This is a genomic window from Kribbella sp. ALI-6-A, assembly GCF_001984195.1.
Classification (GTDB): domain Bacteria; phylum Actinomycetota; class Actinomycetes; order Propionibacteriales; family Kribbellaceae; genus Kribbella.
The window spans coordinates 1,078,850-1,136,520 of record NZ_MTQN01000009.1; the positions used below are offsets into that span (position 1 = coordinate 1,078,850).

44 protein-coding genes (2 of these 44 running past the window's edge) are annotated in these 57,671 nt (G+C 68.3%); 22 read left to right on the forward strand and 22 right to left on the reverse strand.

The features are described from left to right. From BWI15_RS13970 to BWI15_RS13980, 3 genes are all read right to left on the reverse strand, one after another. On the reverse strand, positions 1-2,560 hold the 5' portion of the coding sequence (locus tag BWI15_RS13970; protein ID WP_237771268.1) for an FtsK/SpoIIIE domain-containing protein. Its footprint begins 191 nt before the window's first position; the window shows 2,560 of its 2,751 coding nt (coding positions 1-2,560); the start codon lies at positions 2,558-2,560; its stop codon lies beyond the left edge, outside the window. Positions 2,561-2,683: 123 nt separating this feature from the next. Next, positions 2,684-3,079, reverse strand: a complete 396-nt coding sequence (locus BWI15_RS13975; protein ID WP_077014719.1) for a VOC family protein — start codon at positions 3,077-3,079, stop codon at positions 2,684-2,686. Positions 3,080-3,086: 7 nt separating this feature from the next. Next, positions 3,087-3,284, reverse strand: a complete 198-nt coding sequence (locus tag BWI15_RS13980; protein ID WP_077014720.1) for a hypothetical protein — start codon at positions 3,282-3,284, stop codon at positions 3,087-3,089. A 222-nt stretch (positions 3,285-3,506) separates the two neighbouring features. Here BWI15_RS13980 and BWI15_RS13985 point away from each other — a divergent pair, with 222 nt between their 5' ends. From BWI15_RS13985 to BWI15_RS14005, 4 genes are all read left to right on the forward strand, one after another. After that, positions 3,507-6,602, forward strand: a complete 3,096-nt coding sequence (locus BWI15_RS13985) for a PD-(D/E)XK nuclease family protein (RefSeq protein ID WP_077014721.1) — start codon at positions 3,507-3,509, stop codon at positions 6,600-6,602. Beyond that, on the forward strand, positions 6,595-10,260 hold the full coding sequence (locus BWI15_RS13990) for a UvrD-helicase domain-containing protein (RefSeq protein ID WP_077014722.1): 3,666 nt from the start codon (positions 6,595-6,597) through the stop codon (positions 10,258-10,260). Before BWI15_RS13985 ends, BWI15_RS13990 begins: the two co-directional genes overlap by 8 nt. Before the next feature lie 795 nt (positions 10,261-11,055). Beyond that, complete coding sequence (locus tag BWI15_RS13995; protein ID WP_077014723.1) at positions 11,056-11,685, forward strand: LysE family transporter; 630 nt, start codon at positions 11,056-11,058, stop codon at positions 11,683-11,685. Between the two features lie 937 nt (positions 11,686-12,622). Beyond that, the gene (locus BWI15_RS14005) at positions 12,623-13,249 is read left to right on the forward strand and encodes a DUF6308 family protein (RefSeq protein WP_077014725.1); all 627 of its coding nucleotides are present in this window, start codon (positions 12,623-12,625) and stop codon (positions 13,247-13,249) included. A gap of 45 nt (positions 13,250-13,294) precedes the next feature. Here the strand turns inward: BWI15_RS14005 and BWI15_RS14010 are convergent, their stop codons facing one another. Then, complete coding sequence (locus BWI15_RS14010) at positions 13,295-14,845, reverse strand: LLM class flavin-dependent oxidoreductase (protein WP_077014726.1); 1,551 nt, start codon at positions 14,843-14,845, stop codon at positions 13,295-13,297. 103 nt (positions 14,846-14,948) lie between these two features. On the opposite strand from BWI15_RS14010, the gene BWI15_RS14015 reads away from it, so the two are divergent. Then, positions 14,949-15,380, forward strand: coding sequence for a MarR family winged helix-turn-helix transcriptional regulator (locus BWI15_RS14015; RefSeq protein ID WP_077014727.1), 432 nt, complete (start codon positions 14,949-14,951; stop codon positions 15,378-15,380). A gap of 4 nt (positions 15,381-15,384) precedes the next feature. Further along, positions 15,385-16,302 (forward strand): PLP-dependent cysteine synthase family protein, encoded by a 918-nt coding sequence (locus tag BWI15_RS14020; RefSeq protein WP_077014728.1) that lies wholly within the window; start codon positions 15,385-15,387, stop codon positions 16,300-16,302. Here BWI15_RS14020 and BWI15_RS14025 read toward each other — a convergent pair. Continuing rightward, on the reverse strand, positions 16,291-19,335 hold the full coding sequence (locus tag BWI15_RS14025) for an ATP-binding protein (RefSeq protein WP_077014729.1): 3,045 nt from the start codon (positions 19,333-19,335) through the stop codon (positions 16,291-16,293). The two genes, BWI15_RS14020 and BWI15_RS14025, sit on opposite strands and share 12 nt — an antisense overlap. Positions 19,336-19,429: 94 nt before the next feature. Between BWI15_RS14025 and BWI15_RS14030 the strand changes: the two genes are divergently transcribed. From BWI15_RS14030 to BWI15_RS14040, 3 genes are all read left to right on the forward strand, one after another. Beyond that, on the forward strand, positions 19,430-20,005 hold the full coding sequence (locus BWI15_RS14030; RefSeq protein ID WP_077014730.1) for an NADPH-dependent FMN reductase: 576 nt from the start codon (positions 19,430-19,432) through the stop codon (positions 20,003-20,005). A 31-nt stretch (positions 20,006-20,036) separates the two neighbouring features. Continuing rightward, positions 20,037-20,576: a dihydrofolate reductase family protein gene (locus BWI15_RS14035; RefSeq protein ID WP_077014731.1), complete on the forward strand. Its 540-nt coding sequence runs from the start codon at positions 20,037-20,039 to the stop codon at positions 20,574-20,576. 83 nt (positions 20,577-20,659) lie between these two features. Further along, positions 20,660-21,337: a class I SAM-dependent methyltransferase gene (locus tag BWI15_RS14040; protein ID WP_077014732.1), complete on the forward strand. Its 678-nt coding sequence runs from the start codon at positions 20,660-20,662 to the stop codon at positions 21,335-21,337. Here BWI15_RS14040 and BWI15_RS14045 read toward each other — a convergent pair. The 9 genes from BWI15_RS14045 to BWI15_RS14085 all read right to left on the reverse strand — a co-directional run bounded on the left by BWI15_RS14045 (position 21,334) and on the right by BWI15_RS14085 (position 32,648). Continuing rightward, positions 21,334-22,704: an FAD-binding oxidoreductase gene (locus tag BWI15_RS14045; RefSeq protein WP_077014733.1), complete on the reverse strand. Its 1,371-nt coding sequence runs from the start codon at positions 22,702-22,704 to the stop codon at positions 21,334-21,336. The genes BWI15_RS14040 and BWI15_RS14045 overlap by 4 nt on opposite strands. A gap of 190 nt (positions 22,705-22,894) precedes the next feature. Continuing rightward, entirely contained in the window at positions 22,895-23,560 is a 666-nt protein-coding gene (locus tag BWI15_RS14050; RefSeq protein ID WP_077014734.1) for a GntR family transcriptional regulator, read from the reverse strand. A gap of 72 nt (positions 23,561-23,632) precedes the next feature. Next, positions 23,633-24,538 carry a D-2-hydroxyacid dehydrogenase gene (locus BWI15_RS14055; protein ID WP_077014735.1) on the reverse strand — a complete coding sequence of 302 codons (906 nt, stop codon included), beginning with the start codon at positions 24,536-24,538 and terminating at the stop codon, positions 23,633-23,635. Beyond that, a complete protein-coding gene (locus BWI15_RS14060; RefSeq protein ID WP_077014736.1) occupies positions 24,535-25,404 on the reverse strand; it encodes a carbohydrate ABC transporter permease in 870 nt (289 codons plus the stop codon). Before BWI15_RS14060 ends, BWI15_RS14055 begins: the two co-directional genes overlap by 4 nt. Then, on the reverse strand, positions 25,404-26,354 hold the full coding sequence (locus tag BWI15_RS14065) for a carbohydrate ABC transporter permease (protein ID WP_193432158.1): 951 nt from the start codon (positions 26,352-26,354) through the stop codon (positions 25,404-25,406). Before BWI15_RS14065 ends, BWI15_RS14060 begins: the two co-directional genes overlap by 1 nt. A gap of 7 nt (positions 26,355-26,361) precedes the next feature. Then, positions 26,362-27,681 (reverse strand): ABC transporter substrate-binding protein, encoded by a 1,320-nt coding sequence (locus BWI15_RS14070; RefSeq protein WP_077014738.1) that lies wholly within the window; start codon positions 27,679-27,681, stop codon positions 26,362-26,364. Between the two features lie 88 nt (positions 27,682-27,769). Then, a complete protein-coding gene (locus tag BWI15_RS14075; protein WP_077014739.1) occupies positions 27,770-29,713 on the reverse strand; it encodes an alpha-amylase family protein in 1,944 nt (647 codons plus the stop codon). Next, positions 29,710-30,555 carry a 2-hydroxy-3-oxopropionate reductase gene (locus BWI15_RS14080; RefSeq protein ID WP_077014740.1) on the reverse strand — a complete coding sequence of 282 codons (846 nt, stop codon included), beginning with the start codon at positions 30,553-30,555 and terminating at the stop codon, positions 29,710-29,712. The genes BWI15_RS14075 and BWI15_RS14080 overlap by 4 nt, the downstream gene beginning before the upstream one ends. After that, entirely contained in the window at positions 30,555-32,648 is a 2,094-nt protein-coding gene (locus BWI15_RS14085) for an alpha-amylase family protein (protein WP_077014741.1), read from the reverse strand. The genes BWI15_RS14080 and BWI15_RS14085 overlap by 1 nt, the downstream gene beginning before the upstream one ends. An 83-nt stretch (positions 32,649-32,731) precedes the next feature. Here BWI15_RS14085 and BWI15_RS14090 point away from each other — a divergent pair, with 83 nt between their 5' ends. Further along, positions 32,732-33,541: a hydroxypyruvate isomerase family protein gene (locus BWI15_RS14090; RefSeq protein WP_077014742.1), complete on the forward strand. Its 810-nt coding sequence runs from the start codon at positions 32,732-32,734 to the stop codon at positions 33,539-33,541. A 123-nt stretch (positions 33,542-33,664) separates the two neighbouring features. Then, on the forward strand, positions 33,665-34,060 hold the full coding sequence (locus BWI15_RS14095; RefSeq protein ID WP_269087168.1) for a DUF805 domain-containing protein: 396 nt from the start codon (positions 33,665-33,667) through the stop codon (positions 34,058-34,060). Positions 34,061-34,115: 55 nt separating this feature from the next. On the opposite strand, the gene BWI15_RS14100 is transcribed toward BWI15_RS14095, so the two are convergent. After that, positions 34,116-35,096 (reverse strand): helix-turn-helix transcriptional regulator, encoded by a 981-nt coding sequence (locus BWI15_RS14100; RefSeq protein ID WP_077014744.1) that lies wholly within the window; start codon positions 35,094-35,096, stop codon positions 34,116-34,118. A gap of 203 nt (positions 35,097-35,299) precedes the next feature. Between BWI15_RS14100 and BWI15_RS14105 the strand changes: the two genes are divergently transcribed. Both BWI15_RS14105 and BWI15_RS14110 read left to right on the forward strand, forming a co-directional pair. Beyond that, a complete protein-coding gene (locus tag BWI15_RS14105; protein ID WP_077014745.1) occupies positions 35,300-38,728 on the forward strand; it encodes a S8 family serine peptidase in 3,429 nt (1,142 codons plus the stop codon). A gap of 117 nt (positions 38,729-38,845) precedes the next feature. Beyond that, positions 38,846-39,901: an alpha/beta hydrolase family protein gene (locus tag BWI15_RS14110; protein WP_077014746.1), complete on the forward strand. Its 1,056-nt coding sequence runs from the start codon at positions 38,846-38,848 to the stop codon at positions 39,899-39,901. Between the two features lie 69 nt (positions 39,902-39,970). Here the strand turns inward: BWI15_RS14110 and BWI15_RS14115 are convergent, their stop codons facing one another. Next, positions 39,971-40,636, reverse strand: coding sequence for a DUF4386 family protein (locus BWI15_RS14115; protein WP_077014747.1), 666 nt, complete (start codon positions 40,634-40,636; stop codon positions 39,971-39,973). Next, positions 40,633-40,986: a hypothetical protein gene (locus BWI15_RS14120; RefSeq protein ID WP_077014911.1), complete on the reverse strand. Its 354-nt coding sequence runs from the start codon at positions 40,984-40,986 to the stop codon at positions 40,633-40,635. The genes BWI15_RS14115 and BWI15_RS14120 overlap by 4 nt, the downstream gene beginning before the upstream one ends. Positions 40,987-41,145: 159 nt before the next feature. Here BWI15_RS14120 and BWI15_RS14125 point away from each other — a divergent pair, with 159 nt between their 5' ends. The 3 genes from BWI15_RS14125 (at position 41,146) to BWI15_RS14135 (ending at position 45,862) form a co-directional block, all read left to right on the forward strand. Next, positions 41,146-43,344, forward strand: a complete 2,199-nt coding sequence (locus BWI15_RS14125) for a sensor histidine kinase (RefSeq protein WP_083750735.1) — start codon at positions 41,146-41,148, stop codon at positions 43,342-43,344. After that, positions 43,337-43,993: a response regulator transcription factor gene (locus tag BWI15_RS14130; RefSeq protein WP_077014748.1), complete on the forward strand. Its 657-nt coding sequence runs from the start codon at positions 43,337-43,339 to the stop codon at positions 43,991-43,993. The genes BWI15_RS14125 and BWI15_RS14130 overlap by 8 nt, the downstream gene beginning before the upstream one ends. A gap of 192 nt (positions 43,994-44,185) precedes the next feature. Next, positions 44,186-45,862 (forward strand): DUF262 domain-containing protein, encoded by a 1,677-nt coding sequence (locus BWI15_RS14135; RefSeq protein ID WP_077014749.1) that lies wholly within the window; start codon positions 44,186-44,188, stop codon positions 45,860-45,862. Between the two features lie 18 nt (positions 45,863-45,880). Here BWI15_RS14135 and BWI15_RS14140 read toward each other — a convergent pair whose 3' ends face one another. Further along, complete coding sequence (locus BWI15_RS14140; protein ID WP_077014750.1) at positions 45,881-46,852, reverse strand: helix-turn-helix transcriptional regulator; 972 nt, start codon at positions 46,850-46,852, stop codon at positions 45,881-45,883. A 59-nt stretch (positions 46,853-46,911) separates the two neighbouring features. Here BWI15_RS14140 and BWI15_RS14145 point away from each other — a divergent pair, with 59 nt between their 5' ends. Next, a complete protein-coding gene (locus BWI15_RS14145) occupies positions 46,912-48,045 on the forward strand; it encodes an epoxide hydrolase family protein (protein ID WP_077014751.1) in 1,134 nt (377 codons plus the stop codon). A 113-nt stretch (positions 48,046-48,158) separates the two neighbouring features. On the opposite strand, the gene BWI15_RS14150 is transcribed toward BWI15_RS14145, so the two are convergent. Continuing rightward, a complete protein-coding gene (locus BWI15_RS14150) occupies positions 48,159-49,355 on the reverse strand; it encodes a restriction endonuclease (protein WP_077014752.1) in 1,197 nt (398 codons plus the stop codon). Between the two features lie 70 nt (positions 49,356-49,425). Next, positions 49,426-49,641 (reverse strand): hypothetical protein, encoded by a 216-nt coding sequence (locus BWI15_RS14155; RefSeq protein WP_077014753.1) that lies wholly within the window; start codon positions 49,639-49,641, stop codon positions 49,426-49,428. Between the two features lie 144 nt (positions 49,642-49,785). On the opposite strand from BWI15_RS14155, the gene BWI15_RS14160 reads away from it, so the two are divergent. After that, complete coding sequence (locus tag BWI15_RS14160) at positions 49,786-50,778, forward strand: SDR family oxidoreductase (protein WP_077014754.1); 993 nt, start codon at positions 49,786-49,788, stop codon at positions 50,776-50,778. Positions 50,779-51,110: 332 nt separating this feature from the next. Here the strand turns inward: BWI15_RS14160 and BWI15_RS14165 are convergent, their stop codons facing one another. Further along, complete coding sequence (locus BWI15_RS14165; RefSeq protein ID WP_083750736.1) at positions 51,111-52,211, reverse strand: NaeI family type II restriction endonuclease; 1,101 nt, start codon at positions 52,209-52,211, stop codon at positions 51,111-51,113. Between the two features lie 44 nt (positions 52,212-52,255). On the opposite strand from BWI15_RS14165, the gene BWI15_RS14170 reads away from it, so the two are divergent. Continuing rightward, the gene (locus BWI15_RS14170; RefSeq protein ID WP_077014755.1) at positions 52,256-52,693 is read left to right on the forward strand and encodes a very short patch repair endonuclease; all 438 of its coding nucleotides are present in this window, start codon (positions 52,256-52,258) and stop codon (positions 52,691-52,693) included. On the opposite strand, the gene BWI15_RS14175 is transcribed toward BWI15_RS14170, so the two are convergent. Then, positions 52,694-53,935, reverse strand: coding sequence for a DNA cytosine methyltransferase (locus BWI15_RS14175; RefSeq protein ID WP_077014756.1), 1,242 nt, complete (start codon positions 53,933-53,935; stop codon positions 52,694-52,696). It lies immediately after the preceding gene. 400 nt (positions 53,936-54,335) lie between these two features. Here BWI15_RS14175 and BWI15_RS14180 point away from each other — a divergent pair, with 400 nt between their 5' ends. The 3 genes from BWI15_RS14180 to BWI15_RS14190 all read left to right on the forward strand — a co-directional run. Beyond that, complete coding sequence (locus BWI15_RS14180; protein WP_077014757.1) at positions 54,336-55,310, forward strand: aldo/keto reductase; 975 nt, start codon at positions 54,336-54,338, stop codon at positions 55,308-55,310. Between the two features lie 325 nt (positions 55,311-55,635). Continuing rightward, on the forward strand, positions 55,636-56,322 hold the full coding sequence (locus BWI15_RS14185) for a GAF and ANTAR domain-containing protein (protein ID WP_077014758.1): 687 nt from the start codon (positions 55,636-55,638) through the stop codon (positions 56,320-56,322). A gap of 675 nt (positions 56,323-56,997) precedes the next feature. Continuing rightward, on the forward strand, positions 56,998-57,671 hold the 5' portion of the coding sequence (locus BWI15_RS14190) for an HAD hydrolase-like protein (RefSeq protein WP_143465562.1). It continues 13 nt past the right edge of the window; the window shows 674 of its 687 coding nt (coding positions 1-674); its start codon is at positions 56,998-57,000; its stop codon lies beyond the right edge, outside the window.

Consider the following 57,671-nt stretch of genomic DNA (forward strand, 5'->3'; position numbering starts at 1 on the left):
CCACGTTGGACCGCCCGTAGCCCAGCTGCTCGGTGCAGACGTGCAGCCGGTTCCACCAGCCGAACGTGATCAGTCCCTGCGTCGGCCCGTCGCGCACGATCTCCTGCAGCGCGTTCGCCGGGCTCTCATACAGCCCTTCGGGGTGCACCTGCATCTTCGGCACACCGTGGAAGCCGAAGCCCAGCAGGTACGTCGTACCGCCGACCCGTCCCTCCTTCACCATGTCCCGCAGCGAGAACAGCCGAGGCGCGACGTCCGCGTGCTTGTCGACCGTCTCCACCTCGCAGCCCAGCAACCGGAGCGTCTGGATCAGCGCGTCCTTGCCCTCAGCAACCGCCGGAGCGGAGTCCGTCCCGTCCAGGAAGACGAAGCGCGGCGGTACGGCCGCAGCAGCCGCCGCCGACACCGCCAGCCCGGTCAGCACGCCCAGCGCGTCAGCAGGCCCGTCCCCCAGCACCAGTACGCCGGCACCCGGCTCCGGCCGCACCTCGATGGCCACGGGCTCCTCGGTCACCGCGATCGGCAGACCGGTCCACGGACGGCCGAGCTCCGCCTTCACCGCGGCCGCCGTGTCGGTCAGCCGCGCCGGCTCGGCCAGGTGGAAGACCCGCGGCGCCCTCGTCGTACCGGATCGTTGCCACAGCTCGTGCCGCAGGTCGTCCAGCACCGGCTTGTCGGCGAAGCTCACCAGCACGTGCTGGTTGTCGTCCGGCGAACCGAAGTTCGCGTTGAGCACCGCCTCACCGCGGAACTGCAGCTCCGCGGCCGCCGTGTTCCCGGTCCGCAGGATGGCCTGGGAGTCGGCCGGAGTGGTCTTCAGCGCGATCCGGTACGGCACCTGGCCGAAGATCGAGTCGCGCCGGGTCGACAGCCGCTTGACCCCTTCGATCGTTTGCGTGGCCAGTACGACGTGCACGCCGTACGCACGGCCGAGCCGCACCAGCCGCTCCAGCAGCCGCGCGGCCTCGTCGGCCAGCTCGTCGTCGTCTTCCAGCAGCACCTGGAACTCGTCCAGCACCGCCAGGATCCGCGGCGGCCGATCCGGTCCGGGAGCCAGTTCGGCGATGTCCGCGACGTTCCCGTGCGCCTTGAAGATCTCGCTGCGCCGGGCCAGCTCGTCGGACAGGTGCCGCAGTACGGCGAGGCCGAACGCCCGGTCGCTGTGGATGCCGAGGACCCGTACGTGTGGCAGCCAGTGCTCGCGCTCAGCGGCCGGTCCGAGCGCCGAAAATTCCACGCCGTGCTTGAAGTCGAGCAGGTACATCTCCAGGTCGTCCGGCGAGTGCCGGGCCGCCAAACCGTGGATCATCACCAGCAGCAGGTTCGACTTGCCCTGACCGACCGCGCCGCCGACCAGGACGTGCGGCAGTGCCGGGTTGCCGCTGCGTAGCCGGATCAGCGCGGGCGTGCGGTCGTCGTACCCGATGACCGTGCTCAGCTCGTCCTTGACCGGCTGCCACCAGGTGGAGCGGTCCGGCAGTGTCCGCTCGAAGTCGATGGTCGGCAGTACCGCGATCTCGGCGAGTTCGGCCACCACGTCACAGATGCCGGTGGCAACGTTCGCCTCGAACGGCGGGTCGAGCAAGGCAGGCACGTTGGGAAGCTGGGACACCTCGACCTTGCCGTTGGCGATCGCGACCGGCGTCAGCAGGTCTAGCAGTTGCCGCGGGTCGACATCGGACTCCGCCGCCATCGCCGGATCGTGGTGGACCAGGAAGCAGATTCCCCGCTCACCGCCGGTCGCGGCGAGCCGGACCAGGTCGCGCTGGGCGAGCGTGTCGATGCCGGCCGGATAGTCGAACAGCACGATCAGCCGGTACGGGTCGGTGACGCGACCGGTCTCGCGGATCAACTCCTCGAACCGCTTGTGGCCCAGCTGCGCCTGCCTGCTGGCGCGTAGCGAGGACACGTCGACCAGGCTGGACAGCACCGAGTGCAACTGCTCCGCGGTGTGTGTTGCCCTCGGCACCAATTGCGGGTACTTCGTGGTCAGGTGGCCGAGCAGACCCATCATCCCGGTCAGCCGCGGGTCGAACGAGTCGATCCGCAACCGGAACGGCTCCGACGCCGCGATCAGCCGCAACGCCGTGCTCTGCAGCAGTTGGCGCGCGGCCTCGGGGCGGTCCGAGGTGACCCGCCATCCGTTCGTCCGCAGCAGCGGCGCAATCACCGGCGTGCCGGCTTCGAGCTCGCCCACGCGCACGTACGACGGGATGCCGGCGCCGACGAGCTGGCGGGAGCGCCAGCGCGCGTCGTTCGGGGGGATGGAGGCGAGTCCGCGCGCGAGCCGATCGGCCAGCTGTCGTGCGGCCGGTTCCGCGGTGGCGAGCGCTTCGGCGGTCGCTGCCTCGACCAGACCCCTGGACTCGCGCCGCGCGATCGCCGTTTGCTCCTGTAGCTGACGGTGCAGCTGAACGGCCCGCTGGTGTTCGCCGCGGGTGAGCTGGCGGGCGTTGTCGAGCAGTTGAGCCAGTGCGTGTTGCAGGCCGCGAATGCGGGCTTCCAGGACCTCCGGAGAAACCGGTCCGGGCATCGTTCCCCCGTCAGGCGCCTCCGTCACGAGCACCGTCCTTCCACCTTCGCCCCGCGACCTTCACTGCCGCGGACAACCATGTCACACCAACAGTCTCCTGTGTCACTCCAGGCATCACCAGTCTCACCAGCCGACACCTCCGTGGGCCGCCTAGAGCGGCGCGACGATCTCGAGCTCGTAGCCGTCGTCGTTGTGCAGGAAGGCGGCGTAATGCCGCGGCCCACCGGCGTACGGATGACGGTCGGCGAACATCAGCGTCCACCCCTGGCCGGGGGCCTCGGCAACGATCGCGTCGACCTCGGCCCGGCTGCCGGCGTTCAGCGCGAGATGGTTCATGCCCGGCCGCAGCCGGTCGTGCTCGGTGGCGGTCAGCGCGGGGCTCTGCTCGACCACCAGGTAGCTGCCGTCCGGGCTGGTCCAGATCTGCCCGCCGGGCCAGCTGTCGCCGTCCTTCCAGCCCAGCCGGCCGAGGATCCAGCCCCAGCTCCGGACAGCGCGGGACAGGTCCGGGACCCAGATCTCGACGTGGTGCAGCGCGGCGGCCATCGGAGCATTATCTGTGCTCGTCGAGACGGTTGAACACCGCCACCGAAACCGTCCCGGACACGACCAGCCAGACCAGCGCAACGAGTAGCCACGGCCACCACTCCTGACCGGCGGCGGCCTCCGCCACCGCCTTGCCGAACAGGCCGCCGGACGGGGCGAAGACCAGCACCAGCAGTGCGCGGGCGACGGTGGTCTCCTTGGTCATACTTCATTGTCGGAGCCGATCGCGCGGCGCGCAGCGACACGGCGTGCCTTCCCCTTTCTGCACGGTGGTTTTGCGCCGTTCAGGCGGTGAGTGCCGACCGGGTTCCCGAAGAGTTCCTGCTGAAGTCCTGCTCAGGTCGTTGGGCGGCCGTCGTGGGCGAGAAATTATGTCTGTGGCAGGGTTTAGCGTCTTTCCTGACAGCGAAACAGGATCGGGGGCACAGTGAGCGGGACCCGGATCGAGACCACGGCGTACGGCGCGGCGGCGCTGGAGCGGCTGGCCGACGTCGTCGCGCGGCTGAAGGCCGACGACCCGATGAAGCCCGTCACGCTGCTGCTGCCGGACAACCTGACCGGTGTGGTGGCCCGCCGTTTTCTTGCCTCCACAGGCATCGCCGCGTTGTATCTGGCGACGCTGTCCCGTCTCGCCGAGCAACTGGCGGCCGGGCTGCTGGCGCCGCGACGGCCGGCCACCCGGCCCATCGTCGCGGCGACCTGGCGGACCGCGCTGTCCAAGGCGCCCGGCGTGTTCGAGGAGGTCGCCGATCATCCGTCGACCATCCAAGCGCTTGCTGCAGCGCATCGGGAGCTGCGTGACCTGAGCGATCCCGCGCTGGAGAAGGTGTCGGCCGCTTCGGGGCTCGGCCCTTCGCTGGTCCACCTGCACCGCATGGTCTGCGACCAGCTCAGCGAGCAGTGGTACGACGAGACCGACCTGCTGCGCGCCGCGGCGGCCCGGGCCGAGACCGAGCCGTCCGTCGTTGCCGAGCTTGGGTCTTTGGTGCTCTACCTCCCGCAGGAGCTGAGCCAGGCGGAGGCGTCGTTCGTCGCCTCGCTCGGGATCGCGGCCGCCGATCTGACCGTCGTCGTCGGACTGACCGACGTCCGGCGCGCCGACCGGGCGGTCCGGCGGTCGCTGGAGCGGATCGGGATCGACCTGCCGCCGTCGATCTCGAAGAACTACCCGGTCGCGACCGAGGTGCTGAACGCGTCGGACGCCGACGACGAGGTTCGCTGCGTCGTCAGGGATCTCGTGACGGTGCTGGAGAAGACGCCCGCACATCGGGTCGCGGTGCTGTACTCGGCAGCCTCGCCGTACGCGCGACTCCTGCACGAGCACCTCACGGCCGCCAAGATCACGGTGAACGGGCCCGGCACGCGTCCGGTGCACGAGCGAGCGCTGGCGCGGACGCTGCTGGAGGTGCTCGCGCTGGTCGACGACGACCTGCCCCGAGCCGATCTGTTCCGCGCCCTGGCGAACGCGCCGACCCGTGACTTCACCGGCGAGCGGATCCCCGTACCGCAATGGGAGCGGCTGTCCCGCGCGGCCGGCGTCGTCCGCGGCGACGACTGGGCGGTCCGCCTCGGCCAGTACGCGGAAAACGAGCGCCGCACCGCCGATCAGGAGCAGCTCGCGGACGACCCGAGGCCCGCTGTGGTCCGCCGCGCGCAGTACAACGCGTCCCACGCCCAGCGCATGCACCTGTTCGTCGGCGAGCTGCGGCGCCGGCTGCGTGCGGCCGCGGTGATGGAGAGTTGGTCGCAGCTGTCCGAGGTGGTGCTCCGGCTGTTCCACGATCTGCTCGGCGACTACACGTCCTTGCCGGCCGAGGAGCAGTACGCCGCCGTTGCGGTCGAGGGGTCTCTCCGCGGCCTGTCGACGCTGGACGAGTTGGGCACACCGGCGAGCTTGAGCATCCTGCGCGACGTACTCGACCTGGAGCTGCAGCAATCGCTCCCCCGGGTCGGCACGTTCGGCACCGGCGTACTGGTGGCTCCGCTGTCCGCGGCGATCGGCCTGGCGGTCGACGTGGTCTACGTGGTCGGACTCGCCGAAGACATCTATCCGGGCCGCCTGCACGAGGACGCGTTGCTGCCGCACCGGGTCCGCGAAGCGGCGGCGCCCGAGCTGGCGTCGGCGCGCGACCGGCTCGACGAGAAGCAGCGACACCTGCTCGCCGCGTTCTCGGCCGGATCGTCGCGGGTGGTCGCGTCGTTCCCGCGCGGCGATCTGCGCCGATCGAGCCGCCGTCTGCCGACGCGCTGGCTGCTCGGGACCTTGCGAGAGCTGAGCGGCGACCACGCCCTGGCGGCCACCTTGTGGGACCAGACGTCGTACGGCGACCGCCTGCTGACCTCGGCGTCGTACGCGGGGTCGTTGACCACGGCAAGGATGCCGGCCACCGAGCAGGACTGGCGGGTCCGCGCCGCGACGGCGGGGCTGGCGCTGTCCGACGGTGTCGTGGACCGCGCCCGGTTGTTGCTCCGGGCCCGTAGCAGTGACGAGTTCACCCGGTTCGACGGCAACCTGTCCGGTGTCGCCGGTCTGCCGGACTTCGCGCGCGAGGAGCGGATCGCGTCGCCGACGTCACTGGAGTCCTACGCGTCGTGCCCGCACACGTACTTCGTCGAGCGGCTGCTGCAGGTCCAGCCGTTGGAGGCCCCGGAGGATCTGCTGGTGATCTCGCCGGCCCAGATCGGAAATATCATCCACAACAGCTTGGACGCGTTCGTCAGCCGGCTCGCCGGTTCTCTGCCCGGGTACGGCGAGCCTTGGACGGCCGAGCAGCGGTCGCTGCTGCTGGCGATCGGCGCCGACCTGGCCGACCGGTTCGAGGCTGAAGGTCTGACCGGCCATCCGCGGTTGTGGCAGCGCGAGCGACTCCGGATCCTGGGCGACCTGCTCAACCTGCTCGACGACGACGATCACTGGCGCGCTGAGCACGACGCGTCGGTGGTGGCCAGCGAGCTGCGCTTCGGCTCGGACGGCGAGCCGCCGGTGGAGATCCCGGTGCCGTCCGGCCGCGTGCTGCTGCGCGGCTCGGCCGACAAGGTCGACCTCGGCAAGGACGGCACGATCTACGTCACCGACGTGAAGACCGGCAGCTTCTCCCGGTACGAGGCGATCGAGACCGATCCGGTCGCGGCCGGGACGAAGCTGCAACTCCCGGTCTACGCCTACGCCGCACGGGCGCGGCTCGGTGACGAGTCGACGCCGGTCGAGGCGGCGTACTGGTTCGTTCGAAGGGGTGGCCGGCGGATTCCCGTGCCGCTCACCCCGGAGGTCGCCGAGCGGTACGTGCACGCGCTCGATGTGATCGTCTCGTCGATCGCGGCCGGATACTTTCCACCGAAAGCGCCCGACGTACCGGACTTCCTCTGGGTGCAGTGCCAGTACTGCAACCCCGACGGGATCGGCCACAGCGAAGTCCGGGCGCGCTACGAGCGCAAGCGGTTCGACCCGCTGCTGGAGCGGTTGGTCCGGTTGATCGATCCGAGCGCCCTGCCCGCGTTCGAGGAGGTGGCACTGGATGACTGAGCTGCTCGACGCGGAAGCCAGGGACCAGATCCGGAACGACACCGAGACGACCTTGTTCGTCGAGGCCGGCGCGGGCTCCGGCAAGACGCACGCGCTGGTCGACCGGGTGACGACGTTGGTGCTGCGCGACGGCGTACCGCTGCGCACGATCGCCGCCGTGACCTTCACCGAGAAGGCCGGCGCGGAGCTGCGCGACCGGCTGCGCGTCGAGTTCGAAAAGGCCCGCAAGGGACCGGACCGCGAGCGCGCCGACGAGGCCCTGGACGATCTCGACTCCGCCTCCATCGGCACGCTGCACTCGTTCGCCCAGCAGATCCTGCTCGCGCACCCGATCGAGGCCGGCCTGCCGCCGTTGATCGACGTCCTCGACGAGGTCGGTTCGTCGGTCGCCTTCGAGGAACGCTGGTCCGAGCTGCAGCAGCAGTTGCTGGACGACGATTCCATCGCCGAGCCGTTGCTGCTGGCGATGGCCGTCGGCGTCGAGCTGAAGCATCTCCGCTCGCTGGCCCGCCTGTTCGGCAACGACTGGGACCTGATCGGCGAACGCGTCCTGGTCGACCCGCCCGAGCTCGTCGCGATGCCCGACCTCAGCGGCCTGATCGCCGCCGCGGCCAAGATCGGCGCCTCCGCCGCTGACTGCCGCGCCGAGGACGATCGCCTGCTGCCGAAGATCGAGCGAATCCGCGACCTCGGCGTGATGCTGGCCGCCGCGACCGACGCCGAGACCCAGCTCGCCGTCCTGCACGCCCTGCGCACCCTGAAGGTCGGCAAGATCGGCCGCAAGGAGAACTGGCCCGACATCACCCGCAGCCGCACCGACTGCGCCGAGGTCATCGAGGTGGCCGGCTCCCTCGTCGAGCTGCTCCTAGATGCTTGCCTCAGGCACCTTTCCCACTGGATCGCCGAACGCGTGCTCGAGTCCGCCGAACGCCGCCGCACCGAAGGCCGCCTCGAGTTCCACGACCTGCTCGTCCTCGCTCGCAATCTCCTGCGCCGAGACCCCGCCGTCCGCTCCGCGCTCCAGGACCGCTACCAACGCCTTCTCTTGGACGAGTTCCAGGACACCGACCCGATCCAGATCGAACTGGCCGTCCGCATCGCCGCCGGCGCGGCAGGCGACGCCGACGACTGGCGCGACATCGAGATCCCCGACGGCTCCCTGTTCGTCGTCGGTGACCCCAAACAGTCCATCTACCGCTTCCGCCGAGCCAACATCGCCACCTACCTGACCGCCCAGTCCCTACTCGGCGAAACCGTCACCCTCACCACCAACTTCCGCACCGTCCCCCCAGTCCTCGACTGGATCAACACCGTCTTCACCACCCTCATCACCCCCGCCCCCGACGCCCAACCCACCTACCACCCCCTGACCCCACACCGCCCTTCCCCCGCCACCGCGCCCACCCCGGCCACCCCGGCCACCGACCAGTCCACACCAACCAACCTCCCCACCTCTTCTACTTCCTCTTCGGCCGCAGCGACCTCAACCCCAGCCGACCTCACCGGCCGCATCGGCACCCCGGCAACCGGCGACCAACTCTCCCTCTTCGACGACTCCGACCCCGCCGAAGACCCACCAACGGACGACCCCGACGACCAACCCCTCGCCACCGTCACGTCAATCCGCCGCCACCTCACCGTCGTCCCACACACCCCCGACGACGACACCACCAACACCGAATTCACCGCAGCCACAGCCATCCCCGGCTGGTCCCCCAAGGACAACCCCGCCACCCCACCAACAGTCGCCAGCACCCCCACCGTGGGCACCGCCGACACCCCAACCACGGCAACCGAAACCCCCGGCGGTCCCGCCGTCACCATCCTCGGCGCCGAACCCCACGAAGACCTCCCCCGCGCCCAAGCCTCCTTCCTCCGCGAACGCGAAGCCGCCGACGTCGCCACCGTCATCACCCGAGCCCTCACCGAGCAGTGGACCGTCTACGACGAGAAGACCGCCACCTGGCGTCCAGCTGGCGCCGGCGACATCGCCATCCTCGTCCCGGCCCGCACCTCGCTGCCGTTCCTCGAAGACGCCCTCGACCGCGCCGACATCCCATACCGCGCCGAAGCCAGTTCCCTCGTCTACCAAACCTCCGAGGTCCGCGACCTGCTCGCCTGCGCCCGCGCACTCGGCGACCCCAGCGACCAACTGGCGCTGGTCACGGCCCTCCGGTCTCCCCTGTTCGGCTGCGGCGACGACGACCTCTTCACCTGGAAACACTCCGGCGGCTCGTTCACCCTCACCGCCCCCGTCCCCGACAACCTGCTGACGCACCCCGTCGGCGAGGCAATGGAGTGGCTCCGCAAGACCTACTACGCCTCCCGCTGGCTCACCCCTAGCGAAGTCCTCGCCACCATCGTCGCCGACCGCCGAATCCTCGAAGTCGCCGCGACCGGCCCCCGAGCCCGCGACACCTGGCGCCGCATCCGCTTCGTCGTCGACCAGGCCCGCGCCTGGTCCGAAGTCGAACACGGCGGCCTCCGCGCCTACCTTGCCTGGGCCGCCCACCAAGGCGAAGAGACCTCCCGCGTGGCCGAAGCCGTCCTCCCCGAAACCGACGCGGACGCCGTCCGAGTGATGACCATCCACGCCGCCAAGGGCCTCGAGTTCCCGATCGTCATCCTCTCCGGCATGACCGCCTCACCGAACCGTCAACGCGGCGTCCAGGTCCTCTGGCCCCCGGACGGCGGCTACGCCGTGAAGCTCAAGTCCTCGATCCAGACCGAGGACTTCGACCTGGTCCAACCAGTCGACGAACAGATGGACGACTACGAACGCCGCCGCCTCCTCTATGTGGCGGCCACCCGAGCCCGCGACCACCTCGTCGTCTCGCTCCACCGCTCCGGCACCCGCAGGCACTCCAGCAACGCCGAACTCTTCACGTCGGCCAACGCCCTGGACGTCCCCCACATCCACCGCCTCCCCCGCGCCGATCAGGAACCCCAACCGGCAACCATCGAGACCCCCACGCCAACCTCACCAACAACCTCCACGACTTCCCCTCGCAACATCGCGCCACCTATCAACCGCGCCGAGTGGGAAGCCCGCATCGCCGAGTCCCGCGCCGCCAGCCGCCGCCGTTCCAGCCACAGCCCCTCCGGCCTGGAAGGCACCGGCCCCGACGTAGCCCTCCACGAAGCCGATCCCGGTACGGCCAAAGCAGCCCGCGACATCGACCTCCCGCCTTGGTCCAAGGGCCGCTACGGCACCGCCATCGGCCGAGCCGTACACGGCGTTCTCCAGGTCATCGACCTCACCACCGCCGCCGGCCTCGAAGCAGCCGTCCAGTCCCAGTGCGTCGCCGAAGGCGTAGCCGAGTACGCCGACGTCGTCCAGGCCCTGGTCCGCTCAGCCCTCTCCTCGGAGATCGTCCAGCGGGCTGCGACCCGCGACCACTGGCGAGAGTCGTTCGTCGGCATCCCCCAACCAGACGGCACGGTCCTCGAAGGCTTCATCGACCTCCTCTACCGAGAAGACGACGGCACGCTGATGATCGTCGACTACAAAACCGACGCCATCCCCGCCGCAGCCCTGGACTCCCGCATAGCCCACTACACACCCCAACTCCAGGCCTACACCACCATGCTCCCGGCCGAGGCCAAGGCGACCCTCCTGTTCCTCTCCCCCACCAAGGCCCACGCCCACCAACTCTGATCCAGCCCGCCAACCCGCCCGCCCGCAGCAGAACGGATGTAGGCGTTGCGCCCGTACCGCTCGGCGGCTGGCGCACCTTGGCCGCCATCGCGTCCCGGGTCGGGACTTCGCCGCCGAACGCGTTGAACCGCTGCAGCGCCGCCGTGGCTTCGGCGCCGTCCGCGGAGCCGGCGAGCATCGGCGGTCCGCGCGGCCCGGCGCTCTGCAGCCGCACCCGCCCGCGCCGCCGCACCCGCACCCGCACCCGCACCCGCGAACGATCCCACTTGCTCACCACACTGCCCATTACGACGCGCTGCGGAACGCCCCAGCCACTGATCCGCGTCAGCGGGGTTGTAGGCCCTGCGCGTCTTGATGTCCGAGGTCCCCCGGCGTCGTGATGTCCGAGGTTTCCGGTGGTCTTAATGCCGACGACAGCGGCTCGTGCAGCGTTGCCAGCGACGATCAAGGCCTCGCTGGATCGCGCCGAGAGCGTCCTCGGGAGTGCGTAGCTGTCTCACCTCGGCCATCTGTTGCCAACAGCAACGACATCCGGATGCATCGACACACCGGCTTCGGCGAGCCACCCTCCAAGCGATCCCCAGATCGAAGCGGCCGAGTCTCACGCACGGCCAGACACGCCACCCGCACCGCGGCGGTCCGGTCCACAGGTAATTCACTTGAATCCGCCGCGCAGCAGTCCGACGATCAACCCATGACCACGACCACCGCCACCATGCTCCTGACCTCCACCGATGTCCCGGTGGCGGCCAAGCAGCAGACCGGCCGACCGTCGGGAGCGATCACCTCCCGCACGTGATCACCGCGCTCGTCGCGGGCCTGGTCGCCGGCTACGGCATCGCCATTCCGGTAGGCGCCATCGGCACCTACCTGGTAGCCCTCACCGCCCGCACGACCCTGAAGGTCGGCGCCGCAGCAGCCCTGGGCGTAGCCACAGCAGACGGCCTCTACGCCCTCATCGCCACCCTCGGTGGCTCAGCCATCGCCCCAGCCCTAGCGCCCATCACCACGCCCCTGAAATGGATCTCAGTAGCGGTCCTCCTGGCGCTAGCCGCCCGCGGTGCCGCCACAGCCATCACCCACCACCGCCGCCTCCACTCCACTAAGCCCATCCCTCCCCCACCCACGCCAACCCGGGCCTACTTCACCCTGCTCGGCATGACCCTCCTCAACCCCACCACGATCATCTACTTCACCGCCCTCGTCCTGGGCACCCAGGACGCCACCACCCCCAGCTATGCAGAACAAGCCATCTTCATCACAGCAGCCTTCCTCGCCTCAGCGTCTTGGCAACTCGCCCTGTCCACCGGCGGCGCCCTACTGGGCCGCCTCCTAACCAGCCCCCGCGCCCGCCTACTCACCGCCCTGACCTCCAGCGCGATCATCACCGTCCTGGCGCTCCGCATCCTGACAACAACCGCCTGACTGACGGCGAGCCGAGGTGGTCACCACCGGTGGCCGCCTCGGCCTCAGCCCAACGATGGAAGGGCCAACTCGGCTCGCGCCATGCCGGCTCCTTTGGGGCGAGCGACACGGCCGTGGCGGTCACAGCCACAACGAACGGCCACTCGCGCTCCTCCGCCGCCGGCCGCGACCTCGGAACACACCCGACCTACGGCGGTTGTTCGACGTGACCGACAGATCAGCCCCGGACGCCGCGACAGCGCCCACCGCAGCCCGCTGCCCCCCTCGCCCGTCGGCTCTCAGGCACTTGGTTGTACTTCGCGATGCCCGGCCACCGATGACCGCAACCTCGAGAGGTTCGAGTGAATGCACCACTTGCGCGTCCGACACGACGCTAGGCGCGTGTTCTGCCGGCCGAACGCAGGTCGCACCTTGAGCTGCGGCTCAGCCTCATTCCTGCATCACACTCTTGTCGAACCACGGCCGCCCCTTCGCCTCCCACTCAGCCCGGTACTGATAGAAGGACACCGGAGGAGCGGTTCCCGGATCATCGTCGTTCCCGAACTCGAATCCGCAGCGTGGGCAGACTTCGTACGACGGCTGGCCCAGGTAGTCCCGATACGGCGGCCGGATCGGGAGCCCTGCAGGCGGGGGCCACATCTCGTATGGCTGCACGGTCAGGAAGCTCGTACAACACACCGGGCACTTGTCCATCACGGTGCCTGTCTGTCGAATCGATGACGAGGTAGGGCGCCCCGTCGGCTCTCGGTTGAGTTTACGGTCGTGGCGAGTGGTTACGGGTGGCCTTGTCACCGGCTGTGGACAACTAGGCGTCACCCTGTGGGCGGAGGCGCGGCGGCTTCCCCTACGATGCACCGCATCCGGATTTGATCGGATTCCCGGTCGGATCGCTCAGTCCGGCTGGCGGGTTCGCCACCAAGAGTGTGAGGGTGTGGCTATGAACATCGGTAGTCGGAAGATCGTCGTGGACGAGGCCATCGCGCAGTTGCGGCTGTACTGCGAGTCCAACGGTGCGGTGCTGAAGTACTACGACGGGCTTCCGGGGCTGACCACTGTCGGTGGGTCGGAGCCGGACAAGGTGACGTTGGAGGACCTGGCCCGGACGATGGTGATCGGGTCGGACCTGCGGGCGCTGGACATCGTGTGGTTGCTGGAGGTCGACGCGGAGAAAGAGTTCGCGGCGATTCCGGTCGACGCGCGGCTGGAGGACGCGGCGCCGGGGACGGCGTTGTTCGACGCGGCGATGGCGCTGGACGAGAAGTTCTCCGGGCACCGCGGGTTCGGGCACTCGAAGAAGGGCAAGCTGCTGCACCTGAAGCGGCCGTATCTCTTCCCGGTCAGCGACAGCTTCATCCGGATGACCTACAGCGACGCCTCGGCGGGCGCGGAGTTCCTCGCGGCGGTGCACCGCGACCTGGTCAACCCGGCGAACGTGCGGGACTTCAAGGTGCTGCAGACCCGGCTGATCGCCGAGCCGGCGACCTCGGCGGCGAAGGTACTGGCCGAGGCGCCGACCCTGCGGCTGCTGGACATCCTCGCGTCGCTGCTGGGCGAGGCGAAGTAGCTTCAACCAGTTGCACGGGGCACGTCAGTACGGCGTACCGCGGAACTACACGACGCCCAGCCGAGCCAGCGGTTCGACGAGTTCGCGCTCCTCGTAGGACAGGTGGGACAGCAGCGTGTCGTCGAGAACGTTGACAGCCTCACGCAGGGTGTCGATCGTTCCTTCGCCCGAGACCAGTGAGACCAGTGCCTTGTCGACGCCCTCCAGGACGTCGTGGATGACCAGGTGCTCCTCCTGGAGGCGGTCGACGACCGGCGTCAGGCGGGAGTCGGCCCGGCGCAGGCGCGGGAACAGCGACGCGTCCTCGAGCGAGTGGTGCGTGGTGACGAGGCGGCAGTACGACTCGCAGTAGACGCCCAGGGTCCAGTTGTTCTGGCGCATGGTCATCGTGTTGATGTGCGAGCGGGCGGCGCCGACGTCCATGGTTCCGGCGGCGACCTGCTCGACCAGGTCGTGGATCTGCTCGAGCTCGGCACGGAGATGGTCGTGGACCTGGATGAGGTGCCCGCCGGACGCCAGCTCGTGCGGCGTGTAGGTGCGCTCGGGGTCCAGTGCGGGGCCGGTCGGGCGGGCCGACTCGTCCCAAACCTGCACGGAGCTACGGCGTTCGGCCGGCGGCGGAGTCGGTACGACGGTGAAGCCGCCCTTCCGGATCACCGCGGGACGGGACACCTCGGCCGTGGCCGGCGTCGACACGGCACTACGGTCGGCGGGAGACGTCGAGCGCGCCGCGGTGACCGCCTCTCGCACCCCCTCGGCGACGTCCGCGAAGCGGCGGATGGCGTCCGGATCGTCCGAGGCGAGGATGTAGGTGCTCATCCCCTCGGTCAACGTCAGTTCCGTGAGCTGCTCGATCCAGACCTCCTCCGGACCCTGCAGAAATCCACCACGCCCAGCGAAGTTCCCGGACAGGTTGTAAAGGCGTCGCACCGCCGACGGATCCCGACCGGCCTCGATCGCGGCCTCGTCGATGATCTTGTTCATCGCGGTCAGCTCGTCCGGCCCGGCATAGCCGCTGGACGGCAACCAGCCATCGGCCGACCGGCCCGTCAGAGCCAGCATCCGCGGCTTGTAGGCGCCCAGCCAGATCTCCACCGGGTGCGCCGGCGCCGGACCGCGCTTGGCGCCGTCCACCGAGTAGTGCTTGCCCGGCAGCCGGATCCCGCCGCCCTCCGGCTTCCACACCTCGCGGATGATCGCCAGCGCCTCCTCCAGCGCCGCGATGCTCTCCCCAGCGGTCAACTGCGGCCCACCGTTCGCCGCGATGGCCTCGCGGAAGCCACCGGCACCGAGACCGAGCTCGACCCGCCCGCCACTGATCAGGTCGAGCGAGGCGACACTGCGCGCCAGTACGACGGGATGCCGCAGCGGCAGGTTGGCCACGTTCGTCGCCACCCGCACAGACCGCGTCTGCGCGGCGATCACGCTCAGCAGAGTCCACGCGTCGGCCAGCCGCGGCTGGTACGGGTGGTCCTGCACGGTGACCAGGTCCAGCCCGACCTGCTCGGTCAGCTGGGCCAGTGCGATCACCCGGTCGACCTGCTCGATCGCCGGCGTGACAAACGTTCCGAAGACCAGCTCATGCCCGTAGTCCATCGTTCACACCTCTGTTGCCGCAGTTGTTTCGTGACACGTACTATTGACCTGACGAACAAATTACTTCGTGCCACGAACATTCACAAGTCGGCGGGAGCACCGGATGGAAGAGACACTCGGCGCGGCCAGCAGCCTGGTCCGCCTCACCCACCTCGTGCACACCCTGTACGCCGAAGTCGGGCGCGGCTGTGACCTCACCACCGCGCAGGCGCAGATGCTGTGCTCGCTCGGCAGCCGCCCGACGGGCATGGCCGAGCTGTCCGCGACCCTCGGCGTCGAGCGCTCGAGCCTGACCGGTCTGGTCGATCGCGCCGAGCACCGCGGCCTCGTCGTACGGCAGCCGGACCCGCAGGACCGTCGTGCGGTGAAGGTGACGCTGACCGCCGAGGGCATGGACGCCCTGGAGCGGTTTCACAAGGAGCTGACGATCAAGCTGGAGCAGTTGCTGACCGAGCTCCCGGCCAAGGAGCGCGACCAGTTCACCGGCACACTGCGCCGCCTGGTTGCCGACGCCCCGGCTGTGTTCGCAGACTGACAAGATGATCCTGCCCTCGGCACTCGAAGCGATCGGCGCGACTCCGCTCGTCCGCCTGCGTCACACCGTGCCCGCCGGCGCCGCACAGGTGCTGGTCAAGCTGGAGGGCGGCAACCCGACCGGCAGCTACAAGGACCGGATGGCGCTGGCGATGATCGAGGGCGCCGAGGCCAGCGGCGTACTGCGGCCAGGTCAGCGCGTCGTCGAGTTCACCGGCGGCAGTACCGGCTCGTCGCTGGCGTTCGTCTGCGCGGTCAAGGGCTACCCGCTGACGGTGGTGTCGTCCGACGCCTTCGCCGAGGAGAAGCTGCGCACGATCCGGGCGTTCGGCGCCGACCTGATCGTCGTGCCGAGCGAGAACGGGCGCATCACCCCGGACCTGTTCGTCAGAATGCGCCACGAGGTGGATCGCGTCGTCGAGCGCGACAACGCCTTCTGGACGGACCAGTTCAACAACACCGACGCCCTGCGGGGCTATCGGTTGCTCGGCAAAGAACTGCTCGCCGAGCTCCCGGCCGTCGACGTGTTCACCGCAGGAGTCGGCACCGGTGGGCTCCTGGTCGGCGTCGGCCAGACGATCCGTCCCAGCACCGGCAGACTCGTCGCACTCGAGCCGACCAGCTCCCCCATGCTCACCAGCGGGTACGGCGGCCCGCACCGCGTCGAAGGGCTCGCTACTGGCATCGTCCCGCCCCTGCTCACACCTGGCGCGTACGACGAAGCCCGGGCGGTCGACGAGGCCGAAGCCCGTCAGCTGGTCAAGCAGCTCGCTCAGCGCGACGGTGTCTTCGCCGGCACCTCGTCAGCACTCAACATCCTCGGCGCGATCCAGCTGGCGACCGAGCTGACTCCGGACCAGACAGTCGTCACTGTTGCCGCCGACACCGGACTCAAATACCTGACCGGCGACCTATACGTCTGACACGAGTTCGAAGGCCTCTTCCAGCGTCAGCAACCGCCCAGCCGCGTACTGCGCGTCGTACTGCTCCCCCAGCGCCGCACGGGTCGCCTCGGCGATTCGCTGCGTGTCAGCTGTCTCCGCCGGCGTGACCGGGATGCCCTCGACTTCCTGCGCCACCGCAGCTGCTCCGAGCAGCCGCGCAGCGACCGCCGGCGTACTGGAGGTCAGCGTCCCGGCGATGCCCTCCAGTGACCAGGCCATCGACCTGCGTGCGCCCTGCCCGGCGCACAGCTCGTACGCCTCCACATGCAGCGCTCGTGCGGCGGCCAGCTCACCCCGCTGCTCCAGCAGCAAGCCGAGCTCGTCGAGCACCATGGGCAGGTACAGCGCCGAGTCGTCCTGCCCTCGGGCCTCGTCGATCAGCGCCTGCAGCCGCTTCTCCGCGACGTCGAAGTCCCCACTGCGCCGCGCCGCGAAGCCCAGCACCAGCGCACCGAGCGACTCCAGCGGCCGGTGCCCCTGCTCGATCGCGACCTGGAACGCCTTCTCCCCGTACGCCGTCGCCTGCGCGTAGTCACCTTCCCGTACGGCGGTCCAGCCGAGCCAGCCGTACTCGCCCGCGACGTCCGGCCACAGCCCGAGCTCCTCCGCCATCCGCAGCGCCTCGGTGTGAAGCTTTACCGCGCCCCGGAAGTCGCCGACCAGCTCCGCGTGCGATCCGAGCCAGCCGAGGGCCTGCAGCTGACCCCACCGGTCGCCAAGAGCCCGGAACAGCCGAGCACTCTCGCCGGCATCGTGCCGCAGCGCCTCCAGATCGGTCCGGACATGTGCATGCTTCGCCCGCGCGGCCAGCGTCGCAGCGATACCCCACCGGTCACCGGACTGCTCGAACGACGTCAAGCACTGTTCCAGCATCGCCATCGCCTGCGACAGATCACCCGAATCGCTGCAGTGCAAGGCCATCCACAGCACCGACCGCGGCTCGACCTCGGACCTGCACCGGTCGCGCACGGCCGTGGCCTCGGCGTCCCCGTGCAGATACATGTAGCCCGCCAGCCACGCCGCCACCTCAGGCGTCTCCGGCACAGCCTCGAACGACCGCCGAGCCTCGGCGAATCGCCCGCGCAGGAACCAGTACCAGCCCAGCGAACACACCAGCCGCTGAGCCAGTACGTCGTCGCCCGCCGCGAGAGCACCGTCCAGCGCGCTGCGAAGATTGCCCGACTCGTCATCCAGGCGCTGCAACCACACACCCTGCTCAGCGCCGTACAGGTGAGTGGACGCCGACGAAGCCAGCTCTACGTAGTACTGCCGGTGTCGCTCGCGCACAGACTCGTACTCGCCGGCCCGGTGCAGCTTGTCCACGCAGTACGCCGCTACGGACTCCAGCAGCCGGTAGCGCATGCCATCAGCCCCAGGAACCGGTACGACGAGAGACCGGTCGACCAGGCGAACCAGTACGTCGAGCACGTCCACCCCGCAGACCGCCTCGGCAGCCTCCGGCGTACAGCCGTCAGCGTGGACGGCGAGGCGTCGCAGGACGACCTGTTCGTCCGGGCTGAGCAGCTCCCAGGACCAGTCGATCATCGCCATCAGCGTCTGCTGCCGAGGCGCGGCCCCACGATGTCCGGTCGCCAGCAGCCGGAACCGGTCGTCGAGCCGGGCGACCAGTCCGTCGACGCCCAGCGCCCGGACGCGCGTCGCTGCCAATTCCAGCGCCAGCGGGATCCCGTCGAGCCGCCGGCACAGCACTGACACCGCAGACGCATTGCGTTCGTTGAGCTCGAACGCGCGATCGGCCGCGACGGCCCGAGCAACGAACAGCTGCACAGCAGACGACTCCCGCAACGCATCGACCGAGTCACCCAGCGACGGCACCGCCAGCGTCGGCACATGCCAGACGGCTTCGCCCGTCAGCCCCAACGGCTCCCGACTGGTCGCAAGCACTCGCAGCCGTGGAGCAGAAGCCAGCAGACGATCAGTCAGCGCGGCAACCTCGGTGATCACGTGCTCGCAGTTGTCCAGCACCAGCAGCCGCTCCCCCAGTACGTCGGCCAGGTGGTCGACGACATCTCCACCGCCCGCGTCTCGCAAGTCCAGCGCGACCTGCAGCGCGTCAGTTAGGGACCCAGCAAGGTCCAGTGCGTCAGGGGCGATGCCTGCCAGCTCGACCAGCGTCACGCCGTCCCGGAAACGCCCAGCCGCCTCAGTGGCCGCAGCGATCGCCAAGCGGGTCTTGCCGACCCCACCGGGACCGGTCAGCGTGACAAGCCGCTCCTCCGACAGCCGCCGGCCGATCTCGTCCAGCGACTCGTCCCGGCCGATCAGATCGGTGAGCTGAGCAGGCAGATTGCTCCGCCGCTTCGGCAGTTGCGGCAGCTCCTGAGTCAGCACCGACCGGTGCAGCTCCACCAGCTCCGGACTCGGGTCCAGGCCCAGCTCGTCCGCCAGCAGCACCCGCAGCTGCTCGTAGCTCGCCAGGGCCTCGCTCTGCCGGCCCGCTCGGTACAACGCCTTGATGTGCGCAGCCCTGAGCCGCTCCCGCAACGGATGCTGAGCCACCAGATCTGCCAGCACGCTGACGTCGGTGTGGAACTCCTCCTGCGCCGCCAGCCGCTGCTCGTTCAGCCGGGCCACGGTCGTCTCGGTGAAGGCCTCGTCCGCGAAGTCCGCGTACGCCGGGCCGCGCCACAGCGCGAGCGCCTCCTCCAGCCGGCCTTGCTCCAGGTACTCCGCGAACTGCAGCGCGTCGTACGTCGCACTGTCGACCTTGAGCGAGTAGCCGGCCGGGCCGGACATCACCAGCGCCCGCGAACCAGGCTCGGCGTCCTCGAAGGCCCGTCGCAGCTGGGACACCTTCGCCGACAGCGTGCCGGACGGGTTGCCCGGCAGGTCGTCGCCCCACAGGTCGTCCAGCAGCCGGTCGGCCGGCACCGGGCGGCCTTCGTGCAGCAGCAGATCGGCCAGCAGCGCCCGCACCTTCAGACCGGGCACGGTGACGGGCTCACCGCTGTCCGTCCACGCCGTCACCGGCCCGAGCACCCCGAATCGCATGGCGGCACCCTATCTTTCGGTCCGGTCCTCACCGAGCGGAAAGAAACCGTAAACACCCTCCGGCAGAGTCTTCACCAACTGAGCGGAGGTGGACATGAGACTGAACATCGCGGTGATCGTCGCCAGCACCCGGACCGGGCGCTTCGGCCCCACAGTGGCCAACTGGTTCACCCAGCAGGCGGCCAAACGGCCGGAGCTCGACCTCGACCTGGTCGACCTGGCCACGGCGAACCTGCCGGCCACACTGACCGACACCGACGAGCCGACGCCCGCCGAGGTCGCCGCACTGGCTCCGCGGCTGGCGGCTGCCGACGCGTTCGTCGTGGTGACGCCGGAGTACAACAGCAGCTTCCCCGCACCACTGAAGACGGCACTGGACTGGTACTACGAGGAGTGGCACGCCAAGCCGGTCGCCATCGTCAGCTACGGCCGCGAGACCGGTGGCCTGTACGCCGCGGGACAGCTGCGGCAGGTCTTCACCGAGCTGCACGCCGTCGCCATCCGCAACACCGTCGCCCTGCCCTGCTACTGGGAACAGTTCTCCGCCGACGGCAGCTGGCCCCGGCCGGGCTCCGGCTACGAGGACTCCGTCAAGACCACCCTGGACCAACTGATCTGGTGGGCCGAAGCACTGCGCACGGCCCGTCTGCACTCCCCGTACCACGCCTGACCTGACCGGCATCCACGAAAGGATCACTGCCATGCGCAAAATCATCGAGAGCACCTTCGTCACCCTCAACGGCGTCATCTCCGACCCGCACCTGTGGAGCGCGCCGTACTGGGACGACGAGCACTCCGGCTACAGCATGAAGCTGATGGAGAACACCGAGGCGCTGCTCCTGGGCCGGGAGACCTACGAGGCCTTCGCCGAGGTTTGGTCGGGGCGCAGCGGCGACCCGTACACCGACAAGTTCAACTCCATGCCGAAGTACGTCGCCTCGCGGACGCTCACCGAGACCACCTGGAACGCCGAGCTGCTCCAGGGCGACACCGCCGACGCGGTCCGCAAGCTCAAGGAGACCGAGGGCGGCGACCTGCTCAAGTTCGGCACCGGCGAGCTGTCCCGCACCCTGCTGGAGAACAAGTTGGTCGACGAGTACCACTTCTGGATCTTCCCGGTCGTCGCCGCCGGCCAGAAGATGTTCGAGGGCCAGGACCTGGCCGCGACCCACCTCGAGCTGCTCGACACCACCACCTTCAAGTCCGGCATCGTCGTACACAAGCTGGCACCGAAGGCCTGAACGCCGTCGCCGCCGGTGAGCGGAGTTCGACATCCGCTTCCGGGACGGGCCAACGACTCGGCGACAGCAGGCGTCGCACCTTCGTGGAGAAAAGACACGAAGCCCAGTCGTTCGAGCGCCTGGCCGAGCGTTACGACCGGCTCGGGGAGCTGACCGCCGATCACATCGGCGCGTGGCTCCCCTCGGTCCTGCCGAAGCCGGTACGCCGTACCGCACGCGCGCTCGATCTCGGCTGCGGCGCCGGCCGGCACGCTGTCGTCCTGGCGGAGCACTTCGCGCAGGTGGACGCCGTCGACCTGTCCGGCGCGATGATCCGCCTCGCCCGCCGGAAACGGGCCCGGAGCAACATCTCCTACCTGGAAAGCGACCTGCGCGACATCGACGGCAACTACGACTTCGTGCTCAGCGTGGCCACTTTGCACCATGTCGACAACTTGCCGGAGGCACTGACCAGGATCAGGCAGCTGGTGAACCCCGGCGGCCGTGCCGTCCTGGTCGACACCGTCTCGCCCCGCGCGGCCAACCCTCGCTGGCGCCTGTACGGCAACGAGGTGCGCAGGCTGCTGCGCAACCTCGTTCGCCGCGACGCCCGCGAGGCCTGGGAGATCTTCCAGCTGTCGACCGGCCCGTGGCTCGACCACCGGGTCAGCGACCGCTACCTCAGCCGCGCGCAGTTCGACTCCGTGTACGCCGAGGTCTTCCCCCGGGCCCGCTTCACCCGCGTCGGCACCGCGCAGGCGATGATCTGGGACAACGGCTAAGGCGCGATGTTCTGGTTGAGGTGGAACACGTTGCCGGGGTCGTACTTGCGCTTCACCTCCACCAGCCGGTCGTAGTTGCCCTTGTAGTTGTCCGCGATCCGCCCCTGGTCGTCGCCGGCCATGAAGTTCACGTAGCCGCCGGCCTCGGAGTGCGGCGCGACGTCGGCGTAGTACTGCTTGACCCAATCGACGTTCGCGGTGTTCTGGGCCGGGTCCGGCCACATCCCGGCGATCACCGTGGCGAAGTTCGCGTCCCGGTACGCGAACGCCGTCGCGTCGGCCGGCACGCGGTGGCAGGCACCGTCGATCGGGTAGATGTGCACGGTCGAGTTCACCGCCGGCAGTCCGGGCGCGTGCCGCAGGTGTGCCTGGATCGCGTCGTCGGTCAGTTCGGAAACGAAGTTCGCCTTCCAGTAGTGCTGCAGACCGGGCGGCACCAGGGCGTCGAACGCCGAGTTCAGCGCCGGGTAGGGCATCGCGCCGACCTGCTCGGCCACCACCGGCGCGAACTCCCGGAACCGGGCGATCTGCGCCTCCCCCGCGGACAGGTCACCGGCCCAGCAACCAACGATCAGGCAGAAGCAGTCGCCGTGGCGGTCCTCGGGGATGAACGGCAGCGGCGGCGCGAGCTGGAACGCCGGGAACCCGCCCAGTTCCTCGTCCGCGTCCTTGATCAGATCCCGGAACCCGGCCAGTACGGCGGCCGCGTCCGACATCTCGAACAGCATCGGCCCGCCGTACACCTGGTCGACCGGCTCCAGCCGGAACTCCAGCGCGGTCACCACGCCGAAGTTGCCGCCGCCACCGCGCAGCGCCCAGAACAGGTCCTCGTGGTCCTTCTCGCTGGCGATCAGGAACTGCCCGTCGGCGGTCACCACGTCGGCCGAGATCAGGTTGTCGCAGGACAGCCCGAGGCCGCGGGCCAGGTAGCCGATACCGCCGCCGAGGGTCAGACCGCCAACGCCGGTGGTCGAGATGATGCCGCCGGTGGTCGCCAGCCCGAACGCGTGGGTCGCGGCGTTGAAGTCGCCCCAGGTCGCACCGCCGAGCGCCCGCGCCGTCCGGGTGACCGGATCGACCCGGACCGCGCGCATCGCGCCGAGGTCGCAGACCACGCCGTCGTCGACGGTGCCGAACCCGGGCACGCTGTGCGATCCACCCCGGACCGCCAGCTCCAGCCCGTTCGCCGTCGCGAAGCCGACCGTCGCCATCACGTCGCCGGCGTTCTCGCACCGCACCACCACCCGCGGGTGCTTGTCGATCATCGCGTTGTAGACCGTGCGCGCCTGGTCGTAGGCCGGATCGCCGTCCGTGATCACCGCGCCGCGGGTTCGTGCCCGCAGGTCCTCGATCGTGTACTCGCCCATGACTTCCTCCACCGCCGTGCGGGCACCACACCACCGGCCGGCCCCCCAGGCACCCGCCCGACCGGCAGTTCCCGGCACAGCGCGAGAACCACTCCCCCACAGACCAGCGCCCGATCACCCCCGGACGAACTGCCGGACCTCTTCCCTACCGACGATCCCGCCGGCGGCAGCAGGCGTCAATGCCTTGAAGTCAGTCCTTCTGCAACGAGCTGAGCAAGCGGCTCTGGGCCTGTTCGAGGTGGTAGGCCATGTGCTCGGCCGCGGCGGCCGGGTCCGCGGCCTCGATCGCCTGCAGGATCGCGGCGTGCTCGGCGGCGACGTTCGACGGGTTCGCGGTGCGGTGGGCCTTGTACTGGCCCATCGTCAGGTGCACCTCGCCGATGATCAGCTCGTGCATCCGCGACAACCGGCGGCTGCCGACGCCCGCGACCAGGGCGGTGTGGAAGGCGATGTCGGCCTCGACCTGGTTCTCGAACAGGCGGTCGCGGGCGGCGTACTCGATCGCGACCTGGGCCTTCGCCGCGGCCGGCGGGACTTCTCCGCCACCGGCCAGCGTGGAGACGGCTGCCTTCTCGATCGTCACCCGGCTGAAGAACAGGTCGCGGATCTCGTCCTCGTCCAGCGTCGGCACGACCGCGGTCTTGTGCGCCGTACGACGCAGCAGGCCGAGCGCGGTCAGCCGCTCCAGCACGGCCTTCGCGGTCGGCCGGGCCACGTTGTACTCGCCGGCCAGCCGGACCTCGGTGAGCTTCTCGCCCTGCGGGATGTCGCCGTTCACGATGCGCTTGCGCACCGACTCGTAGAGCGCCTCGGTCAGCGAGGACGGCCCGAGCTCGAGACTCGATTCGGTACCCACCCGGGGCACCCCCTTCCGGACGAATGGTCAGGCAAGTGTACTGGTCAACCAGTCCGCGCGAGTCCCCGAAGGCTAGTACCCCGCGGCCTTGTCGACCACGTTCAGCAGTTCCTGCCCTGACAGGAAGCGTCGCAGGTTCTCCCGCACGATCTGCTCGCCACGCCGGGCGGTCCCGGTGCTGGTCGCGCCGTTGTGCGGCGTCACGATCACGTTCGGCAGATCCCAGAACGCGCTCTGCGGCGGCAACGGCTCGACCCCGTGCGCATCGAGTCCGGCACCCGCGATCTGCCCACTCCGCAACGCGTTCAGCAACGCGTCGTCATCCGCGATCCCCCCGCGCGAAATGCAGATGAAGTACGCCGACCGCTTCATCCGCGCGAACTCCGGCGCCCCGAACCGCCCGAGCGTCTGCGGCGTACTGGGCGCGGTCACCACGACGAAGTCCGACTGCTCGAGCAAGGTGCCGAAGTCCACCTGCTCGACGTGCGGCGAAGGCTCGCCGGCCCGCCGCCGTACGCCGATCACGCGCAGGTGGAACGCCTCCGCCTTCCGGGCGAGATCGAGACCGGAGTTTCCGAGCCCGTAGATGCCCAGCGTCAGCCCGGCCAGTTCTCCATGGGTGAAGCGATCCCAGCGGTGCTCGGCCTGCGCCCGCATCCACCGCGGGACGTCCCGGTTGAGCATCAACATCAGCAGCATCGCGTGCTCGGCCAGCGGAATCGCGCCGTTGCCGACCGACGACGTCAGGACGACGTCCGAGGCGAGCATCTCCGGCGACAGGTCCGCGTCGACCCCGGCCGCCGGACTGTGCACCCACCGCAACTTCGCAGCGCGTGCCAGCACGTCGCCGGGCACGCGCCCGATCACCGCCTCCATCGAGGCGACCACGTCGTCCGGAATGCCCGACCATCCGTCCACGAACACCACGTCGGTCAGCTCGGCCAGGTCCGGCCGATGCTTGCCGATCACAACGATCATTTGAGTCCCGTCGTCGCGATGCCCCGGATCAGGTACTTCTGCGCGAACGCGAAGAAGACCAGGATCGGCAGCAACGACAGCAGCGACATCGCGAACAGCATGCCCACCCCGCTCTGCGTCTCGGAGTCGACCATCGAGTTCAGCGCCACCGGCACGGTGAACACCTGCGTCCTGGTCAGGTAGATCAGCGGTACGAAGAAGTCGTTCCAGGTCCAGATGAAGGTGAAGATCGTGGTGGTCACCAGGGCCGGCCGCATCAGCGGCAGCACGACGTACCAGAAGGTGAGGAACGGTCCCGCGCCGTCGATCCAGGCGGCCCGGTCGAGCTCGCGCGGCAGCGTGCGGATGAACTGCACCATCAGGAACACGAAAAACGCGTCGGTGGCCAGGAACTTCGGGATCAGCAGCGGCCAGTAGGTGTTCACCAGGTCGAACTGCGAGAAGAAGATGTACTGCGGGATCACCAGCACGTGGAACGGCAGCATCACCGAGGCCAGCGTGATCGCGAAGTACAGCTTGCGCATCCGGAACTGCAGCCGGGCCAGCGCGTAGGCCGTCAGCGAGCAGCTGAACAGGTTGCCCACGATCGAGCCGAGGGTGACCAGCAGCGAGTTCAGGAAGAACACCGAGAACGGCCGGTTCAGCGCGTGCCAGCCGTCCTTGAAGTTGTCCAGCGTCAGGTCCTTGGGGATCAGCCCGGGGTCGGTCAGGATCTGGTCGGCCGGCTTGAACGCGCTGACCACCATCCAGACCAGCGGGTAGACCATGAACGCGACGAACACCAGCAGGCCGGTGTGTTTGAGCGCGGACCGGAAGCGGCGCTGCCTCAGGACGGCGGTGGGGGCTGGCGTCAGGGTGGCGGTCATCAGTTGTCTCCGTAGAAGACCCAGTACTTGGAGGCCAGGAAGTGCAGCGCGGTGACCACGCCGATCACCGCCATCAGCACCCACGCCAGCGCGGAGGCGTAACCCATGTCGAAGGCAACAAAACCCTGCTGGTACACGTAGAGCGTGTAGAACAGCGTCGAGTTCGCCGGGCCGCCGGTGCCGCCGCTGATGATGTGCGCCTGGGTGAAGGTCTGGAACGCGCCGATCGTCTGCAGGATCAGGTTGAAGAAGATGATCGGCGTCAGCAGCGGCACGGTGACGTGGGCGAACTGGCGCCACACGCCCGCGCCGTCCACCTTCGCCGCCTCGTACAGCTCGTCGGGGATCTGCCGCAGCCCGGCCAGGAAGATCACCATCGGCGACCCGAACGTCCACACGTTCAGCACGATCAGCGTCGCCAGCGCGGTTTTCGGATTCTGCAGCCAGCTCTCGCCGTCGATCCCGATCAGCGCCAGCCCCTTGTTGATCAGTCCGGCGTCACCGAAGATCTCCCGCCACAAAATGGCGATCGCGACACTCGTGCCGAGCAACGACGGCAGGTAGAACGCGCTGCGGTAGAAGGCCAGGCCGCTCAGCCCGCGGTCCAGGATCAGGGCCAGCAGCAACGCGAAGCCGAGCTGCAGCGGGACCGAGACCACGACGTACACGAGCGTGACCTTGACCGAGGCCCAGAACTGGTCGTCGTCGACCATCCGCCGGAAGTTCTCCAGCCCGGACCACTCCGGCGGGTTGAGGATGTCGTAGTCGGTGAAGGCCAGGTACAGCGAGGCGAACAGCGGGACCGCGGTGATCAGCAGGAACCCGAGCTGCCACGGGATCAGGAAGACGTGCGCGGCCCGGCCCTGCCGGTTCAGGTGGAACGCCGGCCGCTTGGTGGCCGGCGCCTCCACCGGTGGCTGCTCGACCGGGCGCTCCTGGTCGGTCAGCATCGCCACGTCACTGCGCCCGCTTGATGCCGGCCGAGATCTCCTCGACCAGCTTCTTCGACCCGTCCGGTACGGACGTCCGGCCGAGCGCGATCTCCTCGCAGACGCGGGCCATCGTGGTCCGCCAGGTGCTCGACCCGGGCGGCGCCTCGTAGCGCGGCTTGCGCTGCGCGGTCCGCTCGCCCGCGACCAGCGCGAGCATCTCCTTCTCGTCCGCGCTGGCGAACGCGACCGCCTGCTCGGCGACCTTCGGGTTCGTCGGCGCGCCCATCGTCAGCCGGACCGTCTTCAGCATGTCGGGGTTGTTGACGTTGTAGTCGAGCACCTTGCCGGCCGCTTCGACCTTGCTGTCGTCGATGCGCTGGTACATCGCCATCCGCGGGAAGTACAGGTACTTGTGCCCCTCGACCGCACCGGCGTCGACCGGCATCGGCCGCAGCCGGAACTTGTCCTGCGGGAACATCTTCGCGTCGTCGATGATGTGGTTGGAGTTGCCGAAGTTCAGCAGCACCCGCTTGCCGACCTGGGCCCAGTCCGGTCCCATGCCCTCCTGCTCGCTGAGCGACAGCGCGGCACCGGCCTTGCGCAGCTTCTCCCACCAGTCGAGCCAGCTGCCCAGACCGTCGGCGGTGAAGCCGACCTGACCGTCCTCGGTCCACAGTTGCTCACCGCGCTGCCGCAGCCAGGCCTCGAAGGTGAGGTCGTGGTCCGGCGCGTACGGCGTGCCCTTGCGCTTGCCCGGGTTGTCCTTGCTGTAGCTGATCAGCAACTCCGAGAGCGCGTTCCAGTTCCAGCCCGCGCCGACGGCCGGCAACGTCACGCCGTCGGCCTTGGCGACGGTCTCGTTGTAGCGGATCACCGGGACGAAGATCGCGAACGGCATCGTGTTCAGCTCGCCGCCCAGCTTGAAGGTCTCCAGGTCCTCCTTGCTGTAGTCGCCCCAGTTCAGCGTCGGCACGTCGTCGAGCTTCCGGTACAGCTTGCTCTTGTGGTAGGTCAGCACCTGCGGTGAGGCGATCCAGAAGATGTCCGGGACGTCGCGAGCCGCGATCTGCGTGGTCATCCGCTCCTGGAACGCGCTGTACTCGGCGAACTCCGGCTCGATGGCGATGTCGCCGTTGGCGGAGCTGAACTGCTGCAACGCCTTGGTGTAGTTCTGCTGGCGAATGGTGTTGCCCCACCAGGCGTAGCGCAGGGTCGTCTTGCCCCCGCCGCCGCCCTCGGCGCCTCCACCGCTGCCACCGCAGCCCGTCACTGCCGCCACGGACAGACTTGCCGCCGTCGTACCCAGGGCGAGCTTCAGGAACCCTCGCCGATTCAGTCCGGTCATCACGGTCTCTCGCTTCCTCAGGGTGGCTTCATTGTTTGGTTCCGATACATGACGGTCAAGAGGTCATGCATAGTTGTTTGACAATTTGTCAAAAGACAAGGGCTTCGAAGCGTTCGGTGACGGGCAGCTTCACCCGTCCGTCCACCACGGGAAGCCGTACGCCGGCCCGCAGCGCCTGGACCTCGGCGACGTCCGGATCAGGCAGTTCCAACCAGCTCGGTCCGATCGGCAACGGTTCGGCGAACCGCTGGTCGGCGTCCCCCGATCTGTTCAGCAGGTGGATCACGCGGCCTGCCGCTGACCGGCCCAGGACGATCTCCACCTGCTCGGGCAGTCCGGTCGCGACCTGCTGGGCGCCGGCCCAGAGCACCTCCGCGATCACCAGTTCTCGATGCGCGGTCAGCCCTACCTCGCGATAGCCCCGGCCGACGGTCCACGGCAGCATCACCGCCCGCCCCTGCCCGTACGGCGCCCGCAGCCGCCCCGGATGCTCCAGCTCCAGATGCCCGTGACACTTCTCCGGCGGCCCGTACGGCGCCCGCGAGAGCGCTCTCCATCCGATCTCGGCGGTCGGCGACGGTTCCACGACGTTGAAGCGCCCAACCACCGGCACCACGTCGCTGTCGCTGCCGTTGTCGCGCAGATGCAAGGACCGGACAGATTCCTCGGTGTCGTGGCTGGCCAATCGCCGTCGCGCCGGCAGGCACTGCAACTGGATCTTCTCGGCCACCACGCCACTGTTGCCCGTAGCAACCACTGCTCCGCCCGCCACGCAGTACCGGTCGAGCGCCGGCGCGATCTCCGGCGCGAGCGGTCCCAGATCGGGCAGCACGACGACGCCGTACCGGCCGAGGTCGATGGCGCCAAGGCGTTCCTCGGGCAGGACGTCGAACGGGACGTGCCGCTGCAGCAGCGCGAGATAGAGCCCTTGGAACTCCGCCGTCGCGCCCGACTTGAACTGGTCCGGCCGAACCAGCAGCGTCCCGGCCGCGGGCACGAGCTCGCGGTAGACGTCGTGGTGGTCGCGATGGAAGCGGGTCAACTCCCCCGCCACCGCGAGGCACTCGTACGGGTTGTCCCTCGGCGTCCCCATGATGTACGTCGACGGGTTGGCTCCGCGCGCGATCGCCTGCACCAGGTACTGCGCGAAGTGGTGCGGCTCCTCGCCGGCCATCCGGTACGGCATGTCGACGAAGGCCACGGAGTTGGTCAGCACCGGGACCTCTGGCCGGTAGGACTTCGCGGCGCTGACGTGCTCACTGGTCCGGTGGTGCCACAGTGGCCGGCCGACGGCGTTGTTCGCTTCGTGGAAGACGATGTCGGCACGATCGCCGAGCACGAGCGGGGCTTCGGGACGACGCTCGGCGAGATGGTCGCGGATCCGGCCGGTCAGGTCCGCGAGGACGTCCCGGGCGAACCGCTGCCAGGTCTCGTACCCCGGCGAATCCTTGCCCTCGGGCAGGGTCTCGCCCGGCGCGTACGCGGCGTACCGGCGCGTGCAGGCCAGGCAGTGGCAGACGCCGCGGTAGACCCGGCTGTAGTCGACCTCGTTGAACGACATCCAGTTGCAGAAGAAGCCGTCGACCGGGTAGCGGTCGAGCACCTCGTCGAGCACCTCGAACAGCTTCACCTGGTAGTAGTCGCCGCTCGGGCAGACGCTGGTCAGGCCGTTGTAGACCTGCGGATCACCGGCCGCGTCGACGAAGCACCAGTCCGGATGCTGCTCGGCGCGGCGGTGGTCGATCTTGGAGAAGTCCATCCGGCCCATCACCCGGATCCCGCGCCGCCCGGCCGCCTTCACCGCGTCGCCGACCAGATCGCCCGACGCGCGCTGCGCGAGGTAGGGATTGCGGGTCTGGAAGTCGAGGTCGGTCGGGTAGTTCGACAGGATGCCGCCGACGCTCAGCAGCCAGGTGTCCGCGCCGAACTCCACCAGGTAGTCCAGCACCTCCTCGACGTCCAGGCCCGCGTCGGTCTCGCGCAGGTTGGTCTGGAACATCCGGAACGGTTCCTGCCACCACAGGCCGCTCATGGCGACCGCCGGAGCGTCTTGTAGAGCGCCGAATGATCCAGATCCCCGTCGCCGTCGGCGATCGCGGCGTTCATCAGTTGCTGCGTCGCGGCGGTGTTCGGCAACGCGAGGTCGAGCTCGGCGGCGGCCTGGACGGCCAGCATCAGGTCCTTGCGATGCAGCCGGATCCGGAAGCCCGGGTCGAAGGTCTGGTTGACCATGCGCTCGCCGTGCAGCTCGAGGATCCGCGAGGACGCGAAGCCACCCATCAACGCCTTCCGGACGACGGCGGGATCGGCGCCGGCCCGCTCGGCGAACAACAGCGCCTCGGCGACCGCCTCGATGGTGAGCCCGACCACGATCTGGTTGGCCACCTTCGCGGTCTGCCCGGCGCCGGTCCCGCCGATCAGCGTGATGTTCTTGCCGAGCACCTCGAACAGAGGCTTGGCCCGCTCGAAGACGTCCGGCCGGCCGCCGACCATGATCGTCAGCGAAGCCTGCTGCGCGCCGACCTCGCCGCCGGAGACCGGCGCGTCCAGGTAGTCGCAGCCCAGCTTCTCGATCCGCGCGGCGAACGTCTTGGTCGCGGTCGGCGAGATCGAGCTCATGTCGATCACCAGCGTCCCGGGCTCGAGGCCCTCGGCAACACCGTCCGGTCCGAACAACGCGTTCTCGACGTCCGGGGTGTCGGGCAGCATCAGGATCACCACCTCGGACCGCTCCGCCGCGTCGGCGGCCGACTCGCAGTGGTGACCGGCGAGCCCTTCCCGCCCGCGGTAGAGCGCGAGCTCGTGGCCCGCGGCAACGAGGTTGGCGGCCATCGGCGTACCCATCACGCCGAGCCCGACGAAGCCGATCCGCATCACGACCTCCAGTCCAGGTGCACGATCTCCAGCACGCCGGCGGTCGGGATCGTCACCACGGCGCGACCGTTCTCGACCGTTGCCTCGACATCCACTCCGGCGACCAGCAGCCGCGCCTTCAGCCGATCGGTCGGTACGGCGACCGACACGGTCTGCGGCGGCAACGGCAGCGTCTCCCGGATCGGGCCACGCATCGCCATCGGGTTGGTCAGGTTGACCAGGGCAACGGCCACCTCGGCCTCGCCGCGCCGGACGGCGAGATCGACCAGCCCGGCGCCTTCCACGGTGACCTCGGGATCCTTGCCCAGGGCCCATGCCACCGCGTTCGCGACCAGCCGGCCGTGGTCGGCCTGGAGCGCCTCCCAGAAGATCGCGCCCAGGTTGAACGGGAAGTACACGGTCCGGCCGCCGCCGTCGTGCTCACGGCAGACCACCGCGGGCCGGTCCGGAGCCTCGCGCGGGTAGACCTCCTCCATCGGCAGATCGGGGAAGTCCGGGATGAACCGGAACGGCACCTGCGCGGCCGGGACGGCGTCGATGTCGATGATGTGCGTGCCGCCGATGATCCGCGTCGTCCCGTCGAATCCCTCGTTGAGCCGGTGCTCACCGGTCAGCGCGATGTAGTTGTTCTTCACCTGTCGCGCGGGCTGGACCAGGTGAACGCCGAGCACGTCGCCCAGACCGAAGTCGTCGCGCAGCTGCCCGCGATCGTCGTACAGGGAGGTCTGGTACGCCGCGACGAGCGAGCCGCCGGCCTCGACGTACGCCGTGAGCGCCGCGAGCTGGTCGTCGCCGAGCTGCTCGGCGTTCGCGAGCACGATCACCTTGAACGGGCTGAGGCGTTCGGCTGACAACTCCTGGTCGGAGACGAACTCGAACGGGACCCGGGCCTCGACCAGCGCCTGGTAGAAGCCGTCCTCGTGGCCGATGCCGTCCGGCGTCCGCAACTGACCCGCGCGGGTCGGGTCGAGCAAGGCGACCTCGGCGGTGATGCGCAGGGGCTCGAGCACCGGTTCGACCTCGGCGTGCAGGTTGAACGCCTCGACGATCGGCGGGACCCACCGGTGGTCCGGCACACTCGCGTTGAACTTGGTGAACCACGGCAACGCACCCTGCGCGAAGCCGTCGACGATCCAGGTCTTCGTCTCCTCCGCCGGGGCGACCGAGTCCTTCCAGCGGTACTGGTGGTGCTCGGGACCGACCGAGGTGATCAGCCGCACCGGGCGATCGGGGAAGACGCCGCGGTTGCGCTTGCCGTTGCGGCCGGCCGCCCAAGGCGCCTCGATGCCGGAGCGGCCCTGCTTGTCGATGAAGAAGATCGGGTAGTGCTTCTCGACCAGCTCGCGGTCCAGGTCGCGGGCGGCCAGCGCGCCGAGGTTCGGGATGAAGCGCGCGTGCGGCCGGATGTCGCGCACCGCCTGGTCCCAGATGCCGACCAGCCGGCTCAGTTGCCGACGGCGCCAGACGACGTACTCCTGCCAGTTCTCCTGGTGCTCCCCGGCCGGCAGCTCGAGGCCGGTCTCGTCGCGGAACGACTTGCGCGCCGCCTCGCTGTAGGAGATGCCGTAGTAGCCCTCCCAGCGGTTGGCGAAGATCGCGTCGACGTCGTACTCGCGGACGATCTCGCGGGCCACCTCGGTGATGAACTCGCGATGGTAACCGGTGAACGCGCAGGTCAGCCAGATGTTGGGGTGGGCCCAGTGCTCGAGCGCGTTGCCGTCGCTGTCGCGGGCCAGCCACTCCGGATGCGCCGCGGCCGCGTCGGCGTGGATCGCGTGCGGATCGACCCGGGCCATCACGCTCATGCCGAGCTTGCGGGCGCCGTCGACGAGAGTGCCGAACGGGTCGGTGTCGCCGAGGTACTTGCTGCGGTAGTGGTACTGCAGCTGGGTCGGGTAGTAGGCGATGTAGCCGCCGGCACTGATGCAGGTCGCGTTGGAGCGGCTGTCCCGCATCAGGTCGAGCCAGAAGTCCGCGTCGAAGTGCAGCGGGTCGTCCTCGGCCAGCGTGATCTGGGCCCAGCGGGTGGCCCGCTCCGGCCAGTCGGGACTCCGGTCGGCGCTCTGGATCGCTTGCTCTGGCTCGATGCGCATGCGGCGGTTCCTCCTGGAGTTGGCTTGGAAAGATTGTTAGACAAGATTGCATGAGTGGCAAGAGCTGGTGTTAGCCTTTTCGCATGAATTTCCGCGGCTTCGAGCTGAGCGCCAACGTGTCGATGCTCTTCACCGAGCTCCCCTACCTGGACCGGTACGCCGCGGCGGCGCGCACTGGCTTCCGGCTGGTCGAGTCGTGGTGGCCGTTCCCCGGACCGACCGCGTCGCCGGCCGAGATCGACCTGCTGGTGACGGCACTGAAGTCGGCCGGAGTCACCCTGAGCGCACTGAACTTCTACGGCGGCGACATCCCCGGCGGCGAACGCGGCGTCGCCTCGCACCCGGACCGCCAGGAAGAGCTCGCGGCGAACATCTCCACGATGGTGGAGATCGCCGAGCGGACCGGCTGCCGGCTGTTCAACCTGCTCTACGGTCAGCTCGACGACCGCTGGTCCGCGGCGGAGCAGGAGGCGTGCGCGGTCGAGGCGATCCGGTCCGCCGCGGCGGCAGTCGCACCGTTGGGTGGGACGGTCCTGATCGAGCCGTTGACCGAGGGGTTGAACGGCCGCTATCCGTTGCTGACGGCAAACGACGTACTGGCGCTGCTGGACGGTCCGCTGAAGGATGTGCCGAACCTGTCGCTGCTGTTCGACACGTTCCACCTCGGCAGCAACGGCGTCGACCTGGTCGCCACGGCGTCAGCCGTCGGCGCCGACCTCGCCCACGTCCAACTGGCCGACTCCCCCGGCCGCGGCGAACCGGGCTCGGGCGCGCTGCCGATCACGGAAGCCCTGGACGCGTTGAAGTCCGCCGGGTACGCCGGCGTGGTCGCCGCGGAGTACAAGCCCACGGTCGACACCGCCTCCAGCCTGGGCTGGCTCCCGCTCCGCTGACCGACCCTGGAGGCGAGCGTTTGCCTGTGCGTGCGTCGGGCTACTCGGAGCGTGACCACTTCATCGGCGAACACTTCCCGTTCCGCCTCGACCTGATCGCGGGAGCCCTTCATGCATTGGTACGTGGACGTCCTGAAGAAGTACGTGGTGTTCAGCGGCCGCGCCCGGCGCAAGGAGTTCTGGATCTTCACCCTGGTGAGCTTTGTCGTCTCCGCGGTGCTCTACTCCGTGGACCGGGCCATCGGCACCGACTACGACAACGGCAGTGGCCTGCTGTCCGGGATCTACTCCCTGGTGGTTCTGCTGCCCACATTGGCTGTGACCTGGCGGCGCCTGCACGACACCGACCGCCACGGCTGGTGGATCCTGATCGGCCTGATTCCGTTTATCGGCACCATCGCGCTGATCATCATCCTCGCCCTCGACGGCACGTCCGGCGACAACCGCTTCGGGCCCGATCCCAAGGCCGCCGACTCCGCCGGCGCCTACGGTACCCAGCCGGGTTACGGCACCGCCTGACGTATCGCGGGCAAGGGCGTGTCCCTCGTTCCACGCGGTCGGCCGAGGACACGCCCTAGATCCAGTCGCGGCGCGTTGCTTCCATTGCCAGCTGGAACCGGGTCTGCGCACCGACCCGCTGCGACAACCGCATCACATGCCGCTGGACCGTGCGCTCGCTCCACCCCAGTGCCCGGCTCGCCGCCTTGTCCGTCGCGCCCGAGGCCAGCAGCGTCAGCAGCTTGACCTCCTCCGCCGACAACGTCTCCCCCACCTCCTCCACGTCCAGCGCGCTCAACCGCACCGGCACGCTTCGCTCCCACGCCAGGTCGAACAGCGCGACGAGAGCGTCGAGCAGCGGCGAAGGATGGATCAGGTACGACGCCGTGACCGCATCGTCCCCTGTCCGCAGCAGCGGGATGATCGCCAGCTGGTCGTCGGAGATGCCCAGCTTCATCGGCAGGTCCGGCGCGATCCGGGCCTGTTCGCCGTGCTTGATCCCGCGCGTCACGTCCGCCAGCCAGCCGGGCAGCTCCAGCACCGACCGGTCGTAGATCACCCGGTACTTGACCCCGCGCCGGAGCAGGTCGAGCTCGACCGGGTTGGACTCGGTGTGCGCCTGCGGAGCGGCGTACGGCGGACGGTCGAAGCCGCGCATCTCGGTCCGGGTGTTGCGCTGCATCTCGACCCAGCGGTGGTTCACCTCGTCGCGGCCGGAGATCACCTCGACCAACTCACCCGGATGGTTGAAGCGCGAGCCCGCCCGGTACATCTCCATCAGCGTCCGGACGTGCCCGCGCACCTCGTGCAACTCGCTTTCCCGCTGCCGCAGGATCGACTCCAGCGCGCTGTCCGGCGAGCCGGCGACGTACCGGACCGGACGTCCGTCGGGCCGGGACGCCAGGCCCAGGTCGACCAGCAGCGCCAGCGACCGGCGTACGGCCGAAGCCGGGCTCCCCGTGTCGGCCACCAACTCGGGAACCGTCGCCCGCGAGCGCCGGACCAGCGCGTGGTAGACCTCCTCGTCCGCCGGACCCAGCCCGATCGTCTCCAGCACTGCTCCACCCCTTGTCGTAAACCCGTCACCTGACCGGAAGTCGTCGCCGGAACAGCTTGTCAGTGCATAGATGCGATGCCAATGTTCTTGAACCGGTCACTGTCCGCCCGGCCCCTGGTTCCGCCTGATTCCGGCCGTACCCCCGCACGGACCGCGCCTCGCGCGGCCCGCCGTCGGCGTGCGCGCCACCTCGAGGAGTCCCCATGTCGCTGTCCACCCGTCACCCCGCCCGGTGGTGGCTCGCCGCGTCCGCCGTGTTGCTGCTCGCCCCGTCCGTCGCCTCCGCCGCCCCACCCATGGGTACGTCGATGGCCGTGTCCGCCGGGACTGTCACGGCTGAGCGGGCGCGCGGCAAGATCGATCCGTCGCTGCTCGACACCGCCCGGACCCAGCGCTCGGCGAACGGGCGCGTCGAGGCCGCCGTCGTACTGACCTCGAACGCTCCAGCTGCGACCAGCCCTCAGCAGGTCACCGCGGAACTGGAGGCCCAGGCCGCCGAGACGCAGAGGCCGGTGCTCGACACCGTGCGCGCGCTCGGCGATGAGGTGGTGAGCACGTTCTGGCTGAAGAACATGGTGCTCGTCCGCGCCACCCCGCAGACCCTTCAGGCGCTGGCCACCAACGACCTCGTCGACCGGATCATCCCCAACTTCGAGCTGACCGCGCCCGACCAGAAGCCGGTCGCCACCACCGCGACCGACGACAGCACCTGGGGCCTGGCCAAGATCGGCGCCGACCGCGTGCAGACCGAGCGCGGCCTGACCGGTGAAGGCGTCCGGGTCGCGATCCTCGACACCGGGATCGACCCGAACCACCCCGACCTGGCCGGCAAGCTGGTCAGCACCGACCCGAACGACCCCGAGCACCCCGGCGGCTGGCTCGAGTTCGGAAGCGGCGGTGAGCCGATCCACTCCCAGCCGCACGACAGCAGCTACCACGGCACCCACGTCGCCGGAACGGTTGCCGGCGGCAATGCCTCCGGCACGCGGATCGGTGTTGCCCCCGGCGCCGAACTGATGGCCGGCCTGGTCATCCCGAACGGCACCGGCTCCCTGGCGCAGGTGATCGCCGGTATGGAGTGGGCGATCGCGCCGTACGACGCCGACGGCAAGTCGGCCGGTGAACCCGCCGATGTGGTGAGCATGTCACTGGGCGCCGAGGGCTTCGAGGACGAGATGATCGAGCCCGTCCGCAACATCTACCGCGCCGGCGTCTTCCCGGCCTTTGCGATCGGCAACGAGTGCCTGCCTGGCGGCTCCTCCAGCCCGGGCAACGTGTACGAGTCGGTCAGCGTCGGCGCCACCGACGCGAACGACGACGTCCCGGACTGGTCCTGCGGCGGTACCGTCCAGCGGACCGACTGGGTCGACGCGCCGAGCGAATGGCCCTCGTCGTTCGTCGTACCGGACATCTCCGCGCCGGGCGTCGACGTTTACTCGACCCTGCCCGACGGCTCGTACGGCGAGCTCAGCGGTACGTCGATGGCCACGCCGCACGTCTCCGGCACGGTCGCGCTGATGCTGCAGGCCCGCCCGGACCTCTCGGTCGACGAGGCCCTCGACATCCTCGCCGGGACGTCGGTGCACGACAGCCGGTACGGCGCCCTGCCGAACGACCGGTTCGGGCGCGGCCGGATCGACGCGTTCGCCGCGGTCACCGAGGCCGGGCTGAAGAGCGGGATCCGCGGTGTCGTCAAGGACGACAAGTCGGGCAAGGTCCTGACCGGCGTGACAGTCACGTTGCCGAGCGGTCGCGCGGTGAGCACGGATGCCGCCGGCACCTTCGAGTTGCGCGTTGCTCCGGGGACGTACAAGATCACGCTCTCCCGTTTCGGCTACCGGAGCACGACCGCGACCGCCACGGTCAAGGCCGATCGGCTCACCGAACTGCGGGTCGAGCTCGATCGCACCCGCTGGGGCACGATCACCGGCAAGGTCACCTACGGTCCGACCGGCAGCACGGTGCCGGGAGCAACGGTCGAGGTGCAGGACGTGCCCGACAAGCTGGTCGCGACGACCGGCCGGGACGGGCGGTACACGATCCGCGACGTACCGGAGGGCAAGTACCAGGTCGTCGCGAACGCACCCGGAATCTCCCGGACCGCGCCGGCTGCTGTCGCCGTACGGACGCAGGGGCGGCTCGACCTGGCATTGCCGAAGCCGTTCCCGACCGAACGGCCGTCGGTCTCGGCCGCCGGTGCCCAGGGCAACTCGGACATCTGGTGGCCGGAGCTGAACGCCGACGGCAGCCTGGTCGCGTACGCCACGGCGTCGTCCAACCTGGTTGCCAACGACACCAACAACGACCTCGACGTCTTCGTCACCGACCAGACGACCGGCGCCGTCGAGCGGGTCTCGGTCTCGTCATCCGGTGAGCAGGGCAACAGCTTCTCGCTCTCCCCCACGCTCAGCGCCGACGGCCGGTACGTCGGCTTCAACAGCGCGGCGTCGAACCTCGTCGCCGGTGACACCAACGGGCAGACCGACGCGTTCGTGCACGACCGGACCACCGGCACCACGACGCTCGTCTCGGTCACGCCATCAGGTGCTCCGGGCAACGGATTGTCCGGGCCGCCGTCGTTCACCGCGGACGGCCGGTACGTGACGTTCAACAGCGACGCCGACAACCTGGTCGCGAGCGACACCAACGGCCAGACTGACGTCTTCGTCCGCGACCTGCGGACCGGGACCACCGAGCGGATCTCCGTCGCCCCGGACGGATCCGGCGGCAACGGCGGCTCCCGCGAGCAGTCGATCAGCGCCGACGGCCGGTACGTCGCCTTCGTCAGCGACGCGAGCAACCTGACCGGCGACGACGTGGAGTTCCAGCGCGACCTGTTCGTTCGGGACCGGGTCGCCGGGACAACGCGACGCATCGCCGACCCGGACCTCGCCGGTGAGTACTCGTCGCCGCTGATCAGTGCCGACGGCACCAAGATGGTGTTCGAGAACCGCAGCGCGCCGTCGTGGGCGAACCACGTGCACGTCTTCGACCTGCGGACCGGCCAGGCCGAGCTCGCCTCGGTCGCGACGTCCGGGGCCGAGGGCAACGACTGGTCGTTCGCACCGTCGATCAGCGCGGACGGGACGAAGGTCGCCTTCTACAGCGACTCGACGAACCTCGTGGCCGGTGACACCAACGGCAAGCCGGACATCTTCGTTCGCGATCTGGCGGCGAAGACCACGACGTTCGTGTCGGGCGGACCGCTCGGTGTCCAGGGCGACGGACGCTCCGAGCTGCCGAACCTCAGCGGCAACGGCCGGTACGTCGCCTTCCAGAGCACCTCGACGAACCTGGTCGGCGGCGACACGAACCACCGTTCGGACATCTTCGTGCACGACCTGGCCCCTGGCCCGGAGGCCCGCTGGGCGCTGACGGACCTGTCGGTCACTCCGACGAAAGTCCGCCCGGGCCAGTGGGTGGTCGCGAGCGCTTGGCTGAAGAACGTCGGCGAGGCCGCCGGCACCTACACCTCCACGCTGAAGCTGGACGGCCAGGTCGTCGCGGAGCGGCTGGTTGCTCTGCGCAGCAACCGGGACACGCGGGTGATGTTCACCTTCCGTAGTCCCGCTGTCGGCACCTATCCCCTGACGCTGGGCCCGCTCTCGACCCAGCTGACCGTACGGCGCTGAATTCAAAGCGCTGACTGACCGCGGCCGGCCCGGCCCTGACCGGGCCGGCCGCTTCGTCGTACCGATCGTTGTCGGGATTTTCGACCGAGTTTCGCCCGTCGGCAGCAAACTGGAGCCATGAACCGGCGGATGACGTGGGCGGGGCTCGCCGCGCTCGGGATGACGGCTGCGGTCGCCTGCACCACAACTGACGACGCGGCACCCCCTGCGTCCACTCCCAGTACGGCGGTCAACTCCACGCCCGCCCCGTCATCCGTCCCTCCACCGTCCAGCCCAACGCCGACCCCCTCGCCGACACCGTCTGCTCCTGCGCCCGATCCGGTGTCGCTGCAGGCGCTGTCGGCGAAGAAGTATCCCGGCGGCACCTTGCGGCTGGGCCGGGTGCTCGCCCGCAACGCGGCGTACACGCGGTACTTCGTCACGTACCCGAGCGGGTCGCTGACGATCTCCGGCATCCTCAACGTGCCGTCGACCCCCGGGCCGCACCCCGCGCTGGTCCTCAACCACGGCCACATCGACCCGGCCATCTACACCAACGGCCGCGGCCTGATGCGCGAACAGGACTACCTCGCCCGCCGCGGGTACGTCGTCCTGCACACCGACTATCGCAACCACGCCCAGTCGTCGAAGGACCCCGGCAACGAGGTCAACGTCCGCCTCGGCTACACCGAGGACGCGATCAACGCCGTCCTCGCGCTGCGCACCTCCCAGTACGTCGACCCCAACCGCATCGGCATGCTCGGCCGCTCGATGGGCGGCGGCATCACCTACAACGTCCTGGTCGCCCAGCCCGGCCTGGTCAAGGCCGCCGTCGTCTTCGCCCCCGTCAGCTCCGACGCCGTCGACAACTTCAACCGCTGGACCCGCCCCAACACGACCGTCGCGAACGCCATCGTCCGCGCCCACGGCGCCCCGAACCGCAACCCGACGTTCTGGCGCAACATCTCCGCCGTCAACTTCTTCGACCGCGTCACCGAACCGGTCCTGATCCACCACGGCTCCGCGGACTCGACCTGCCCGATCGCGTGGTCCACCGAAACCCTCGCCGCGCTGAAGAAGGCCGGCAAGAACGCCACGATGTACACGTACCCGGGCGAGGAACACGCTTTCGGTCCCGCATGGCCGACGTCGATGGCCCGCACGGTGAGCTTCCTCAAGCAGCAGGGGCTCTAGGGCTTGACCGCCGTCCCTCCCCACGACCAAGGGAACGCGCACAACTGACTCGGCACCGGGTTCGGCTCTTCAGGGCACCCGTCGCACGATCGCCCATCCCACCGCGGCGAATCCGGCCGCCTGCAAGCCCCACCCGATCAGGTCGAGCGTGTGGTTCGGGACGACAACCGCCGCCACGATGTGGATCGGCTGCGACACGATCACCGCCACTGCGGCCCAGCGTGGGACCACCTGCGACCGCCACAGCGCGATCCCCAGCAGGATCGTTCCGATCACGTGACCGACCACGAAAAGCACCTCAGCGATCTCCGTTGTCGGATGCGCCGCGTCGTACAGCCTGGTCACCTCGCGCGCGGCGAAGCCTGCCTCCGGCCCGATCCACAGCAACTGATCGGCGGCGGCCAGCCACCCGAGCGCCAGATACCCCGGAACGAGCAGCACCATCGCCGCCGCGGTCAACTGTGGTGCCCGCGACCGCGTCATCCGGCCGACCGCGTACGCCGCAGGCACCAACGTCAGCACCGCGACGAACCCCAGCCACAGCACCAGCGACGCCCTGCCCGGCTCGGCGATCGCCTTGCTCACCATCGTCGAACTGTCGTCCACCGTGTCGTACGGCAGCACGTACCGCAGTACGGCGACTGCCGCCGGCCCGATCGGCAACAGCAACGCGGTACTCCACACCGCCCACCGCCGCGCCACGACCGGCCGCGCAACCCCAGCAACCGTCGTCATCGCGCACTCACCAACTCCTGCGCCGGCACCAGCAGCAACGCCGTCGCCAGGACGGTCAGCCCGACCACCACGCCGGCCGCCACGACCGCACCCACCGGGACGTCGTCCACGAAGAACGCCGGCAGCGCGGCGGCCGCCGACAGCACCCGTACGACGATCAGCGGCACGACCGCCCGCCGCCGCCCGCGCCACGCCAGGGCCACCAGGACCAGACTGACCAGCCCGAGCCCGGCGCCCAGCAGCGCGATTTCCATCGGCGGATGCTCTCCGTCGGTCAGCAGCGGACCGGCCAGGTCCCCCACCGACAGCACCGCGAGCAGCACCAGCCCCCACCGAAACCTTCCAGACATCACGTTCGCCCCCTTCGACGATTGCACTTGCCGATCAGCCTCCCGCCGGACCGGCCTTCGCGCCGGAGGCCGCGATCACCGGTGGACCGGGAGATCGCCCGGAAACCCAGGGAGCGCGATCCCGGGACTCCGGGACGTTTCCAGGCGCACACTGAGGCCATGACGAGGGCATGGCTGCCCGGCCGCCGGCGGCTGGCAGCGGGGTTGGGGACGTTGGCGGCGGTCGAAGTGGTCGCCGCGGTCGTGTTCACCATGCTCGCGGGCTGGTCCGTGCGGGACGCGTTCGACGCCTTTGTGGTGACCAACGCGTTGATGGGGTTCGCGTTCGGCACCTGCGGCGCGGTGATCGCCTGGCACCGGCCGGCCAACCCGATCGGCTGGTTGTTCCTCGCCGACGGGATCGGCCACGCCACGACCGCGGCCGGCGCTCCTCTGCTGCAGCTGCTGCGCGACTCCTCGGCGCCGATCGGGCTGCAGCGTGGCACGCTGACGGTGATCGAATGGGCCTGGCCGTGGTCGATCGGCTTGTTCCTTCCGCTCGCCCTCCTGTTGTTCCCCGATGGACACCTGCTCTCGCCGCGCTGGCGACCGGTCGCCTGGGCGATCGTGCTGACGTCACCGCTGTTCGCGCTGGAGATGGGCACGGGCGGCGAGGCGCCGTTCGAGGGTGGTCCGACGGGTTATCTGAAGCTGCCGTCGTACGAGGCCTTGCAGCCACTCTGGACGCTCACCGAGCTCCGCGGTCTGCTCGCCTTCCTGCTGGCGATCGTGTGCCTGGTGATCCGCTACCGCCGCGCCACCGAGACGGGCCGCCGGCAACTCCTGTGGTTGCTGCTGGCCGCGGTGATCGCGCTCTCGCTGATGATCCCGTGGTCCCTGGTGGCCGGTACGCCGGTGTTCGTGCTGCTCGCGATTCCTCTGGTTCCCGTTGCGGTCGCGGTGGCGATCGTCCGGCACCAACTGCTCGACATCCGGCTGGTCGTCTCCCGGGCCATCGCCTGGGGCCTGCTGTCCTTCGTTGCCATTGGCACCTACGTGGTGCTGGTCGCGATCACCGACTCGTTCGTCTCGTCGCGCTTCGGCCGCTCGGCGGCGCTGACCGTGGTCGTCGCGCTGCTGATCGCGCCGGTGCTTCCGCGGTTGCAACGGCTGGTCGATCGCGCCATGTACGGAGACCGCCGTGACCCCGCTCGGGTCGCCTCCCGGATCGGCGCCGAACTGTCCGCGAACCCCAGCGGCGGCCTGGACACCGTCGCCGCTGCGATCCGGACGGCGTTGCGCTTTCCGTACGTCGCACTCGAGACGCCTGATCTCCCGTCCTCGTCCATCCGCGCGACGCCTTCCGCACCCGATCGCGTCGTCTCGATGGACCTTTCCTACGGCGGCGCCTCGGTTGGCTCATTGCTCATCGGCCTTCGCCCCGGCGAGTCCGAACTCACCCTTGCCGACCGCAACGTACTCGCCCTCGTCGCTGTCCCGCTCGCCGTCGCCGTCCACGCGACCCGACTCTCCGCCGAACTGCAGACCTCCCGCGAGCAACTGGTCTCCGCCCGGGAAGAAGAACGCCGCCGCCTGCGCCGCGATCTCCACGACGGCCTCGGCCCGGCCCTCACCGGCGTCGCCTTCACCGCCGACGCCGCCGCGAACCTGGTCACCGCCGACCCGGCCCGCGCCTCGGAACTCCTGCGCAGTCTGCGTACCGACACCCGCACAGCGATTGCCGACGTACGCCGCCTGGTCGACGACCTCCGACCGCCCGCACTGGACGAGGTCGGACTGATCGGCGCCCTCCGCCAGCGCGCCGATCAGCTGTCCTGGCGAGCGGACGGCGCCCCGATCCGCGTCCGGGTCGAGGCCGACGAACTGCCCGCGCTGCCCGCCGCGCTGGAAGTCGCGGCGTACCGGATCGCGACGGAAGCGCTCACCAACGTCGTACGGCACTCGCGCGCGACCACCGCCGTTCTCACCCTTCGCTGCGGATCCGGCCTGGAACTCGAGGTCCTGGACGACGGCCCGCCCCAAGGCCCGTGGGTTCCTGGCGTCGGCCTGCAAGCCATGTGCGACCGCGCGACCGAACTCGGCGGCCGCGTCGAGGCCGGGCCGACGCCGTCGGGCGGTCGCGTCGCAGCTTGGCTCCCACTGAACCTGTACGGCGACGCGTCGTCGGTGGAGATGATCGAGCAGCACCGGGGCGGTCTGGTCGAGCCGCCAGCGAACGAGCCGGCGGGAAGCCTCGCGGCGGAGCGTGCTGAGCGTGCGGGGCGTGCCGAGCCCGCGGGGCGTGCGGAGCGCGCGGGGCGTGCCGAGCGTCCGGCTCGCGACGACTTCACCAGCCGCTCGGCGGCACCAGATGAGTGAGTCCCCGATCCGCGTCGTCCTCGCCGACGACCACCCCGTCGTCCGCGCCGGTCTCGCCGCGCTGCTTACCTCACTCCCAGGCATCGAGGTGGTCGGCGTCGCCGCGACCGGTCGCGAGGCGATCCGCGAGGTGCTCACCCACCGCCCCGACGTCGCCGTGCTCGACCTGCAGATGCCCGACCTGGACGGCTTCGCCGCAACCCGCGACCTGGCGCGCTCAGCTCCGGACGTCGCCGTTCTGGTGCTCACCATGTTCGAGGACGACGACTCGGTGTTCGCCGCGATGCGCGCGGGCGCCCGCGGCTACCTGGTCAAGGGCGCCGAGCAGGACGAGATCGCCCGCGCGATCCACGCCGTCGCGGCCGGCGAGGCGATCTTCGGACCCGGGGTCGCCCGGCGCGTCCTCGCGCTGTTCACGGCGCCGCCGGCCACCGAGGTCCCCTTCCCCGAACTCACCGCCCGCGAGCACGAGATTCTCGACCTCCTCGCCGCCGGCCTGTCCAACTCCGCGATCGCGACCCGACTGTCCCTGGCCGCGAAGACCGTCGCCAACAACGTCTCCTCGATCTTCACCAAACTGCACGTCGCCGACCGCCCGAGCGCGATCGTGCGCGCCCGCGACGCCGGCCTGGGCCGCGAGCAACCGTGAGCGGGCGGTCGTGACCTGCGAGAAACTCTTCGAGCCACCCAGGCACACGGCTTCGCGATTGACTAGCCGATCGCGCCATGCATCTGGAAGCGAAGGAATTTCCTCGAGCCAGATCTAGAGAGAGCACTCGGTGCTGTGCAAGACTCCCTGCTTCGACATGCCTGTCCAATAACAAGGGGGGACACAGGCACGATGAAGCAACTCGAGGCTTCCGAAGTACCTCTTCACAAGATCTTCTCCAGCGATTACGACTTCTCCATCCCGAACTATCAGCGCCCGTACTCCTGGGGCACGGATGAAACTATGCAACTGCTGGACGACCTATGGCATGCGCTTGACCAGAATGCCGACGAGCCATACTTCCTGGGGTCGATTGTCCTGGTCAAAGAGCACGGCCGACCAGCAGCATCCGTCATCGACGGACAGCAGCGGCTCACGACGCTGACGATTCTGCTCGCAGTGCTCCGTGACCTCTGCGAAGACGACGGGTGGGCGCGCGAGCTGCAGCACAAGATCGTCGAACCAGGTCAGCTGCTGATGCAACTGGAAGCCAAACCTCGACTCAGTCTGCGCCCGAGGGACAGACACTTCTTCAGTCAGCACATCCAGGCCGAGCACAGTGTTCACTCGCTCGTGACCCTCACGGACAACGAACTGACAACCGATGCACAGAAGAACATCCGTGACAATGCCAAGGCGCTCGTGGACGAACTCGCCAACTGGCTTCCTGAACGACGTGCCGCTCTCGCGACGCTCCTGAGTGCTCGAACCTTCTTGGTGGTCGTCCACACGCCCGACTTGGACAGCGCGCACCGGATCTTCAGCGTGATGAACTCCCGTGGACTGGATCTCACTCCGGCTGACATCTTCAAGTCGAAAGTCATCGGCGAGATCACCGAAGGTGCGCAGGACGAGTACACCGAGCGGTGGAATGACGCCGAACAGAAACTCGGACGCGAAGCCTTTGCCGATCTGTTCCTGCACATTCGTCTCATCATGAGCAAGCGGCGTTCGGAGCAGAACCTCCTGCGAGAGTTTCCCGAGCAGGTGCTCAGCCAGTATCTTCCGGATCGCGCCAAGGAATTCATCGACGACGTGATCTCGCCGTATGCCGACGCATACGAAGCCATGGCGAGCAACAGCTATCGGTCCGATCACGGTGAGGCTCAGATCAACTCCTGGTTCAAGCGCTTGGCCCAGCTCGACACCAGTGACTGGCGAGCACCAGCGCTTTGGGCACTTCGCCAGCACGGACACGATCCTGAGTGGATGGACAGCTTCCTGCATCGACTCGAGCGTCTGGCTGCGAGCATGTTCATCCGGCGCGTGTACGTGACTCCTCGCCTCGGGCGGTACATCGAGCTACTTCGTCAGCTCGACAATGGGGATGGGCTGGAAGCGAAGGCCTTCGATCTCACTGATGAGGAGATCGACGAAACACGTCGCCAGCTTTCCGGTGACCTGTACCTTGTGACGAAGATCCGGAAGTACGTGTTGCTCCGCCTGGACGAAGCCTTGGCCGAGCACTCCGGCGTGGTCTACGACTTTCCGATCATCACGGTCGAACACGTTCTCCCGCAGGCGCCGGCCAACAGCAGCACCTGGCGAACCACCTTCAACACGGCCGAAAGGGCTCAGTGGACTCACAAGTTGGCCAACCTGGTTCTGCTGAACCGCAGCAAGAACTCGCAAGCTCAGAATTACGACTTCGACAAGAAGAAGAGTAAGTACTTCCAGAGTCATCGAGGAGTGGTGACCTTCGCACTCACGTCGCAGGTACTCGGCCAGCCGGTTTGGAACCCGCAGGTGCTCGAGCGACGTCAGGATGAGTTGCTCGGCGTCCTGTACCGGGAGTGGAGCCTGGCATAGATCGTTGCCGCGACTCCCTCAGCGCGGGCGGATCGCTCGCAGGTAGCGTTCGCCGATCATCTCCAGATGCTCCACCAACGCCGCCGGCGCCGTCACCTCGAAGTCGATGCCGAGCATTCCGATGTACACGGCAACCACCTCGAGCGACTCCGCGCCGGTCACCAGCACGCAGGTGTTCTCGTCGATCGACTCGACGATGCCGACGGCCGCGTGGATCCGGGACAGCACCTCCTCGGCCGAGGCGAACACAGTGATCCTGGCGTGCACCTTCCACCCCGTGGTCGCGACGTCGCGCAGCACGAAGTCCGTGTAGTCGTCGTCCGGCATCGGCCGCGGCTGGTAGCGCCGTCCCGTTGCCATCCGCAACGTCATCCAGTCCACCCGATAGGTGCGCCAGGCCCCCTTCTCGTCGCGCGCGACCAAGTACCAGTAGCGCTGCCAGCTCACCAACCGATAGGGCTCGACCAAGATCGGAAAGCCCGGCTCCGCCTCCGGTACGGCGTACTCGAAGCGCAGGTAGTGCTCGTCGCGGATCGCCGCGGCGATCGTCGTCACGATGGCCGGATCCACCTCGGGATCCTGCACGTTGGAACCGGTGTTGTCCGGGCCTTTCGACAGCGTCGTGTGGATCGCGTTGACCTGGCGCCGGAGTCGGTGCGGCAGGACCTGCTCGAGCTTCGCGAGAGCGCGCCCGCTGCTCTCCTCCATCCCGGCGACGCCCGCGCCGGTGCGCAGACCGACGGCGACCGCGACCGCCTCCTCGTCGTCCAGCAGGAGCGGCGGCATCTTCGCCCCGACGCCGAGCTGATAGTGCCCGGCCGGCCCGCGGGTCGCGTCGATCGGGTAGCCGAGCTCGCGCAGCCGGTCGACGTCGTTCCGGATCGTCCTCGTACTGACCTCGAGCCTGCTCGCGAGCTCGGCCCCGGTCCAGGCCGGTCTGGTCTGCAGCAGCGACAACAAGGACAGCAATCTCGACGAGGTCTCACGCATCTGAAAATCATCGCACAAATAGGAATCCAGCGTTCCTATACGGCTTCTACGGTAGAGCCATGAACAACAACGAGAGCATCCGGCCCTTCACCGTCACGATCGACCAGGCCGACCTGGACGACCTGCAGACCCGCCTGGCCCGTACCCGGCTGCCCGAGCCGGCCCCCGGCGACGACTGGGACCTCGGCACCCCGAACCACTACCTGCGCGAGATGGTCGACCACTGGCAGAACGGGTTCGACTGGCGGGCGCAGGAGGCCCGGATGAACGAGTTCCCGCAGTACCTGACCGAGATCGACGACCAGACCGTGCACTTCCTGCACGTCCCGTCGGCGGTCGAGGGCGCGACGCCGCTGCTGCTGATCCACACCTACCCCGGCTCGTTCGTCGACTTCCTCGACATGATCGGCCCGCTCACCGACCCGGTCGCCCACGGCGGCTCGGAGGCCGACGCGTTCTCGGTCGTCGTACCGTCGATCCCCGGCTTCGGCTTCAGTACGCCGCTCGCCGACCGCGGCTGGACGATGGCCCGCGTCGCCCGCACTTTCGACAAGCTGATGCGCCGCCTCGGCTACGACTCGTACGGCGCCCACGGCAGCGACGCCGGCGCGATGATCTCCCGCGAACTCGGCCTGCTGAACCCTCCCGGCTTCCTCGGCCTGCACGTCCTCCAGCTCTTCTCGTTCCCTTCGGGCGACCCGGCCGAGTTCGAGAAGTTCACCGGTGAGGACTACGCCGCGCTCGAGCACCTGAAGTGGTTCCAGTCGGTCGGCGGCTACAACGCGATCAACTCCACCCGCCCGCAGACCGTTGCCGTCGGCATCTCCGACTCGCCGGTCGGCCAGCTCGCCTGGAACGAACTGTTCAACAACTTCGGCAACGGCACCAGCCTGGTCAGCCGCGACCAGATCCTCACCGAGGTCTCGCTCTACTGGTTCACCAACACCTCGGCCGCCGCCGGCCGCTACCACTACGAAGAAGCCAACGCCGGCACCGAACCCGCCGTCAACCACGCCCCCACCGGCGTCGCGGTCTTCGCCGACGACTTCAAGACCATCCGCCCGCTCGCCGAGCGCGACAACTCGAACATCGTCCACTGGAGCAACTTCGAGTCCGGCGGCCACTTCGCCTCGCTCGAGCGCCCGGAGGACGTGACCGCCGATCTGCGCAAGTTCTTCAGCAACCTGCGCTGATTCCTGATCCACTCCCTACCCGCGGGGCGTCTCTCCGGAGACGCCCCGCCAGGCTGCGTACGTCGTACTGATGTTCAAGCGCCGACCGCACTCTCTGAGGTCGGCTTGAGCAGTCACGGCTTCACGCTGGTCGCCCGGGCATCGAGCCACTGGCGAACGCTCGCAGCGTCGGTGTATCCGTGGGCCTTCAAGGCATCGACGATGTCCTGACCGCAGATCAACGCGATCGGGTGGCCGTCCGCACGCACCTCCGAGTACGCCTGCGCGGCGAAGTACGACGTGGTGACGAACACGCCGAACTCACGATGCCGGATGCGCGAGATCAGCCGGGCGACGTCCCGAACCCCGACCGAGGTCTCGGGGCTGTAGCACTTGGCTTCGAGAGCGAAGTCGATGGTGATCGGATCGGACGGCGGCCCGAGCACATACTCACCCACCGCGTCCCGCCCGCCGTCACGGCTCGGACGGGTGACATCGCACCGCCCAGTCGCGGGCGCCATGAGACGCCACAGGTCGACGGCCACCGGCTCGAAGTCATGTTCACGATCGCGGAAACGGTCACGGATCTCGGCGAGAATCGCCCGCCCTGCTGGGTCCTCGGGGAGCTGGCGAGCCTTCGGTCTGACTGTTGTCGTCGCGGGGGCTTCCAAGGGCAGGTAGACCCGACCGTTGACCCAGGCTCTCCACGCTGTTGGGCAATGCTCGCTTTCGTAGGCTTTGCCCGCTAGCACGTCGGAGATCCAGGCCCGCGAGATGTGACCGACGTCCAGAACGGTGAACCGTGCGCGGTAGTTCTGGAACCGCTGACCGCCGGTGGATCGCCAGATGGCCACCAGGTCGTCATCACTCGTCAGCGATTCGGCACCCGGAACCAGCAGCCCGTTGAAGGCAACGCTCCGGCCAGGCAGCGCTTTGTGGAACAGCAGAAAGGGTGGAACCTTCCGGCGATCGACGGCGGTCCCATGGCTCCACGCGAAGACGTCCCGTAGCACCACGTTCCCGCGGCGCCGCGTCTGGTGGATCTCGAGCCCTGGTTGCCGGTTGTCACCGAAGTACGTGAAGACGCCAGTGTGGGTGTCGAGAACGTCGGGCCAGTCCACCTCTGTCCCGGACGTGTAGAGCGCAACCAGGCGAACTGTTCCCGACGCCGGAGAGCCGCTGTACCTGAACCCGCCCTGATTGCCGACCGGCAGGAGCCGGGCCAACGCGTCGTCTGCCGTAGAGCCGAACGTGCCGCCGGCGTAGACGCCATCGACGATGAGATCCGCTGACCCCAGAGACTCGAAGGGGACGATGGGACCGGCGCTCACGACCGCAGACTATCCCGGGCCCGGTTCGGCGGGCGTACGTACGGCCACTCACCCCGGGCCCGCGGCCGAGCTACTGCGGACCAAGCCCCCACAACCGCTCGTCGGGCAGCGGCCGCGATGTCAGGCCGTCGCCGTTCAACGGTTCGTTCGTCACCCGAAGCCCGGCGAAGCGCCGTGCCATCGCCTGGGCATAGCGCTCTGCGAGCAAGGTTTCGGCGCAGTAGTCCGCGATCACGTGCTCGCCGAACCAGACTCGCACCCTGCTGCGCCGCACTGTGTTGTCCACGGCTCCTCCTCACACCATTTGCCCCATATCAGCAGCCGCGGTCGCCGCGCAGGAGACCTCGACGCTGTCGGAAACCGGCACGGCAGGAACCAGACGTCGTCCACGTCACGCGTTGGACCGACTGGATGTGGGAACCGGGCGGCCATGAGCGTCGTGGTGATCACAGGAGCGAGTGCCGGAATCGGGCGTGCGTGTGCCCGTTTGTTCGCTGAGCGTGGGTACGACGTGGGCTTGATCGCCCGCGGCGGCGAGGGCTTGTCCGCCGCCGAGGCCGAGGTGGAGCTCGCCGGCGCGCGGGCGTTCGCCGTACAGGCCGATGTCAGCGACGACAAGGCCGTCGACGCAGCCGCGGAGCGGATCGAAGAGGAGCTCGGTCCGATCGACGTCTGGGTCAACGACGCGATGGCGACCGTGTTCGGGCCGTTCCTCGAGCTGCAGCCCGACGAATTCCGCCGCGTCACCGAGGTCACCTATCTCGGCTTCGTCAACGGCACCCGCGCCGCGCTGCAGCGCATGGTCCCACGCGACCGCGGCGTGATCGTCCAGATCGGGTCGGCCCTGGCGTTCCGCGGAATCCCGCTGCAGTCGGCGTACTGCGGAGCCAAACACGCGATCCAGGGCTTCACCGACTCGATCCGCTGCGAACTCCTGCACGACGAGAGCAACGTCCGGATCACCGAGGTCCAGATGCCCGCCGTGAACACCCCACAGTTCCGCATCCAGCGCTCGAAACTCGACCACAAGGCCCAGCCCGTCCCGCCGATCTTCCAGCCCGAACTCGCCGCCGAAGCCATCTGGCACGCCGCACACCACCGCCGCCGTCAGATCTGGGTCGGCTTCCCGACCGTCTACACCATCGTCGGCGAACGCCTCGCCGCGCCATTGCTCGACGCCTTTTTGGGCAAGACCGGCTTCAAGAGCCAGCAGGTCGACGAGCCGGAGACTCATGATCGGCCGGACAATTTGTACGACCCGGTTCCTGGCGATCATGGCTCTCATGGCGCTTTCGACGACAAGGCCAAGTCCGCGAGCCGGCAGTTGGCCTTCACGTTGTCACCGCCTGTCGCCCGCATCGCGGAGACCGTCGACGCTTTGGCCAACCGAGCCGGTCGTCTGCTGGCCAAAGTCGCGGGCTGATCCGGCGGCCGGAGTTCCCGCTCTCCTAGCGGTGGACAGATGCCGGGGCGAGGAGGTCTAGGAAGTGGCCAGAGACGCCATGGGACATGCTGAGCGGCGAGAGCATTCCACTGATATACCCAGGGACCGCCGGCACAGAATCTGAGGCTGATGATCGACCGGTTCTGGGCTGACGACGGCCGCCCGGTAAAGCACGTCCCGGTAAGGGCCTCCTAGTCACTCGCGACTGAGCTAAGCGTCCCTCACGTCGTCTTGCGACGACGATCGAGCCGAGAACGCCCATCCGGCGAAGCGACCGAGCACATCCTTGACAGCCGCCGTCGGGATTCGCATCACTCATTACCCTGCGTCGGAAGAGGCGGAGCCTCACCAACCTCTTCGTCAGGCCGAGCTAGGCGCCATCGTCGATTGGCGATGACAGTGAATGGCTCAGAATCCCCCACTTCGTATTCTGCCAGGCGAGCACTGATAAAGCGGCCTAGAGTAGGGGCCGGCAGACCGAGATCACGCGCCATTTTGGGATGTGGGTCATAGTGACCGAATATGACAACCCCGTCGCGAGCCAGCGCCTTTCGTGCGTCCCGCACACGCTTCGCTGAATCGACCTGCTGAGCTGCCGTAAGGATTGCAGACCTGTTGATAAGATGGCCTTGCACACGAGAAAATAACAGATTCACTGCCTTTTGGCCGGACGAAGCATCAGATATCTCGTTCATGAGCCCGTCCGGCAGATGTATCAATGTGTTCTCGATCATCGGCCGACTGCGATGGATCCAAAGAATGGAGTCCCCCCCGGCGTCGTTCAGTCGCCTTTTACGGTCTCGCTGCTTGCCTTCCGGAAGTAGCACGCGCTCGCTGATCCGAATCAACCCCATTGACCACCGGATGGAGTACTCGTTTGCCCACAGCACCATTGCTATTTGATCACCGCGAGAATACATTTCCGGCGGGATTTCCCAAGCATAGAGATCACGCGACCACTTAGCGTCGACATCTTGACCACTGATCCTATAATCCAGATCCTCACCGTCGGCAAACTTGAACTCTCGCTGCAGCCAGATCTCTACAAGCGTGCCCAAGTGGGTCTTTTCAGTCTTGTGCAACTGACTGTAATCCCAGCGACCGGTTCGCTGGCCGTCGTAGGCCTGGTCAAACGCTTCGCGAATCGCCACTGCCGTTCGGGCCCCGGTTGGATCAAGACGCAACAGTTCATCGCGAACCCGCCACAGTGCAGGATCCTCGGTGCGCGAAGGGGGCAGAGCATCAGTCTTGCTAGGACGCGGTCCAGACTGAAACTTCGGCCGCCCGGTCTTACGAGCCCTTTGACCTTTGACTCTGGTACGCCGGCTCGGCAGGATTGTTGACTCAACATCCGGGGATCCCTGACTCGTAGATTGCCCGATCTGACCGACCATGGGCACAGAGCTTGCCATACGCGCATGACCGGAGCTACTACCGACCGCTATGCTGCACTTCCGTGACTTCGAAGTCCACGTCAGATACCCCCGCAGCGAGCACACCCGGGCGATCTCGAAACATGCGCGCGATCCGCAGATCAAACACGAAGCCCGAGATCCAGCTTCGATCCGCACTACATCGCGCCGGGTACAGGTTCCGTAAGGACTTAAGCATCTACACATCCGCACGTCGCGTCAGGCCAGACATTGTCTTCACCGCACGAAAAGTAGCGGTTTTTGTTGACGGCTGCTTCTGGCATTGCTGTCCCGTGCATGGCCGGAAGCCGACAACGAACCCCACCTACTGGTCACCGAAGCTTCAGCGGAACGTAGAGCGCGACCGGCTCGCGGACGCAGCTCTATGCAAGGACGGCTGGACGGTTGTCCGCATCTGGGAGCACGAAGCGCTCGAAGATGCCCTCGCCGCTGTCAGGGAGGCTTTGGTCCAAGTAAATTAGCTAGCTGACCTTCGACCGCATCTGGGCGAGGTACTCGTGCCTAATGTGATCGTCTTGGCCAACGAACGCGCGGAAGTTGCCGAGCTCGAAAGTCTCTTCGCCTCGTCGCTTACCCCGCGGCATGTCGAAATCACGTTCGAGATGCTTCAAGCGCAGTAGCACCTCTTCCTGCGTCAAGTCGCCGGCAGAAGCGGTGATGATCTCCCGCAGAGTCAGCGGCTTTTCGGCAGCCCGCAGAATACGGTAGACCTCGTCGTGCACTACTACCTCAGCCAGTTCCCGGGCGGGACCCTCGCGGCGAAGCGCTGCGGCGATGCGGCTACCAACGGCCGCCGCAACTGGCGGCGGAAACGCATTTCCAATCTGGCGATATTTGGACGTCTTCCGTCCGACAAACTCCCAGTCATCGCCTGTCCACCCTTGCAGACGCGCGACCATCTCGATGGTGAGCTTCGGATTGTGCCCCTCGGGCGCGCCGGCCGGAGGAGCCTCATTTGCGACGCCCATCGCATCGACGCCAAGGTCCATCCAGGCTCGTTTGGCCCGGGTAGGCCCGAGGTCGGCACCGCCGTGCTTCTTCGACCCACCAACTAATGTCGGGCCGATCCCACTCGCGCGCCTCGCCCACTCTGCGGCATGCTCCCAGCCCTCAGCCTCCATGAGATCCTGAAGCAATTCGCCGACCGACGTCTTCAGCGGCACGGTCTCAGGCCAGCTGAAGTAGGGCGCGTATTCCTTCTGCAGCGCGACTAGCACGAATCGCGGGCGCAACTGCGGCACACCAAAATCTGACGCATGCAGCAGCCGCCAGTCAGCGACGTATCCAAGTTCGTCCAGCCGATCAAGGACATGCTGGCGGTAGGCGGAGAATCGCGGCGCCGAGAGACCCCGCACATTCTCGAGCATGAGAGCGCGCGGCGTCATGACTGCGCACAACTCAACAGCCCACGCAAACAGGTCGCGCTCATCACTGGAGCCGAGTTGCTTACCTGCGATAGAGAATGGCGGGCACGGCACGCCGCCTGCAAGTAGCTCCACGCCCTTGAATTGCTTCGGGTCCCATACATCCTCGTCAGCGACGTCCCCCAGCCGCACATCCCACTCCGGCCGATTGTGGCGCAGGGTCTCAACGGCTGTTGGGTCGATCTCCACCGCCAGCCAGTGTTCGAAGCCGGCGCGTTCAAGGCCGAGCGCCTGACCTCCAGCGCCTGCACAGATCTCAACAACCCGCAGGGGATCCATTAGAGGCCTCCTCGAAATTCGAACACCTGTTCGAAGTCTAGACCGTGCCGCTCGACTTGGCCAAATCGTCCTGTGAGACTCGCTGCGAGACTAGCCATCCGCCGCCTCGCCTTCTCGCGTTCACGACACAGGGTCATGACGGCAGCAACCCTGCCGAGGAGCTAGCAAGAAGCAAGCGCACGATCAACTTTCCCCGGGGATGCGGACGAACCATGCCAGAGCTTAACCGCCCGGCGCTGCGACATAGGCATGCCATGCCGAGGCGGTCGGCAGCGCTACCCTGCGCAGCACTCAGCGCACGATGCGGAGCACAGCGCCGTTCGTCTAAGAAGCTTCAGCGATCACACTGTGCGGATTCTTCTGTTGGAAGTCTCAGCAACCCCGGAGCAAGGTGGGAGCCATGGACTTCACTCAGCTTGGGCGTACGGGACTCAAAGTCAGTCGGATCGTGTTGGGGACGATGAACTTCGGGCCTCACACGAGCGTGGAGGACTCGCACGCGATCATGGATGCGGCGCATGAGAAGGGGATCAACTTCTTCGACACGGCGAACGGGTACGGGCGGGCGATCTATCCGGGGCGGACCGAGGAGATCATCGGGGAGTGGTTCGCGAAGAGTCCGCGGAACCGTGAGAAGACGGTGCTGGCGACCAAGGTGTACGGCGACATGGGGGCGGAGTGGCCGAACACGGACAAGTTGTCGGCGTTGAACATCCGGCGGGCGCTGGATGCTTCGTTGAAGCGGCTGCAGACGGACTACGTCGATCTGTACCAGTTCCACCACGTGGATCGGAACACGCCGTGGGAGGAGATCTGGCAGGCGATCGAGGTCGCGATTCAGCAGGGCAAGATCCTGTACGCCGGGTCGTCGAACTTCGCGGGCTGGCACATCGCGCAGGCTCAGGCGGCGGCGGAGAAGCGGAACTTCACCGGGCTGGTGAGTGAGCAGTCGATTTACAACCTGATCGTGCGGGATGTTGAGCGCGAGGTGCTGCCGGCGGCGGAGTACTACGGGCTCGGCGTGATTCCGTGGTCGCCGTTGCAGGGTGGGTTGCTGGGCGGCGTGATCCGCAAGGAGAACGAGGGCGTTCGGCGGCTCGAGGGGCGGGCGAAGGAGACGGTCGAGAAGCTTCGGCCGCAGATCGAGCAGTACGAGGCGTTCGCGGACGAGCTCGGGACTCAGCCGGGTGACCTGGCGCTGGCCTGGTTGCTGCACCAGCCGGCCGTCACGGGTCCGATCGTGGGGCCGCGGACGATGGAGCAGCTGGAATCGGCGGTTCGCGCGGTCGACCTCAAGCTCGACGACAAGGCGCTGGCCCGGCTCGACGAGATCTTCCCGGGCTACAAGACCTCCCCCGAGGACTACGCCTGGTAGCAGGACTCCCCCAGTACACCGGTACGCCGGTACGCCGGTACGCCGGCGAGAGCCTCGCAGCTGGGATTCGGATCGGGCCGTTCGCCGAGCAATCGACGGGCGGCCCGATTCGACGTACGAGCGGGACGCGCATCAACCTCGTCCGGCTCCGGCAGAGTCAGGCGCCCCGAGCGACCAGGTGCCGCGCACCCGAGCAACCGAGTGCCGCACACCCGAGCACCGCGACGCCCCAGAGACCCCCGCCCGACAGCGCCACACCTCCCCCGAATACCCGCGCGTCAGCCTGGGTACGCGATCCCCGACGGCTGCGACGGGAGCTCGACTGATGACAGATCGCGCGGAGATGTTCGTGCGGCTCGCGACGCTGGCTGCGGCCAATGCGACGCACGCCGACCTGGCCGGCCGGCTGTGTGCCGCGAGCCAGTTGATCCTGGGCGCCGACGGCGCGGCGATCACGGTCGAGAACACGACCGCGAACCGGACCACCTTGTCGACCACCGACCAGGTGATGGCGACGCTGGAGGACCTGCAGGACGTCACCGGTGAGGGTCCGTGCCTGGACGCCTTCCGGCACCGGACCCATTTCACCTTGGCGGTGGACAGTCGGCCGAACCCACGCTGGCCCGAGTTCGCCCGCTCCGCGTGGCAGGCGGTCGGGGGCCTGAACATGTACTCGTTCCCGATGCGCCCCGGCGGTGAGACGTTCGGTGTGATCAGCGTGTACGTGAGCGAAGGGCGTGAGTTGCCCGAGCCGATCGACGCCGCTCAGTTCGTCGCCGACGCCGTCGGTGCCGCGTTGCTGCGGGATCCGGGGGCCGAGGGACTCGGCGACGAGGCGTGGGCGTCGCGCGCGCCGATCCATCACGCGTGCGGCATGGTCGCTGCTCAGCTCCGGCTGCCTCCCGACGACGCGCTCGCGATCCTGCGAGCACACGCCTACTCCTGCAACATCACGTTGGCCGAAACCGCCCGCCAGGTTGTGGCCCGCGAACTCGACTTCCGGGACGCCTGACCAGCCAGATCGACACCGGCACGTCTCCGCGGAGATCGCCAAAATTTCGCCTCCCCAGCGCCCCCTGTCGGTTCGTCGGACAACGCGGCTCCGTCGCACCGTACGACGTACGACCACGGCGCCGGCGGGCCTACTCAGCGCGCCGAGGGTGTCGGCGATCACCGCGAGGGCGACGTCGCGCCGGTTGACGTCGCCCGCTTGCGAAACCCGGACAAAAGCGCAAACGCCCGGTCCGCGTCGAGTGCTGTCACGCCATCGCGATGCCCAGAACCCCGCCGATCTGCTCGGGCGTGGCCAGTGCCTCCCGCAACGATTCGTCCCGACGGCACCGGAATCGAGTCGACAGCGCTGGCGGTGATCAGTTCCAGCGCAGGTTCGAGGCCCATCGGCCCGGCAGCGCACCGCGAGATCGATCGGTTCCTCAAGCGCTACCTCACCTCCGAACCGCGCAGCGAGCACCGGATCAGATGCCTCTACTCTGCACCGATTCGGGGGTCGATCGTGCGATATGCACCGACTTTGCCGGAGCAGGCCCGGGCGGCGGTGGTCAGCAGACCGCTACGTCGAACTCCTGGTTCGCTGTTTCGCCAGAGGGCGTTCACCGTGAGGTTGGCCGGACCCCATTCGCCTTCTGAGATACTCCCCTCGCATGGGCGACGGACAGATTCTGCTGCTGTGGGACGTAGATCACACCCTGATCGAGAACGCGGGTGTCAGCAAGGAGATTTACGCGCGCACCTTCGAGTATCTGACTGCTCGCGCACCCGAGAGTCGATCCAGACCGATGGACGCACTGATTTCGAAATCATCGCGAACCTTCTGACCGCGAACAAAGAGGATCCGGACGAGTTCACCCGTCCTGCGATCACCGATGCGTTGATGGCGGCAATGAAGGACAAGTACGACGATCTGCGGCGACGTGGATCGGTACTGCCAGGCGCTCGAGAAGCGCTGGCCGCCATCCTCGCCGACGACTCCATTCACCAGTCGGTTCTCACGGGAAACATCGCATCCAACGCTCGTTCGAAGCTGACCGCTCTGGGGTTGGACGAATTCATCGATTTCGAGACCGGCGGCTTCGGATCCGACGACATCAGCAGGCCCCGTTTGGTCGGTCATGCTCAGCGTCGGGCACAGGCGAAGTACAAAGCTGAATTCGACGAGAAGTCGACCGTCCTGATCGGTGACACCGTCCGCGACGTACGCGCGGCCAAACTCGGCGGCGCCCGCGTGATCGGAGTTGCGACCGGCGTCGACTCTCCGGCGACTCTGCGGGCAGAAGGCGCCGACATGGTCTTCGATGATCTTCGGGACACTGCGGCCGTGGTCCAGACGGTCAAGAGGCTGGC

Bases quoted from the DNA above. Each gene is read 5' to 3' on its own strand.
- BWI15_RS14085 (WP_077014741.1), bottom strand. From the start codon at position 32,648: ATGCGCATCGAGCCAGAGCAAGCGATCCAGAGCGCCGACCGGAGTCCC.
- BWI15_RS14110 (WP_077014746.1), top strand. From the start codon at position 38,846: ATGAACCGGCGGATGACGTGGGCGGGGCTCGCCGCGCTCGGGATGACG.
- BWI15_RS14160 (WP_077014754.1), top strand. From the start codon at position 49,786: ATGAGCGTCGTGGTGATCACAGGAGCGAGTGCCGGAATCGGGCGTGCG.
- BWI15_RS14010 (WP_077014726.1), bottom strand. From the start codon at position 14,845: ATGGACTACGGGCATGAGCTGGTCTTCGGAACGTTTGTCACGCCGGCG.
- BWI15_RS14130 (WP_077014748.1), top strand. From the start codon at position 43,337: ATGAGTGAGTCCCCGATCCGCGTCGTCCTCGCCGACGACCACCCCGTC.
- BWI15_RS14165 (WP_083750736.1), bottom strand. From the start codon at position 52,211: ATGGCAAGCTCTGTGCCCATGGTCGGTCAGATCGGGCAATCTACGAGT.
- BWI15_RS14120 (WP_077014911.1), bottom strand. From the start codon at position 40,986: ATGTCTGGAAGGTTTCGGTGGGGGCTGGTGCTGCTCGCGGTGCTGTCG.
- BWI15_RS14035 (WP_077014731.1), top strand. From the start codon at position 20,037: ATGCGCAAAATCATCGAGAGCACCTTCGTCACCCTCAACGGCGTCATC.
- BWI15_RS14015 (WP_077014727.1), top strand. From the start codon at position 14,949: ATGGAAGAGACACTCGGCGCGGCCAGCAGCCTGGTCCGCCTCACCCAC.
- BWI15_RS14025 (WP_077014729.1), bottom strand. From the start codon at position 19,335: ATGCGATTCGGGGTGCTCGGGCCGGTGACGGCGTGGACGGACAGCGGT.
- BWI15_RS14125 (WP_083750735.1), top strand. From the start codon at position 41,146: ATGACGAGGGCATGGCTGCCCGGCCGCCGGCGGCTGGCAGCGGGGTTG.
- BWI15_RS14080 (WP_077014740.1), bottom strand. From the start codon at position 30,555: ATGCGGATCGGCTTCGTCGGGCTCGGCGTGATGGGTACGCCGATGGCC.
- BWI15_RS13975 (WP_077014719.1), bottom strand. From the start codon at position 3,079: ATGGCCGCCGCGCTGCACCACGTCGAGATCTGGGTCCCGGACCTGTCC.
- BWI15_RS14105 (WP_077014745.1), top strand. From the start codon at position 35,300: ATGTCGCTGTCCACCCGTCACCCCGCCCGGTGGTGGCTCGCCGCGTCC.
- BWI15_RS14175 (WP_077014756.1), bottom strand. From the start codon at position 53,935: ATGGATCCCCTGCGGGTTGTTGAGATCTGTGCAGGCGCTGGAGGTCAG.
- BWI15_RS13980 (WP_077014720.1), bottom strand. From the start codon at position 3,284: ATGACCAAGGAGACCACCGTCGCCCGCGCACTGCTGGTGCTGGTCTTC.
- BWI15_RS14065 (WP_193432158.1), bottom strand. From the start codon at position 26,354: ATGCTGACCGACCAGGAGCGCCCGGTCGAGCAGCCACCGGTGGAGGCG.
- BWI15_RS14020 (WP_077014728.1), top strand. From the start codon at position 15,385: ATGATCCTGCCCTCGGCACTCGAAGCGATCGGCGCGACTCCGCTCGTC.
- BWI15_RS14030 (WP_077014730.1), top strand. From the start codon at position 19,430: ATGAGACTGAACATCGCGGTGATCGTCGCCAGCACCCGGACCGGGCGC.
- BWI15_RS14140 (WP_077014750.1), bottom strand. From the start codon at position 46,852: ATGCGTGAGACCTCGTCGAGATTGCTGTCCTTGTTGTCGCTGCTGCAG.
- BWI15_RS14045 (WP_077014733.1), bottom strand. From the start codon at position 22,704: ATGGGCGAGTACACGATCGAGGACCTGCGGGCACGAACCCGCGGCGCG.
- BWI15_RS14185 (WP_077014758.1), top strand. From the start codon at position 55,636: ATGACAGATCGCGCGGAGATGTTCGTGCGGCTCGCGACGCTGGCTGCG.
- BWI15_RS14180 (WP_077014757.1), top strand. From the start codon at position 54,336: ATGGACTTCACTCAGCTTGGGCGTACGGGACTCAAAGTCAGTCGGATC.
- BWI15_RS14135 (WP_077014749.1), top strand. From the start codon at position 44,186: ATGAAGCAACTCGAGGCTTCCGAAGTACCTCTTCACAAGATCTTCTCC.
- BWI15_RS14005 (WP_077014725.1), top strand. From the start codon at position 12,623: ATGAACATCGGTAGTCGGAAGATCGTCGTGGACGAGGCCATCGCGCAG.
- BWI15_RS13990 (WP_077014722.1), top strand. From the start codon at position 6,595: ATGACTGAGCTGCTCGACGCGGAAGCCAGGGACCAGATCCGGAACGAC.
- BWI15_RS14060 (WP_077014736.1), bottom strand. From the start codon at position 25,404: ATGACCGCCACCCTGACGCCAGCCCCCACCGCCGTCCTGAGGCAGCGC.
- BWI15_RS14070 (WP_077014738.1), bottom strand. From the start codon at position 27,681: ATGACCGGACTGAATCGGCGAGGGTTCCTGAAGCTCGCCCTGGGTACG.
- BWI15_RS14115 (WP_077014747.1), bottom strand. From the start codon at position 40,636: ATGACGACGGTTGCTGGGGTTGCGCGGCCGGTCGTGGCGCGGCGGTGG.
- BWI15_RS14055 (WP_077014735.1), bottom strand. From the start codon at position 24,538: ATGATCGTTGTGATCGGCAAGCATCGGCCGGACCTGGCCGAGCTGACC.
- BWI15_RS14075 (WP_077014739.1), bottom strand. From the start codon at position 29,713: ATGAGCGGCCTGTGGTGGCAGGAACCGTTCCGGATGTTCCAGACCAAC.
- BWI15_RS14090 (WP_077014742.1), top strand. From the start codon at position 32,732: ATGAATTTCCGCGGCTTCGAGCTGAGCGCCAACGTGTCGATGCTCTTC.
- BWI15_RS14145 (WP_077014751.1), top strand. From the start codon at position 46,912: ATGAACAACAACGAGAGCATCCGGCCCTTCACCGTCACGATCGACCAG.